Annotated in this window: 53 protein-coding genes and 1 rRNA gene (1 of these 54 running past the window's edge); 24 read left to right on the top strand and 30 right to left on the bottom strand. The window is 32.6% G+C overall.

The features are described 5' to 3' along the window. A protein-coding gene (locus DK508_RS01550) for an enoyl-ACP reductase (RefSeq protein ID WP_109298984.1) crosses the window boundary here: on the bottom strand, nucleotides 1–692 show its 5' portion. 127 nt of this gene lie to the left of the window's left edge; the window shows 692 of its 819 coding nt (coding positions 1–692); its start codon is at nucleotides 690–692; its stop codon lies off the left edge, out of view. Nucleotides 693–1,235: 543 nt separating this feature from the next. On the opposite strand from DK508_RS01550, the gene DK508_RS01545 reads away from it, so the two are divergent. The 3 genes from DK508_RS01545 to DK508_RS01535 are packed head-to-tail and all read left to right on the top strand — an operon-like array spanning nucleotide 1,236 to nucleotide 7,801. Further along, nucleotides 1,236–4,898: an Ig-like domain-containing protein gene (locus DK508_RS01545; protein WP_109298983.1), complete on the top strand. Its 3,663-nt coding sequence runs from the start codon at nucleotides 1,236–1,238 to the stop codon at nucleotides 4,896–4,898. Between the two features lie 9 nt (nucleotides 4,899–4,907). Beyond that, the gene (locus tag DK508_RS01540) at nucleotides 4,908–5,846 is read left to right on the top strand and encodes a type IX secretion system membrane protein PorP/SprF (protein ID WP_109298982.1); all 939 of its coding nucleotides are present in this window, start codon (nucleotides 4,908–4,910) and stop codon (nucleotides 5,844–5,846) included. A gap of 11 nt (nucleotides 5,847–5,857) precedes the next feature. Continuing rightward, entirely contained in the window at nucleotides 5,858–7,801 is a 1,944-nt protein-coding gene (locus DK508_RS01535; RefSeq protein WP_109298981.1) for an OmpA family protein, read from the top strand. 38 nt (nucleotides 7,802–7,839) lie between these two features. On the opposite strand, the gene DK508_RS01530 is transcribed toward DK508_RS01535, so the two are convergent. From DK508_RS01530 to DK508_RS01450, 17 genes are all read right to left on the bottom strand, one after another. Then, nucleotides 7,840–8,334 carry a CAP domain-containing protein gene (locus DK508_RS01530; protein ID WP_109298980.1) on the bottom strand — a complete coding sequence of 165 codons (495 nt, stop codon included), beginning with the start codon at nucleotides 8,332–8,334 and terminating at the stop codon, nucleotides 7,840–7,842. Between the two features lie 306 nt (nucleotides 8,335–8,640). Then, entirely contained in the window at nucleotides 8,641–10,293 is a 1,653-nt protein-coding gene (recN, locus tag DK508_RS01525; protein ID WP_109298979.1) for a DNA repair protein RecN, read from the bottom strand. 126 nt (nucleotides 10,294–10,419) lie between these two features. Continuing rightward, complete coding sequence (locus tag DK508_RS01520) at nucleotides 10,420–11,307, bottom strand: DUF4835 family protein (protein ID WP_109298978.1); 888 nt, start codon at nucleotides 11,305–11,307, stop codon at nucleotides 10,420–10,422. Next, nucleotides 11,304–12,512, bottom strand: a complete 1,209-nt coding sequence (coaBC, locus tag DK508_RS01515; protein ID WP_109298977.1) for a bifunctional phosphopantothenoylcysteine decarboxylase/phosphopantothenate--cysteine ligase CoaBC — start codon at nucleotides 12,510–12,512, stop codon at nucleotides 11,304–11,306. Before coaBC ends, DK508_RS01520 begins: the two co-directional genes overlap by 4 nt. 4 nt (nucleotides 12,513–12,516) lie before the next feature. Then, complete coding sequence (locus DK508_RS01510) at nucleotides 12,517–12,849, bottom strand: DNA-directed RNA polymerase subunit omega (RefSeq protein ID WP_109298976.1); 333 nt, start codon at nucleotides 12,847–12,849, stop codon at nucleotides 12,517–12,519. A gap of 14 nt (nucleotides 12,850–12,863) precedes the next feature. After that, nucleotides 12,864–13,655, bottom strand: coding sequence for an outer membrane protein assembly factor BamD (locus DK508_RS01505; protein WP_109299238.1), 792 nt, complete (start codon nucleotides 13,653–13,655; stop codon nucleotides 12,864–12,866). Between the two features lie 203 nt (nucleotides 13,656–13,858). Beyond that, nucleotides 13,859–14,779, bottom strand: coding sequence for an ion channel (locus DK508_RS01500; RefSeq protein WP_109298975.1), 921 nt, complete (start codon nucleotides 14,777–14,779; stop codon nucleotides 13,859–13,861). A gap of 11 nt (nucleotides 14,780–14,790) precedes the next feature. Continuing rightward, the gene (dapA, locus tag DK508_RS01495) at nucleotides 14,791–15,660 is read right to left on the bottom strand and encodes a 4-hydroxy-tetrahydrodipicolinate synthase (RefSeq protein WP_109298974.1); all 870 of its coding nucleotides are present in this window, start codon (nucleotides 15,658–15,660) and stop codon (nucleotides 14,791–14,793) included. Then, nucleotides 15,657–16,133, bottom strand: coding sequence for a hypothetical protein (locus tag DK508_RS01490; protein WP_235016241.1), 477 nt, complete (start codon nucleotides 16,131–16,133; stop codon nucleotides 15,657–15,659). Before DK508_RS01490 ends, dapA begins: the two co-directional genes overlap by 4 nt. Before the next feature lie 141 nt (nucleotides 16,134–16,274). Further along, nucleotides 16,275–16,811, bottom strand: coding sequence for a hypothetical protein (locus tag DK508_RS01485; RefSeq protein WP_160114517.1), 537 nt, complete (start codon nucleotides 16,809–16,811; stop codon nucleotides 16,275–16,277). Between the two features lie 230 nt (nucleotides 16,812–17,041). Next, entirely contained in the window at nucleotides 17,042–17,737 is a 696-nt protein-coding gene (locus DK508_RS01480) for a hypothetical protein (protein WP_160114516.1), read from the bottom strand. Between the two features lie 16 nt (nucleotides 17,738–17,753). Continuing rightward, a complete protein-coding gene (locus DK508_RS20995) occupies nucleotides 17,754–18,074 on the bottom strand; it encodes a hypothetical protein (protein ID WP_160114515.1) in 321 nt (106 codons plus the stop codon). Between the two features lie 500 nt (nucleotides 18,075–18,574). Continuing rightward, nucleotides 18,575–19,261 carry a lysoplasmalogenase family protein gene (locus DK508_RS01470; RefSeq protein WP_109298969.1) on the bottom strand — a complete coding sequence of 229 codons (687 nt, stop codon included), beginning with the start codon at nucleotides 19,259–19,261 and terminating at the stop codon, nucleotides 18,575–18,577. Next, a complete protein-coding gene (gene ligA / locus DK508_RS01465; protein ID WP_109298968.1) occupies nucleotides 19,258–21,252 on the bottom strand; it encodes an NAD-dependent DNA ligase LigA in 1,995 nt (664 codons plus the stop codon). The genes DK508_RS01470 and ligA overlap by 4 nt, the downstream gene beginning before the upstream one ends. A gap of 105 nt (nucleotides 21,253–21,357) precedes the next feature. Continuing rightward, nucleotides 21,358–21,948: a TIGR00730 family Rossman fold protein gene (locus tag DK508_RS01460; RefSeq protein WP_109298967.1), complete on the bottom strand. Its 591-nt coding sequence runs from the start codon at nucleotides 21,946–21,948 to the stop codon at nucleotides 21,358–21,360. 9 nt (nucleotides 21,949–21,957) lie between these two features. Continuing rightward, nucleotides 21,958–22,809, bottom strand: a complete 852-nt coding sequence (gene prmC / locus DK508_RS01455; RefSeq protein ID WP_109298966.1) for a peptide chain release factor N(5)-glutamine methyltransferase — start codon at nucleotides 22,807–22,809, stop codon at nucleotides 21,958–21,960. A 16-nt stretch (nucleotides 22,810–22,825) separates the two neighbouring features. After that, nucleotides 22,826–23,311, bottom strand: a complete 486-nt coding sequence (locus DK508_RS01450) for a GNAT family N-acetyltransferase (protein ID WP_109298965.1) — start codon at nucleotides 23,309–23,311, stop codon at nucleotides 22,826–22,828. A 129-nt stretch (nucleotides 23,312–23,440) separates the two neighbouring features. On the opposite strand from DK508_RS01450, the gene DK508_RS01445 reads away from it, so the two are divergent. Genes DK508_RS01445 through DK508_RS01425 form a run of 5 tightly spaced genes read left to right on the top strand, consistent with a single transcriptional unit; the run spans nucleotide 23,441 to nucleotide 27,042 of the window. Continuing rightward, entirely contained in the window at nucleotides 23,441–23,908 is a 468-nt protein-coding gene (locus tag DK508_RS01445; protein WP_109298964.1) for a hypothetical protein, read from the top strand. Beyond that, complete coding sequence (ribD, locus tag DK508_RS01440; RefSeq protein WP_109298963.1) at nucleotides 23,908–24,951, top strand: bifunctional diaminohydroxyphosphoribosylaminopyrimidine deaminase/5-amino-6-(5-phosphoribosylamino)uracil reductase RibD; 1,044 nt, start codon at nucleotides 23,908–23,910, stop codon at nucleotides 24,949–24,951. Before DK508_RS01445 ends, ribD begins: the two co-directional genes overlap by 1 nt. Continuing rightward, nucleotides 24,944–25,552, top strand: coding sequence for an HAD family phosphatase (locus DK508_RS01435; protein WP_109298962.1), 609 nt, complete (start codon nucleotides 24,944–24,946; stop codon nucleotides 25,550–25,552). The genes ribD and DK508_RS01435 overlap by 8 nt, the downstream gene beginning before the upstream one ends. Next, nucleotides 25,549–26,418: an EamA family transporter gene (locus DK508_RS01430; protein WP_109298961.1), complete on the top strand. Its 870-nt coding sequence runs from the start codon at nucleotides 25,549–25,551 to the stop codon at nucleotides 26,416–26,418. The genes DK508_RS01435 and DK508_RS01430 overlap by 4 nt, the downstream gene beginning before the upstream one ends. A gap of 9 nt (nucleotides 26,419–26,427) precedes the next feature. Continuing rightward, a complete protein-coding gene (locus tag DK508_RS01425) occupies nucleotides 26,428–27,042 on the top strand; it encodes a YigZ family protein (protein WP_109298960.1) in 615 nt (204 codons plus the stop codon). Here the strand turns inward: DK508_RS01425 and DK508_RS01420 are convergent. Beyond that, nucleotides 27,039–27,443, bottom strand: a complete 405-nt coding sequence (locus DK508_RS01420) for a thioesterase family protein (protein ID WP_109298959.1) — start codon at nucleotides 27,441–27,443, stop codon at nucleotides 27,039–27,041. The genes DK508_RS01425 and DK508_RS01420 overlap by 4 nt on opposite strands. 197 nt (nucleotides 27,444–27,640) lie before the next feature. On the opposite strand from DK508_RS01420, the gene dnaA reads away from it, so the two are divergent. The 3 genes from dnaA (at nucleotide 27,641) to DK508_RS01405 (ending at nucleotide 30,385) form a co-directional block, all read left to right on the top strand. Continuing rightward, on the top strand, nucleotides 27,641–29,068 hold the full coding sequence (gene dnaA, locus DK508_RS01415) for a chromosomal replication initiator protein DnaA (RefSeq protein WP_109299237.1): 1,428 nt from the start codon (nucleotides 27,641–27,643) through the stop codon (nucleotides 29,066–29,068). A gap of 13 nt (nucleotides 29,069–29,081) precedes the next feature. Then, entirely contained in the window at nucleotides 29,082–29,546 is a 465-nt protein-coding gene (locus DK508_RS01410) for a low molecular weight protein-tyrosine-phosphatase (protein ID WP_109298958.1), read from the top strand. Between the two features lie 107 nt (nucleotides 29,547–29,653). Then, nucleotides 29,654–30,385, top strand: coding sequence for an SAM-dependent methyltransferase (locus tag DK508_RS01405; RefSeq protein WP_109298957.1), 732 nt, complete (start codon nucleotides 29,654–29,656; stop codon nucleotides 30,383–30,385). Between the two features lie 6 nt (nucleotides 30,386–30,391). Here the strand turns inward: DK508_RS01405 and DK508_RS01400 are convergent, their stop codons facing one another. The 4 genes from DK508_RS01400 to dapF form a co-directional block, all read right to left on the bottom strand. Beyond that, nucleotides 30,392–31,033, bottom strand: coding sequence for a peptidoglycan-binding protein LysM (locus tag DK508_RS01400; protein ID WP_109298956.1), 642 nt, complete (start codon nucleotides 31,031–31,033; stop codon nucleotides 30,392–30,394). A 352-nt stretch (nucleotides 31,034–31,385) separates the two neighbouring features. Next, nucleotides 31,386–32,429, bottom strand: coding sequence for an endolytic transglycosylase MltG (gene mltG, locus DK508_RS01395; protein WP_109298955.1), 1,044 nt, complete (start codon nucleotides 32,427–32,429; stop codon nucleotides 31,386–31,388). After that, a complete protein-coding gene (locus DK508_RS01390) occupies nucleotides 32,419–32,946 on the bottom strand; it encodes a GNAT family N-acetyltransferase (protein WP_109298954.1) in 528 nt (175 codons plus the stop codon). The genes mltG and DK508_RS01390 overlap by 11 nt, the downstream gene beginning before the upstream one ends. Continuing rightward, on the bottom strand, nucleotides 32,940–33,725 hold the full coding sequence (gene dapF, locus DK508_RS01385) for a diaminopimelate epimerase (RefSeq protein ID WP_109298953.1): 786 nt from the start codon (nucleotides 33,723–33,725) through the stop codon (nucleotides 32,940–32,942). Before dapF ends, DK508_RS01390 begins: the two co-directional genes overlap by 7 nt. A 164-nt stretch (nucleotides 33,726–33,889) precedes the next feature. On the opposite strand from dapF, the gene DK508_RS01380 reads away from it, so the two are divergent. From DK508_RS01380 to DK508_RS01330, 12 genes are all read left to right on the top strand, one after another. Continuing rightward, entirely contained in the window at nucleotides 33,890–35,308 is a 1,419-nt protein-coding gene (locus tag DK508_RS01380) for a trypsin-like peptidase domain-containing protein (protein WP_109298952.1), read from the top strand. A gap of 145 nt (nucleotides 35,309–35,453) precedes the next feature. After that, the gene (locus tag DK508_RS01375) at nucleotides 35,454–36,902 is read left to right on the top strand and encodes a glyceraldehyde-3-phosphate dehydrogenase (protein ID WP_109298951.1); all 1,449 of its coding nucleotides are present in this window, start codon (nucleotides 35,454–35,456) and stop codon (nucleotides 36,900–36,902) included. A gap of 404 nt (nucleotides 36,903–37,306) precedes the next feature. Continuing rightward, a complete protein-coding gene (locus DK508_RS01370) occupies nucleotides 37,307–37,927 on the top strand; it encodes a tRNA (guanine-N1)-methyltransferase (protein WP_109298950.1) in 621 nt (206 codons plus the stop codon). A gap of 70 nt (nucleotides 37,928–37,997) precedes the next feature. Next, nucleotides 37,998–38,675: a tRNA (guanosine(37)-N1)-methyltransferase TrmD gene (trmD, locus tag DK508_RS01365; RefSeq protein WP_109298949.1), complete on the top strand. Its 678-nt coding sequence runs from the start codon at nucleotides 37,998–38,000 to the stop codon at nucleotides 38,673–38,675. Between the two features lie 130 nt (nucleotides 38,676–38,805). Next, nucleotides 38,806–39,156, top strand: a complete 351-nt coding sequence (rplS, locus tag DK508_RS01360; RefSeq protein WP_109298948.1) for a 50S ribosomal protein L19 — start codon at nucleotides 38,806–38,808, stop codon at nucleotides 39,154–39,156. Between the two features lie 973 nt (nucleotides 39,157–40,129). After that, the gene (locus DK508_RS01355; RefSeq protein ID WP_109298947.1) at nucleotides 40,130–42,355 is read left to right on the top strand and encodes an NADP-dependent isocitrate dehydrogenase; all 2,226 of its coding nucleotides are present in this window, start codon (nucleotides 40,130–40,132) and stop codon (nucleotides 42,353–42,355) included. 231 nt (nucleotides 42,356–42,586) lie between these two features. Beyond that, nucleotides 42,587–43,228: a hypothetical protein gene (locus DK508_RS01350; protein ID WP_109298946.1), complete on the top strand. Its 642-nt coding sequence runs from the start codon at nucleotides 42,587–42,589 to the stop codon at nucleotides 43,226–43,228. 301 nt (nucleotides 43,229–43,529) lie between these two features. After that, nucleotides 43,530–43,694, top strand: coding sequence for a hypothetical protein (locus DK508_RS20990; RefSeq protein WP_160114514.1), 165 nt, complete (start codon nucleotides 43,530–43,532; stop codon nucleotides 43,692–43,694). 295 nt (nucleotides 43,695–43,989) lie between these two features. Further along, nucleotides 43,990–46,428, top strand: coding sequence for a TonB-dependent receptor (locus tag DK508_RS01345; protein ID WP_109298945.1), 2,439 nt, complete (start codon nucleotides 43,990–43,992; stop codon nucleotides 46,426–46,428). A gap of 3 nt (nucleotides 46,429–46,431) precedes the next feature. After that, the gene (locus DK508_RS01340; RefSeq protein WP_109298944.1) at nucleotides 46,432–47,250 is read left to right on the top strand and encodes a DUF4249 family protein; all 819 of its coding nucleotides are present in this window, start codon (nucleotides 46,432–46,434) and stop codon (nucleotides 47,248–47,250) included. 63 nt (nucleotides 47,251–47,313) lie between these two features. Further along, nucleotides 47,314–48,132: an N-acetylmuramic acid 6-phosphate etherase gene (murQ, locus tag DK508_RS01335; protein WP_109298943.1), complete on the top strand. Its 819-nt coding sequence runs from the start codon at nucleotides 47,314–47,316 to the stop codon at nucleotides 48,130–48,132. Further along, nucleotides 48,116–48,355 carry a DUF6095 family protein gene (locus DK508_RS01330; RefSeq protein WP_109298942.1) on the top strand — a complete coding sequence of 80 codons (240 nt, stop codon included), beginning with the start codon at nucleotides 48,116–48,118 and terminating at the stop codon, nucleotides 48,353–48,355. The genes murQ and DK508_RS01330 overlap by 17 nt, the downstream gene beginning before the upstream one ends. 30 nt (nucleotides 48,356–48,385) lie before the next feature. Here DK508_RS01330 and DK508_RS01325 read toward each other — a convergent pair whose 3' ends face one another. Further along, nucleotides 48,386–48,895 (bottom strand): hypothetical protein, encoded by a 510-nt coding sequence (locus tag DK508_RS01325; RefSeq protein WP_109299236.1) that lies wholly within the window; start codon nucleotides 48,893–48,895, stop codon nucleotides 48,386–48,388. Nucleotides 48,896–49,186: 291 nt separating this feature from the next. Here DK508_RS01325 and DK508_RS01320 point away from each other — a divergent pair, with 291 nt between their 5' ends. Beyond that, complete coding sequence (locus DK508_RS01320; protein ID WP_160114513.1) at nucleotides 49,187–50,002, top strand: hypothetical protein; 816 nt, start codon at nucleotides 49,187–49,189, stop codon at nucleotides 50,000–50,002. Between the two features lie 109 nt (nucleotides 50,003–50,111). Here DK508_RS01320 and DK508_RS01315 read toward each other — a convergent pair whose 3' ends face one another. The 6 genes from DK508_RS01315 to rrf form a co-directional block, all read right to left on the bottom strand. Then, nucleotides 50,112–53,135: a DNA polymerase III subunit alpha gene (locus DK508_RS01315; protein ID WP_109298940.1), complete on the bottom strand. Its 3,024-nt coding sequence runs from the start codon at nucleotides 53,133–53,135 to the stop codon at nucleotides 50,112–50,114. An 11-nt stretch (nucleotides 53,136–53,146) separates the two neighbouring features. Further along, nucleotides 53,147–54,367 (bottom strand): DNA polymerase IV, encoded by a 1,221-nt coding sequence (gene dinB / locus DK508_RS01310; RefSeq protein WP_109298939.1) that lies wholly within the window; start codon nucleotides 54,365–54,367, stop codon nucleotides 53,147–53,149. A gap of 11 nt (nucleotides 54,368–54,378) precedes the next feature. Further along, on the bottom strand, nucleotides 54,379–55,758 hold the full coding sequence (locus DK508_RS01305; protein WP_109298938.1) for an exonuclease domain-containing protein: 1,380 nt from the start codon (nucleotides 55,756–55,758) through the stop codon (nucleotides 54,379–54,381). Nucleotides 55,759–55,871: 113 nt separating this feature from the next. After that, entirely contained in the window at nucleotides 55,872–56,462 is a 591-nt protein-coding gene (locus tag DK508_RS01300) for a hypothetical protein (RefSeq protein ID WP_160114512.1), read from the bottom strand. A 139-nt stretch (nucleotides 56,463–56,601) separates the two neighbouring features. Continuing rightward, a complete protein-coding gene (locus tag DK508_RS01295; protein WP_109298936.1) occupies nucleotides 56,602–57,456 on the bottom strand; it encodes a LytTR family DNA-binding domain-containing protein in 855 nt (284 codons plus the stop codon). A 130-nt stretch (nucleotides 57,457–57,586) separates the two neighbouring features. Next, nucleotides 57,587–57,671 (bottom strand): 5S ribosomal RNA (gene rrf / locus DK508_RS01290); the annotation flags it as partial.

The raw sequence follows: 57,671 nt of genomic DNA, 5'->3' as shown, positions 1-57,671 counted from the left end.
TCCGCACACTCACCTGCTGTTGCATTACCTAAAGGAGACATCTTATCGGCATATTCTATAAACCCATCAAATCCTTTAACTCCTTTTCCTGCTGTAGTAGGTGTAGGAGATTGCGAAATTGTATTTACTCTAACTTTTTTATCTCTACCAAAGAAATACCCGAAGCTACGCCCTATAGATTCTAAGTATGCCTTATTATCAGCCATATCATTATAATCGGGAAATACTCTTTGAGCAGCCATATACGTCAATGCAACGATACTCCCCCATTCGGTCATGGCGTCTTTTTTATATAATGTTTGCATTGTTTTATGAAAAGAAAGTGCAGAAACATCCCAACCCTTTTCACTAAAACTATAATTAAGATCAGTATAATGACGGCCTTTTCTAACATTTACTGACATACCTATAGAGTGTAAAACAAAATCTATTTTACCTCCTAAAATCTCCATAGATTTCTCTACAAGGTTTTCTAAGTCTTCTAATGACGTAGCATCTGCAGGTATAACCTGAGAATTAGTTTTCTCTGCAAGAGTATTAATAGCACCCATTCTCATGGCTACAGGAGCATTTGTAAGTACAAAGCTTCCGCCTTCTTCAAAGACACGTTCTGCAGTTTTCCAGGCGATTGAACTCTCATCAAGAGCTCCAAAAATAATCCCTCTTTTACCTTTTAATAAGTTGTGTGACATTTAGTATGTAAATTAAAGTATGTTTATACAGAGGGTAAAGATAACAAAACGACCAATATCACAACAAATGGAATCAGATTTTAGCAATGTTTTATGTACATCAAAAAAAACGACTAAAATTTAGCAACTTAAAACTATTAAAATGCTCCTATAAAATTAGTAAGTTAAGAGGTGATACAAATTCCATGAAAAAAATAATTAAACTTAAAAAGTGATTACTTTTTTTGAAAATTAATTCAATTTTATCCTTATATTTACATCATACTTATGGCGAGTATAATTTTTAATTATTCGTTTAAAAGTTTCTCTATATAAACTTCCCCAAAATATATAGTCCCCCCTATAGAAAGTATAATATATTACATTAAAGTAATGTATTGATTAAGTATGGAATTATTTTCTGTGCAATTAATTAAAAAAATGTTTCATGCAAAAAAGTGTGACTTAATTATATTTCTTGTGTCTAAAGAGTAGGATAACAAATCTTTAGATAATAAAAAATTTGGGGATTTTCTTTTAAGAAAATCAAAAAAACGGGGGCCTATGAAAATTATTACTTTACTCCTCTTTCGTAAGAGGGACATTTTGCTTATTTATATTTTTATATTATTTTCTTCTTCTTCATTTCTTTATGGAGATAGTATTTATAGACTAGAAAATACCTCATCGATTATTGGAAATACCACCAAGTTTGATGAACGTTCTAACTTTACAAATCCTTTAAGCCTTACTATAATCAAAGTACAGGATGCCACTACAACGGGAATATGTTGTGATGGTATTGCTGAAGCTGTTGCATCAGGAGGTGCTGGAGGATATACGTATCAATGGAGTGCATCTGCTCGAAATCAAACTACTATTACTGCTACTGGCCTTACAAGCGAAACCCATAGCGTAACAGTTACCGATGCCAATGGAGCTCAAATAACAAGAAGTGTTACTATTCAATGTCTTGCCAATTGTAATCTTAAAGCTAGTAATACGGCTACAAATATTTTATGTCATGGAGAGACTACAGGGGCTATAGATGTAACAGTAAGTGAAGGTACACCTCCATACACATTTGCATGGAGTAATGGCGCAACTTCTGAGGATATAAACAATCTAGCTGTCGGAACATATTCTGTAACCATTACCGATTCTAATAATTGCTCGATTCAACAATCAAATACAATCACTCAACCTACCAACAAGGTTTCTATAACAATATCCTCAAAAGACGATATTATATGTAATGATTTAGGTACAATAATAGTTAGCGGCACTGGTGGAACACCTCCTTATTCGTATTCTATTAATAATGGAGCTACATATCAAAACGATGATACCTTCACCAATCTTTCTCAAGGAGATCATACCGTAATTATACGTGATAAAAATAATTGTACTTCGACCGTAACTACTACAATTTTATCCAATTGCACAATGGCAGTTGATGATACGAATACTACTCTTATTGATACTCCTGTTTCTGGTAATGTATTAACCAATGATGAAGACCTTGAAGGCGATATACAAACGGTAACAACGACTAGTATTACAACCAATCAAGGGATTCTAGTTACTATTAACCCTAATACCGGCATATATACTTATACTCCACCAAGCGGATTTACAGGTATAGATACTTTTGAATATACTGTATGTGATAATGGTAACCCTATAGCATGTGATACTGCAATAGTCACTATTACAATTATAAATTGTGATCTCGATGCAGTTACTACTGTTACTAATGTATCCTGCAACGGAGAAGCAACTGGAGCTATCGATTTAACCGTAAGTAATGGAACACCCCCATACACATATACTTGGAGTAATGGAGCTTTATCTGAAGATCTAAATGATCTAATAGCGGGAACTTATTCTGTTACCATTACCGATTCTAACAACTGCTCGATTCAAAGATCAAATATAATTACACAACCCGATGATAAGGTTTCAGTAATAATTACCTCAACAACAGATATTATATGCGAAGGCACCGGAACTATAGCTGTTGCTGGTACCGGTGGCACTCCACCTTATTCGTACTCAATTGACAATGGAGTTACATATCAAAATAATGATATCTTTACCAACATTGCCTCTGGAGGTCATACCATAACCATACGTGATGCAAATAATTGTACTTCAACAATAACGACAGAGATTTTATCCAACTGTACTCTTGCTATAATTGATATCAATAATACTTTTATTGACACTCCTGTTTCTGGTAATGTATTAACGAACGATGAAGATCTTGAAGGAGATACGCAAACAGTAACTACTCTTACCGTAACAACAACTCAAGGAGTTCTCGTTACTATTGATCCCAATACTGGAGTATATACCTACACACCACCTAGCGGATTTGTCGGTGAGGATACTTTTGAATATACTATATGCGACAATGGTAATCCTGTTGCCTGTGACACTGCTACTGTATATATAGAAGTACTCCCTATTAGAAATCCTGAAAACAATCCACCTGTAGCGAATCCTGATACTGCTATTACAGAAATAGATACACCAGTAAATGGTAATGTTCTCATTAATGATTTTGATCCTGATGGAGATACAATTGTAGTCACCACAACTACTGTAACCACTATTGAAGGTGTTATCGTAAATATAGATCATATTACAGGATTATTTACCTACACCCCTCCTATCGGATTTACAGGAGAAGATTCTTTTGAGTATACTATATGTGATGATGGTAACCCTATATTATGCGACACTGCTATTGTAACTATTACGGTAATTAGCAATCAAGGCAACAACACCTTTGCCAATGATGATGCATATTTTATAGCCTGCGACAACATTACTGGCAATGTACTAGACAACGATTTTGATCCCGAAGGAGATATCCAAACTGTAGATACAACACCTACTGTAACTACTCAAAACGGAACGCTTTTGTTAAACACGAACGGTACATTTACATATACATCAAATCCAGGATTTATTGGTACAGATAGTTTTGTATATACCGTTTGTGACGATAACTCTCCCAGTGCATGTGATCAAGCAACTGTATACTTTACAATTTCAAATTTCACTCCTCCAGATCTTACAAATTGTAATGTAACAGATGAAACAATAGAATGTGATGGAGATAATAACGAAACGATAGCCGATATCTGGAATGCCGATAACATCTCTCAATTAGAATCTTGTGTAACCGATATTTGCGGTAACGATTACACTAGTCTAATAACATCTAATTACAATTTTGATAATTTAGTAAGCACCTGTGGAGAAAGCGGAAGCATCGAAGTGACATATACCATAACTAATGACAGTGCAACGACAACAGTAACCGTCACACTTACTTTAATAGACACTACTCCTCCTGACTTAACTAATTGTGAAATCGAAGATTTGACATTGACTTGCTCTGTTTCTAATTCTGAAGAAATCGCTGATCAATGGAATACTAATAATGTAATTGCTTTAGAGATATGTGCATCTGATAATTGTAATTCGAGTTCTTCGTCTACAGTTGATTCTGATTATGATTTTAATAATATTGTTGACGGAGCACTACTTGTAGAGTACACAATAACCGATGATTGTGGTAATGTATCAATACTAAATGCCAGAATAAATATTGAAAATAATTCGATAGCCACTAATGACACAAGCTTATGTGCCGTTGATGAAATAGAATCTCAAGTTTTTGACTTGTTTAATTTATTAGAAGGAGATTTTAATACTAATGGAATATGGGAAGTAGTATCTGGAAATGCTGTAGTTGTAGATAACAACTTCTTCGACCCGCTTTCGATAGAACTTATAAATGAAGATGATTCTGAAACAATCACTTTTAGCTACACCATTGATGATTTAGTCTGTCCCATTTATCTAGAAGCTTCAATTGAAGTTCATAACAGGTGTGCTGTATTTACTTGTGGCGGCGATGGTGATGTGAAAATCTCAAAAGTAATTACTCCAAATGGAGATTCCTTTAACGAATATTTTGTTGTTAATGGTGTAGAAGATTGCGGATATATTATTGATGTGAAAATTTTAAATCGTTGGGGAGCGATTATATATAAATCAAATGATTATCAAAATGATTGGAATGGTACAGCAAACCGATCATCATTGGGATCTGCGAATCAAATTCCTAGTGGTACATATTATGCCATTGTAACCCTAAATAATAGTGGGTTAGAGCCAATTAGTAGTGCTTTATATATAGGAACTAAATAAACAAAATTGATGGGGGCGAAAAATAAAATTACTCTGCTAATAATACTCTGTATATGTGCGATTGGATATACGCAGCAGCTACCACAGTTTACGCAGTATATGTTTAACACCATATCCATTAATCCTGCCTATGCTGGTAGTAGAGAAACGTTAAGTCTCGTTGGGTTACATAGAAATCAATGGACGGAGATACAAGGAGGGCCAGAAACTCAAACTTTGTCTATTCATTCTCCTTTACGCAATGAAAAAATAGGTCTGGGCTTATCAGTGATTCGTGATGCTCCAGGCTTCGAGAATTACGTATATGTTTATGGCGACTTTTCTTATTCGATTAAAGTTTCTGAAGACACAAAATTAGCTTTTGGATTTAAAGGAGGTTTTACACACTACAATCTTGATCAAGAATTATTGAATGATCCTGCTGTAACCGAAGATCCATTTTTTGGTAATTATGAAAACCGATTAAACCCAAATATTGGTGCTGGTTTATATTTAAATTCGAATAGATGGTATCTAGGACTATCGGCACCTAGAATACTCAATACAGATAATAATCGTACTTCAGAAACCTCCTCTGTTGAATATATCGCTCTAGAACGTGTGAGTTATTATTTTACAGGAGGATATGTTTTTGACCTTAGTACAAATATTAAACTTAAACCTTCTGCCTTATTTAAAGCAACTAATGGCGCACCTCTTTCTATGGATTTAAATGCTAATGTTCTTTTTTATGACAAGTTATGGCTTGGAGGCTCTTATAGATACAATAAAGATACTGCATCAATTGGAGCTTTGGCTGATTTTCAGGTAACAAAGCAATTTAGAGTAGGTTACGCCTATGAGCATTTTGTTTCAGATTTAAGACCCTTCGTAGGAGGCACTCACGAAATCTTACTAATGTTCGAATTGTTTAATGAACGACGAGTTAGATCCCCAAGGTACTTTTAATCTTTGTCCATATGAAAAACTACATACTTTTAATATTGATTTTATTGATTGGCACTTTTGGTTATTCTCAAAAATCAAAGGTAGCCGACAAATATTTCAAAGATTTTGCATACTTAAAAGCTCAAGAATTATATCAAGAAGCTCTAAAGAAAGAGGATAGTACCCTACATATTTTATCTAGAATCGGAGATTGTTATTATAACAATTCTAATTCTGAACAAGCCTATTTTTGGTACAAAAAAGCAGTAAACAGGTATAAAAATATTTCACCTGAGTATATATACAAATACATACAAACTTCTCGAAGTTTAGGGCATTATGATGAAGCAAACCAATGGCTCGAGGTACTTAAAAAGCATCAAAAAAACAATCGACGTTCTAAAATTTTTGAGAATGTAAGCTTAGCCAAGTTTCAAGAATTATCTACTCCGAAAGACATTCATGTTCGTGTAATAAATTTAAGTTCGAATAGTACGTATTCTGATTTTGGTGGATTTCAACGAAAAGAAAAATTATATTTTTCTTCGTCTAGATCAAATGATAGTATTTACAAGAAGCAAAAAATCTATAAATGGAACGGAGAACCTTATTTAAATATTTATCAAGCCAATATTGAAAGAATTGACTCTATAGTAGCCGTTAGCACAATTGCTCCTCTTTCTTCTGACATCATAAATTTAAAGAATGAGCACGAAGGGGCTTTAGTTCTTACCAATGATGGGAAGACATTATATTTCACTAGAAACAATACCAATAAGAGAAAGAGAACGTCTTATGACAAAGAAGGTAACTCTAATTTAAAATTGTATCGAGCACAATTTAAAAATTACCAATGGACAAACATTCAAGAATTACCCTTTAATGGTAAAACATTCTCTACCGGTCATCCTGCATTAAGTCCTGATGAAAAAACACTATATTTTGTATCAGATAGAGAGGGTGGTTATGGGCAATCAGATCTATATAAAGTAGCTATTCATGAGGATGGTTCTTTTGGCCCAGTAAAAAATCTAGGAGATAGAATCAATACAGTGGGTCGAGAAGTGTTTCCTTTTGTCGCCAAAGATTCTACATTGTACTTCTCTTCAGACAGTCATATCAACTTAGGATTACTAGATATTTATATGTCTGATATCCTAAAAAAAGAAGTAGATGAAGATATCGAAATTAAGAATATTGGAGCACCGTATAATAGTGGTTATGACGATTTTGCTTTTTTTTCTAACCCAATTGGTAATTCTGGATATTTTTCATCTAATAGGCCTGGGGGAAAAGGAAGTGATGACATTTATACTTTTGACAGCTACCAATGCAAACAAGTTTTAACTGGTGCAACCTATGATAAACAAACCTCGGAACCACTAGGTGATGTGACTGTGCAAATTATTGATCAAACGGGTAAAATTATTAATACCACGCAATCGAATAAAGAAGGGAACTATATTTTTGAAGATATCCCATGCGGAAAAACCTTTTCTATTCTTGGCACTAAAGTAAATTACAAACCCGACTCTAAAGAATTTACAACCACCACAATTAATAAAGAAGAAATCAAATTAGACCTGTTTTTAACACCTTTAATTATAGATAAAGAAATCGTTATCAATCCTATTTTCTTCGATTTTGATAAATCTGAAATACGTACAGATGCCGCATACGAATTAGAGAATATTGTAAATGTGATGAAAGATAATCCTAAGATGATTATAAAAATTGAATCTCATACTGATAGCCGTGGTAGTAATTCGTATAATCTAAAACTATCACAAAGAAGAGCAACATCTACCAGAAATTATATTTTGTCTCGAGGAATTAGTGAAGATCGAATTCCTAGCTATATTGGTTATGGCGAATCACAATTATTGAATAAATGCGGAAAAGGTTATTCAACACGTTGTACAGAAAAGGATCATGAAGAAAACAGAAGATCCGCTTTTTTGATACTTAATGATTAAACTAAGAATCTCTAAACTTAACAGTAAGAATACATAAATTATCTCTTGATAAAGATATTTGTGAAGTAGCGTACACCATCTTCATTTTGTTCTACAGAGATATCAAAATCAGTAAAATCACCTTCCATTGTTTCTCTATGGCCATCACTTTTTATCCAAGCATTCACAACAGATTTTGCAGAAGAATATCCATATCCTACATTTTCTGCAACCGAGTTCGCCCCAGCATTCGAAATAAGATATGATCTACGAGTATGAAAATAATCATGTGATATCTTATTATTTTTGATCATATAATCGGTATGACTATAAGCTTGTGATTTTACAATATCCAATGTATTTAAGGCATCCAAACCTTTAGATGCTCTATATACATTAATACGTTCTAAAATTTCAATTTCGATAGATTTTACATCAGGAACAACGAACTCGCTAGCAACAGGACTCAATTCATCTTCAACCGTATCTGTGGAGCAAGAAAACAATACCACTGCCATACAAGCAAAGTAGGTTACTTTAATAAGTGATTTCATAATTTGGGGGCGTAGACTTTGGGGGCTACTTGCGCAAACTACAAAATAAAAGTAAACAAAATATGACTCGGGTGTTAAAATCGATAAAAAACATGTTATTCATCGATTTATTATGTATATAATCGATTAAAATTACGGTTTACAAGTAAAAAAGCTTGTTCAGATTACATAGCATAGTACTCATATTTGGCTTAAAATAAGTATCTAGAATAAAAAAATGAGGTGATATAATACAAAAAGAAGAACATTATCGTTTTCAATAATTGAAGAGAAGGATGGTTTTCAAAAAAGTTGCAACCAAAAAAATTACTGAATCAATGCCTTAGCATGGGTGAGTGCCGAATCCGAAATATCTTTACCGCCGATCATTTCGGCTATTTCTTTTATTCGTTCTTCTTTATTTAATAATTTAAGCTGTGTTATTGTGGTGTTATTAAGATCTTCTTTATATACTTTATAATGACTTTGACCTTTGGCGGCAATCTGGGGTAGATGTGTAATACTAAAAACTTGTAAATTCTCACTCATACTAAACATTAAATCTGCCATTTTATGTGCTATTTCTCCAGACACACCAGTATCAATCTCATCAAAAATAATAGTAGGTAAATTAGCGTATCGAGAAAGAATAGTTTTTATAGCTAGCATAATTCTAGACAACTCTCCTCCCGAAGCTACTTTCTTTAACAACCCAAAGCTACCTCCTTTATTTGCTGAAAATAAAAACTCTAGTACCTCTTTACCATTAGAAAAATAACTTTCTTGTAATTCTAAAGACGCCTTAAAAGTAGCATTAGGCATACCAAGTCCCTTAAGAATACTCTCCAGCTCCTCTACCAATATCGGTAGCGCTTTATTTCTCTTTTCATGAATCGTCGAGGCTAGCTCATCTAATTGAACCTTAATAGTAGTAATTTCGTTTTGTAGTTTTTCTATATCCTCGGAAAGAGATTCTGTTTTAGAAACTTTTTCTTGAAGTTCTTCTTTTAGTACCATGAGCTCCTCAATACCAGATACATTATGCTTGACCTGAAGATGATGTAATAATTGCAGTCTTTGTCCTGTTTCTTCCAATTGTTGAGGATCGGCTTCTAATTTCTCTAACTCATTAACTAATGACAACTGTATATCATCTAATTCTATATAAAGGCTTTGAATTCTATCTGAAATCTCTTTTAATCCACCAGAATAAGAAGCTATTTTAGAAAGATTTCCTTTGATTGTATTAAGTTGATCAGATATTCCTACCTCTTCAGAAGAAACAATAGAAATTGAACTTGATAAACGCTCCTGAATTTCTTCTATATTATTAAGTCGTTCATAACGTTCTTCAATTTCTTCTAATTCTCCTGGTTTTAATTTGGCTTCTTCTAACTCATTAAACAGAAAAGAATTGTATTCGTATTCTTTTGTAAACGTTTCTTGATTTACTATAAGTAGATTTACTTCTTTTTCCTTTTCTTTTAATAACTGCAACCCTCTTTTATACGACTTTATTTCTCGATCTGCTCCTGCCAATGCATCCAGGACTTCAAATTGAAAATCGTTAGTAGTTACTTCTAAGGTTTGATGTTGGCTATGAATATCTATTAACTTTACACCAAGGGATGCAAGTGACTGCAATGTAACGGGTGTATCATTGATAAAAGCTCTAGATTTACCCGAGGGCAAAATTTCTCGTCTAATGATAGTCTCATCTTCATAATCAAGTTCTTCTTCTTCAAAAAATGAAATCAGATTGTATTTATCGATCCTAAAAACTCCTTCGATTATACATTTTTGAGAATTATCTTTAACGCTACTAAGATCTGCTCGTTTTCCGAGCAACAATCCAAGGGCACCTAACAGAAGTGATTTACCTGCTCCAGTTTCTCCGGTGATGGTAACTAAGCCAGCATCAAAAGAAACCTGTAATTGTTCTATTAAAGCGAAGTTTTTTATCGAAAGACCTCTAAGCAAGGGATAGAATAATTTTAAAGTTTTAAAAAAGTAAAGATACTAGTTTTAAAAAAGATTTTGCGTGTATTTATTTTTTTTAAGTTTTAGACAGTATAGTACGCCTATCTACTTTAGAATAAAACACTATTAGAACTTAATATCTTTCCAGTTTTCACCATACGTAGGTGCAATTTTATTAAGAACCTGGACAGTTTGGGCAATATTAACCGATGGTCCTCCAGAAAGAATACTAGAAATTTCATCCGCTTTGGCATCAAAAAAGACTCTCATAATATAAGAGTTAGGTCGCACACCATGAACTTCTTCAAGAGATTTCATTGATTTGGTAATCGTCTCTTTACCTTTTTTAACATTATTATACATTACATCTAACCCCTCTCTATGATACATATACATAGCAGATCTATACCCATCATAAGTTCCTGATAATAAATCATCATTTAACCTAAATCTGGATTGAGTTCCATCTTGAGCATTCCAACCAAGGGTATTGCTACTTTGTGCGTTTCCTACAATGTTCTTAGCCTCTTCAAAATAATTTGTTCCACTATTTAATTCAAAAGTATCAGCATCCACACCAAGAATGGTGTATAAATAATACGCCACTACAGAAATAAGGTTTGACTCAAAATTGTTGGGGTTATAGTTTAGCGGTTGAAATTCGAGATAATCAAAGTTAAACTGCTTATCATTTACATTAAAAATAGTAGTTGCGTAATTTGAGCCATAAACTGGTCTCGAAGCTTGCACCTGTAAAGTAGCTGCAAAAACATCATTATCATAACTTACTATAGTAATAAAAAAACTACAATCAATACGTTCTTCTGTACGATAATCTTTGGATGTCCAAGTAGTATTATTAATAAACTCAGCTAATGAACGCTCTAACGTTTTAAACACCTGAAGATTGGGATTACCTGTTTGCTCTGCATTGACCGCTACCCTAGCGTTAAACTCCTGAGCATATACATTGGTCCCAAATACAAGTATTATAAAAAGAAAGAATCTATTCATTTTTTAAGTTGATTAATTTCGTTGAATACATCTTTAGCAACTTCTGTCTTCGTTTTTAATTCAAACGCTTTTATTTCTAATTTATGATTGATCAAAGTTACTTTATTTGTAGCACCTTTAAAACCTGCTCCTTTATCGTTGAGCGAATTAAGAACAATCAAATCTAAGTTTTTCTTTTTTAATTTACCCTTAGCATTTTCTTCTTCATTTTCTGTCTCTAAAGCAAAACCAACCAAAAATTGATTTTTCTTTTCTGTACCCATCCATTTAAGGATATCTCGTGTTCTTTCTAATTGAATAGAAAACTCACTATCTGCTTTCTTTATTTTTTGGCTAGATACTTGTTTTGGCCTATAATCTGCCACGGCAGCAGAAGCGATGGCTATATCGACATCATGATATATAGAAACCACGGCGTTAAACATATCTTCTGCACTAATTACATGAATCACATTTATTAAACCATGATCCACACGAAGAGATGAAGGGCCAAGTATTAAATCTACGTTAGCTCCTAAATTTGCAGCAGCCAATGCTAATTCAATACCCATCTTACCACTAGAGTGATTTCCTATAAATCTAACTGGGTCAATTGCCTCATAAGTTGGCCCTGCAGTAATCAATACTTTTTGTCCCTTTAAAGGAAGTTTATCTAAAATATCGTTTTTTATAAAACTAATAATATTGGAAGGTTCTGCCATTCTACCTTGCCCAACTAAACCGCTAGCCAATTCTCCAGATTCGGCCGGAATCATAATATTCCCAAAATCCTTTAATTTCTCAAAAGTTTTGTGAGTTGATGGGTGGTTGTACATATCCAAATCCATTGCTGGAGCAAAATACACTGGACATTTGGCAGATAAATATGTAGCTAATAATAAATTGTCACTGCTACCACTAGACATTTTGGACAATGTATTTGCTGTAGCAGGTGCCACAACCATAATATCTGCCCATAACCCTAGCTCAACATGATTATTCCATACAGCATCTTCATCTTCTTCATTAAAGAAAGAAGAGTGTACTGGATTTTTAGATAAAGTTGATAATGTAAGTGGAGTAACAAAGTCTTTGGCTGCCGGAGTCATCACCACTTTTACTTCTGCTCCAGACTTGATAAATAAACGCACCAGAGCAGCTGTTTTATATGCAGCAATACCAGCGGTGACACCCAATAAAATCTTTTTACCGCTTAAAATCGACATAGACTTATAAAGATTCTGAGTCTATCTTTGTATTTCTGTGGTAGATTTTATCTTCTAACCATTCTTGTACAGCTAAAGCATGTGGTTTCGGTAATCTCTCATAAAACTTAGAAACCTCAATCTGCTCTTTATTCTCAAAAATCTCTTCTAAGCTATCATTATAAGTAGCGAATTCATCTAATTTTTCTAGAAGCTCTTTTTTGATATCAGTATTGATCTGAGTTGCTCTCTTTGAAATTATAGAAATAGCCTCATAAATATTATCTGTGGGTTGATCAATACGGTTCTTATCAATAGTAGTTGTGTTTACCGGCGCATTACTTTTTTTCAAATCCATCTTCTACTTGTTTTCTATTTATATTGTTCTAATCTTAATTTAATATCTTCAGCTATTTCATTAGCTTTCTCAGTATACTCACCTTCTTTATAATACTTTTTATAGGTCTTATAATAACCTTGAGCAGTTTCTAAACGTTCTTTTACCAAGCTTTCATAACTCCCTACAGCTAATAAATACTCTGATTCTAATTTATAGTATAATACCCTTTCTCTAAAAATAGATCCAGGATAATCTATTAAGTAATTATCAAAAGCCGAAATTGCAACCTTGTAATTTCGTCTATGATGATATTGCTTAGCTATTTCGTAAGCTTTCTTTTCTTTTTTCTCACGTAATTCGGTTACAAGAGTATTAGCTTCTTTTAAATTCTCACTCTCTGGATAAGCATTAATATATGCCTGAAGCTTTTCTATAGCATCAGTTGTTTCGGTCTGATCTAGGCTATACCTTGGAGATAAGTAATAATAACTTTTGGCTCCTTTGTAAGCAGCTTCTTTTCTCTTATCGCTATTTGGGAACGATTTTGTAAATCTCTCAAACTGATATCCTGCCAAATAATAATCTTCTAACTGAAAATAAGTGTCAGCATAATAATACATTATTCTTTCTGCCTGGGGCTTACCTCTATACTTGGGAACCACTTGTTCAAAAAGCTTTAATCCTTTTTTGTACTTTTCTTCTTTATATAAATTCTCGGCCATCTTATACTTTTCCGCAGCATCTTCTCCTCGCAGTACCTTTTGGTACTCGCTACACGATCCTAAGAATAACACAAAAACAAGTAAATACAATAATCTTCTCATAGGTAAAAAAACATCTGGCAAAAATATATATTTCTGCTGTATTACAAAAACTTTAGTCTATCTATTAATTTAATCGGTTTTTCTATTTGTATATCAACAAAACAGAATTCATCAATTAATCTATATTTACTTCAATAACTATATAATTGATGGGTTGTTGCAGAAATAGCGGATATAACACCAAAACATCCTTTACACATTAATCATGATGTAGTTTTAGTTTCATCAAGTTTATCATGATCCAAGATCGTATAACCTTCTTTATCATAATAAAATGCAGGAATAAAACTCTCATCAATTTTTATTTTTTTCAGCACATAAGAATGTACTTGATGCACCTCTTGAGAGAACGATTCATCATAATAACTTACTAGTATTAAAATTTCACCATTTAATGCATTTAATTGACCTCTATCAAACTCATACAATGGACTAGCTTCTACTATAGGGTGCACTACAGTCCAAGTGGTGGGTAGGTAGGTGATAGAATTTCGTTCTAATTTAAGGTTATAAAAATTATTATTATATTTTCCGTTCTCATCTTCTAGAGACAATGATAAAGTAGCTTCTATACGTGGTCGTATCATTACGTTTGCACTACTACTCATCAATCGAAACATAACACAATCAACTCCTTTATGTTCTTTTAAAACTATACTATCACTGAATTGAATATTAGCTCTTGGTTTTGAAAACCTACCGTATAATAATCCTGTGATAAATGAAAAACTCAATAATCCAATCAGGGCTTCAAAAGAAGAAATAACACCAAACAACAATCCTTTAGGTGCCATAGCGCCATAACCAACAGTGGTTATGGTTTGAGCAGAAAAGAAAAATGCATTTAAAAAATCTCTAAATACACTTCCTGACGGTTCTACAATACTCGATATCCCTAAAAAAGTATATATGATAGCGAACAGAGTATTGATTAGTATATACCCAAATAACACCCATAAAAAAAACTTAACCCAACTAATACTAATTAAATAATCATAACTCCCGGATAAGGATGTTGATCTATTGATGTGTTTTATATTAAAAGATCCATCAGAGTTTATAAAACGTCTGGCGTATTGATTCGAAGATCTTCCGATTCCTGGATCTTTTATTTTTTTTGCCATCAATAAAGTATTTACTCGATAAAGGTTTTTATTTTTTTTGCAAGATCAGAAGAAACAGATACCAAAGGTAAACGAACATAGTCCTCACAAATGCTTTTTACTTTTAGAATATTTTTTATTCCTGCAGGATTCCCTTCTTCAAAAGCATAATCTAATACCGGTAATAGGGTATATAGTATTTTAAATGCTTTTTCTGTTTCTCCAGATAATCCAAATCGTATCATTTCAGAGAATTCTTCAGGAAACCCCTGCCCAACAACACTTATTACACCATCACCTCCCGCTGCTACCGCCGGTAAAGCCAAAGCATCGTCCCCCGAAATCACAAGAAAATCATCAGGCTTATCTTTAATAATCTTAAGTACTTGTGTAAAATCACCCACTGCTTCTTTAACTCCAACAATTTTATCTAATTGCGCCAAACGCAATGTAGTTTCAGCGGTCATATTTGTTCCCGTACGAGAAGGAACATTATATAGTAATACAGGAATTGGAGAAGCATCATTTACAGCTTTATAGTGCTGATAAATACCTTCTTGATTTGGTCTATTATACATAGGAACAACAGAAAGTATTGCTGTAAAATCTGATAAATCAGTTTCTTTTATTTCGGCAAGAACGGCCGCAGTATTATTACCTCCAATCCCAAGTACAACAGGAAGTCTTTTATCATTTACTTTTAAAATATGATCTACTAATTTTTTCTTTTCATCCTTAGACAATGTTACTGATTCTGCTGTAGTACCTAAGACTACCAAATATTCGATATTACCATCAATGCAAAAATTAACTAATGATGTAACCCCGTTATAATCAATAGATCCATCTTCATTAAATGGTGTAGCTAGCGCTACTCCAGTTCCTCTGAGAAAACCACTCATATTATTTGTAAAATTTTTAAATACTTTTTAAGTTCAATTATAAAAAGGTTGGTATTATTCATTGTTGCTCCAATAATTAAATCATTAATCCTATGATCAATTTCGGCAAAACCCACCTTCAATTTTGCTCTGGATGCTGCTGCAACATAATTTAATTCTATTTTATCATCGGTATAAAAACTAATCAATACATCATAATCTTTATTGATAAATCCCTGCAGTGCATTGTTTTTTATTGATCCATTTACAGCAAAACTCTTCTCATTATAATAAGCTGCATCTCTATCATCAATAATTTCTTTATCTTCTTTATACCCTACAACCGTTAAGTTTTCTGAGGTCACTCCTAACTCATTAGCCAATTTAACCAAAGCCAATATATTAACTGGCAAAGAAGCGTCGATAAGAATTGCTAATGTTTTAAGACTTGCAATGCCATTAGAAGAATTTCTTTTCTCCAAATGAGATTCCATATTTTTCTTTATGGCATTTCTTTTTAGACCCTTTAAAATCATTTATAAAAAAGATTAAGAAGCCACAAATGTAGCTATTTTACATTTTAAAATCACCCCGCATCCTCCAAGAAAAAGGAAACCCCTGAAAACCAACACTTCTCAAAAGTATTCTTTTTCTGTAGACCTGTTCGTTATTTCTTTTGTCTCAATAAAAAAGCTAGTAAAAAAATAAACTCCAGCTATTTCTGCTATATTAATTAGTGTTGTAAAAACTCGATTATAATAATACAATTCATTTATAGCCAAAAGCGCATCTACGAATAAAGTGCAACAAGCTGCCACAAACAAATAAATCGATTTCTCATACCTATCTGCAACATATATAAAAAAACTTACCCCCGAAAAACCAACCAGACTTATTACTATCATAACTATAGCTCCAACAGAATCTCTAATTTTTGGCAAAACGAGTTCTGTAATCGAAAAAATCAAGTACCCTATCAATATCACACTAATTATAACAGGAGGAGAAGCAAGCTTACTCAACACAATATCGGCTCTTATTATGTATTTTTTAAGAGACAAAATACAGAAGAAATAAAACAAGGTGATAAGCACTGCAATGATATCATAGTATTTTAAAAAATCTATGTAAATAAATATATCTGTAGTAAGAATTAAGAATATACTGATCACAAAAAATAGATCAATTTTCTCTACATGTTTTACATACAATATCAGCAAGGAGATTGATACTAAAGGTTTGGTATATATCAAAAGTTTCTTTTCAAAAAAAACAGAAATTATAACAACCAATAAGAACAAAACATAAAACAACCAATATGTGAACTTACTATCTCTCAAAAGTTTCTGGAAAAAATTATTTCATATAAAGAACAACATTAAATATCAACTTATCATTTTTTTTAAAAATAATCTTTTCGATTCGGAACCAATTTATGTTGTTCTATAAAGAATTTAATCAGAAAAAATTGCCCAAATACCTGTAAAAGGTTTGCAATAACCACAAACACTTCCAAAAAAACATATAATTTATATAAAGCTGTAAGAATATTTACAATCAAAAAACAAGAAGCGGCTACCATAAGCGAAGAACTAACTACTGTTTTACTATTGAGATAAATGTAATAACAGGAGCATACAAACAAAGTGAAAAACAAAATAAGTATTACCAAAAACACTTTATCTTCTATAACACTTGGTAAAATAAGCCGAGCTACAGAAATCAACACGTAGACAATTAACCCCATAGCAATTAACAATTGAATCGTAAACACCTTGTTAAATTGTATTTTTATCTTTTTTAAGCTTTTCCAAAGTAAAACTATATTCAAAAAATAATACAATGAAAGTAAAATATTAACTACTCTAAAATACCCAACAAAATCCTTCATCGAAAGCACTTCTGAAACTAATATCAATAGCATTGTAAATAACACCAAAGCACTTCTATTTTCTACTTTTACCAAATAAATTAGGCACAATGCCAAAATTACCGGTGGTTTAAAAAAAATAGTGAGATTTTGTGCAAAAATGGATATCAGGATAAAAAATAAACCAGTAACATAAAACAATTGATATACGTACTTTTCTGTTCTCAAATTATTGTTTATTTTATTAAAACCCTTCAAACTCTTCTGTTTTAAGCTTTAACGATCTTGTTATCATATAATTCACTAAAAACATCAATGCCAATGGTTTGCAAATCAATACCAAAACTTTTAACTCGTATGATTCTACATAGAATTCTTCTATTAGAATCATAAAATCGCTAAACGAAAAATTAAGTATTGATAAAAAAAACCATAATGATTTTTCTGATCTAATATTAATATAATGCATTGCTCCTACTATCAATAAAACATATAACAATAGTAAATTCACAAACCCCAGTAAGTTATTATCTTGCATTGGTTCTCGTAAAATAACATACGTCATTAAAAAAATAACTGTATAAAGCGAGCTACCTAAAACCAAAGTAAAAACATCTCTACTATTGTACTGGAATGACTTATGATTATAATACAGAAAATAAAAAAGCATAATGTACCCTATAATCCGTATTACTATCTGGTCTATTATAATGTTATCAATAAACCAAAAAATAAATAACCCTTCTAAACAAAATATCAATAGAACCGCTACGTGATATATTCTAATTTTTTTAGTGCTAACAAAATAAAGCACAATTATCGATATCAGAAGAATTAGTTGAGAATATGTATTTAAGAAATCGTTTTTAAATACAAAACCCAACACTTGTGCTATTACTAAAAAAGAAATTAAAAGCCTAAGTAGTTTCTCTTCATTCATTTAATTTTTATTTGCACCCAAAGTTTACACTTTTTGTTATGAGTACAGCCCGGTTAATCGTGTGATTTTCTTTGATACAATATAGGAAATTTTAACAAAACACATGATTCTCAGAAAATTACCTTCTAAAGTTCTCTTAGCTTTAAAGGCACTGGGCTAGATATTTTAAATTGAACAAGAAAGAAAACAGCCAGTAATTGATATATCGAGTTTATAATTTCAAACTCTAGGGAAGCGATATAGAACTTATTAAGCGCAAAACAAGAATCGCTTATCACAAAATTGAGTATCGCAATTAGGAACCATAACGATTTTGAAGATCTAACGTTTACGTAGTGAAAAACAGCTCCAATTAGAAGGAGGTATAATATTATAATATACCCCATACCAAAGGGTTTGATATCTCCCATTGCTTCTTCGGTAACATCATAAATCTCATACACGATAAAGGTCCACGCTACAAAAAACACCACCAAATACCCTATATCAGTGTTATTATAGTCAATTGGCTTATAATTTTTGCACAAGTAATAGAATAGAATTAAATAACATATGGTATAACTCAAAAGCACATAAATAAAGCTATTTTGTACTTCGGTTAACAAAAAAATATCTCCTAGAAAACAAAGCAAGAGTATGACCAAAAAAAGCCCATCTATTTTTTTTACATTAAACCAATACAACATAAAGAATAGAGGTACGGTAGCCGGTTTAGTATACAATTCTAATTCTGGCCACTGCATAGCAGTACTTAGTACGCAAAGTGCTCCAGCAATTACTAATAGTATTTTTATAACCGTTCTTATTTTCATACAATTTTGGTGAGAAATTCATCTTCACTTATAATTGACACTCCTAACTTATTTGCTTTTTCTAGTTTACTTGGCCCCATTTTATCCCCTGCTACAACATACGATGTTTTAGAAGAAATAGAACTAGAAACCTTTCCTCCATTATCTTCTATTAGCTTCTTAAGCTCAGTCCTTGATACTTTTTCAAAAACACCAGATACCACAAAAGTTTGCCCTTGCAATGTATCAGTTTGATTTGCTAATTTTTCTGCAGAAATCTCTAACTGCACTCCGTACTCTTTTAATCTATTTACTAGAGCTTTATTTTCTTCCGAAGTAAAAAACTCTTGTACACTCTGTGCAATTTTAATCCCGATTTCATCTACATTGACCAATTCTTCTTCTGTAGCTTCTACTATGGCATCGATAGTTTTATAGTGTTTGGCAAGCTTCTTGGCAACTGTCTCTCCAACATAACGTATTCCTAAAGCAAATAAAACACGCTCAAAAGGAATTTCTTTGGATTTTTCTATTCCTAAAACCAAATTTTCTGCACTTTTTTCAGCCATTCTCTCCAAAGGAACCACTTGCTCCTTTTTCAATTCATATAAATCTGCATAATTAGCAATCAAACCTTCATTAACCAGCAAAGCCACCGTTTCACCACCTAATCCTTCAATATCCATAGCTTTACGCGAAATGTAATGTTGAATACGCCCAATAATTTGTGGAGGACACCCTTTATAATTAGGACAATAATGCTGTGCTTCTCCTTCTTTTCGGATTAACGAAGTATGACACTCAGGACACTCACTGATATAATCGGTAGGTGTAGATTCTTGATTTCTATTCTGAAAATCTACCCCAACTATTTTTGGAATTATCTCCCCTCCTTTTTCTACATAAACAGTATCTCCTTCTCTTATATCTAATTTTTCAATTTGATCTGCATTATGCAACGACGCTCTTTTTACCGTAGTACCTGCAAGGGATACCGGCTGCAAATTAGCAACAGGAGTAATTGCTCCTGTTCTACCAACTTGATATGTAATCTCCTCAAGAACGGTAGAAGCCTGCTCTGCTTTAAATTTGTATGCCATTGCCCATCTCGGCGCTTTTGCCGTAAAACCTAACTCCTCTTGCTGCTGAAGATCATTGACTTTAATCACAATACCATCAGTTTCATAAGGGAGGTTATGGCGATGTTCATCCCAATATGCAACATATTGCAAAACATCATCTATGGTATTTACTAACTTAGATTCTGAAGGCACCTTAAAACCCCATGCTCGAGCTTTTTCTAAATTCTCATACTGCGTTTGAATTCCTAATCGATCTCCTTGAATACTATACAATAAGCAATCTAATGGGCGTTTTGCAGTCTCACTACTATCCTGAAGTTTAAGACTTCCTGAAGCCGTATTACGTGGGTTAGCATAAGGCTCTTCTCCTGCAAGAATTCTTTCTTGATTCATTTTAGCAAAACCTTCATATGGCAATACTATTTCTCCTCGAATATCAAACTTTTGAGGAAAATCTCCTTTTAGTTTTAAAGGAACTGATTTAATAGTCTTCACATTTGTGGTAACATTATCTCCTTGAATACCATCTCCTCTCGTCACAGCTCTTGCCAACTCGCCATCTACATAGGTTAAACTAATAGAAGCTCCATCATATTTTAACTCACATGTATAATTAACCTCACCATCAACCAATTTTTTAATACGTTTTTCCCAATCTTCTAAGTCTTCTTTTGAATATGAATTGTCTAAAGAATACATACGATGCTCATGAACTACTGTTTCAAAATTCTTAGTAATTTGACCACCTACTCTAAGCGTAGGAGAATTAGCATCATAAAACTCTGGATATTCTTCTTCCAATTTCTGCAAATCCTTGAGTCTCATATCGAACTCATAATCACTTATAACAGGTGCATCGAGTGTATAATAATTATAGTTATGCTCTCTTAACTCCTGTCGTAATTGCTTGATCTTTTCTTCTACTTTCATTTGTTTTTTACACACTATTTTTTAATTACCGATGATATCGATCATTAATACAATACCCCCACGTATTATTATCTTAAATCGGCTACCATAGAGCCATATTTTATGTTATGTTCTATCCGGTTTTAACCATTTTGGCACTTGGACCGGTTTAAATGCTCTCATTTTTTCTAATAGCTTATCCATATCCTTATCTACCAATAATAACTCGTAATTCTCCATTTTCAAAAACCCTCTACGAACCATATTTTCTAGCAACCCTAACAAATCATCATAAAAACCGCCAATGTTTAGTAATCCAATGGGTTTTTGATGCAAACCTAATTGCGACCAAGTGATTATTTCAAAAAGCTCTTCTAAAGTCCCAAAACCTCCTGGAAGCGTTATAAAACCATCACTAAGCTGATGCATTTTCATCTTACGCTCATGCATATTATGGGTAGTTATTAACTCACTCAAACCTTGATGAATTACCTCCTTTAATTTAAGAAATTCTGGAATAACACCAATTACTTTCCCTTTATGCTCCAAAACACCCTTAGCTACTTGCCCCATAATACCAATTTTTGCAGCTCCATACACTAAGGTTATTTCTTGTTGAGCTAGCTTTTCTCCAAGTAAAAATGCTTGAGAAATTATATGGGTATCGTTACCCTCGCTGCTTCCACAAAATACACAAATTGAATTCAAATTATTCATACCTAATACTTAGTTTAAACGAGCACGTATCATACGATCGTTGTGATACATATCTTTTTTTAATATTACCGATTCGAAATGTGATGCCTCTATCATTTTTTTAGTTTCTCTACTTAAGTACTGATTTATCTCAAAGTATAATGAGCCATCTGGTTTTAATTTATGTAAAGCTATTGTAGTAATTTTGGTGTAAAAAAGTAAAGGATCGTTATTTGTAACAAAAAGCGCCAAAGAAGGCTCATTTTCCAGGACATTAGATTTCATTTCTTTCTTTTCTAATTCCCTAACATAGGGCGGGTTAGACACTATAACATCAAAATCTTCATGAAAAATCTCTTCATTTAAAACATCAGTTGTAATATAAGTAACCTTAACTTGATTTATTCGCGCATTCTCTTTTGCTACTTCAATCGCCTTATCTGAAATATCAATTGCATACACCTTGGCATTAGGTAAGTTTTTGGCCAAAGAAACAGCAATACAACCACTGCCCGTTCCTATATCAAGAATTTTTAAAGGTTGTTTTTGGTTCTTTACGTCTTTTAGTATCCAGTCTACCAGTTCCTCGGTCTCAGGTCTTGGTATAAGTACATGCGGATTTACAAAAAAAAGTAATCCATAAAAATTAGTTTCCCCAACAATATATTGTATCGGTTCTTGAGATTTTAAACGTTTTTCTGCTTCTGTAAAAAACATCACCTCTTCGGGATTAAGTTTCTTATCTAATTGCATAGCAACATCCACTCTTCTCAAATCTAATTTTTTTTCAGAAAGAATATAAAAAAAAGATAATACCTCTTCGGTATCATATATTTTGGATAAAGACTCTAAAAAACTCTTCCTTAAATCGCTTATTTTCAATTTAACAATAATTAAATTACAAATCTTTTATCATCCAAGCCTGACAACTATAATGCCCTGTATCACCAATAGGTTTATCCAAAGATATAAAACCTACTTTATGATATAATTTCCTTGCGGCTTTCATATAAGGCATTGTTTCTAAATAACATTTTGCATAGCCCTCTTTTTTTGCAAAATCAAGACAAGTATGAATCATTTTATAACCAATCCCTTTACCTCGAGCTTTTGATAAAAAGTACATTTTTTGAAGTTCGCATGTTTCTGGCGTTCCATTTGTAAGAGGAGCGATACCTGCTCCGCCTATAACCTCGCCTTTTTCTTCGACAACAAAATAAGAAGAACCAGCCCCTTCGTATGTTTCACACATCATATCCAAAGAGATATCTTCATAAGCAGTACCAACTTTTGGCACACCCATTTCAGTTAAAACATCTCTAATAAGTCGAGCTATTGTTTCGTTATCTTTGTATTCTATCTTGCGTATTTTTATAATACTCATTGTATTTTTAGTATTACTTTTGTGTTGTTCTAAAAAGCATATTATGAATATTTTTTCCTTTGGCGTTTACACACAAACAAAACACCAGTTAAGGATATTGAAATATACGTTAAATCTAAGCAGGAATCAATGAAGAAATTTCTATTATTATCAACAATATTTACTCTAATTATAGGGTGTTCATTTTCTGAAAAACCAAAATTTAAACATATTGATAATCTTTTGGTTAAAAAAGTCGGCTTGCGGGATATAACACTTAAAGCCGATGCCGTTTTTAACAACCCTAACCGTCTAAGTGGAACGTTATCTATAGAAGATATTCATGTTTTTGTTGATAACATCGATATTGGCACTATCTCATCTCAAGAATTTAATGTTCCTGCAAAGGATGAATTTTCCATTCCGCTAGAAGGTACTTTCTCTCTATCCAAAATCTATGAGGAGAACAAAAACAATCTTCTCGGAAGTGTTCTTAAAGTTATCCAAACAGATTCTTTAAATGTTCAATACAAAGGAGCTATTAGATATCACTTAGGAAATTTTTCTTATCCATACACCATTAACAAAGAACAAAAGATATCTATAAAACAACGCTAATAACTATGCACGAAAAATACATACAAAGATGTATTCAACTTGCCAAAAACGGATTAGGAACCACGTACCCAAATCCTCTAGTAGGCAGCGTGATTGTACATAACAATAAAGTTATAGGAGAGGGATGGCATTATCAATCCGGGCAACCTCATGCCGAGGTAAATGCTATAAGTGCCGTTAAAGATACTACTCTCCTTAAACACGCTACTATATATGTAAGCCTAGAGCCATGTAGCCATTATGGCAAAACACCTCCTTGTAGCGATCTTATTATAGCAAAAGGAATTAAAAAAGTAGTAATTGGCACTATCGACCCTTTTGCCAAGGTGTCTGGAGCAGGAATACAAAAATTAATAAATTCTGGTTGCGATGTAGTTGTAGGTGTTTTAGAAAAAGAATGTCAAGAACTTAACAAAAGGTTTTTGACTTTTCATAATAATAAAAGGCCCTATATTATTTTAAAATGGGCAGAAACTACGAATGGATTTATCGCTCCAGGCATAAAAGACAAAAGAGAACCCGTTTGGATTACAAATGAGCAATCCAGACAGCTTGTGCACAAATGGCGGGCAGAAGAGCAGGCCATCTTAGTAGGTCGCACTACAGTCATTAAAGACAATCCTAGTTTAACCACTAGAGATTGGCCTGGTCAACATCCTATTAGAATTGTTATTGACCGATCTGGTCAAGTTCCCGAAAACTCTACAGTTCTTAACAACAAAACTCCCACTATTATTATTACTTCTGAAGAAAATAAGAATAACAACACGGATTTAACCACCTATGAAACCGTGCACACAAAAAACAACACTGTAGAAGAAATTTGTTCGATTCTTCATCAACATAACATCCAATCTGTTATTATCGAAGGTGGCCAGCATACTATTAATTCATTTATTAGTAAAAACCTTTGGGATGAAGCTAGGATTTTTATGGGAAATATTACATTTGATGCCGGAATAAAAGCTCCAACAATTCAAGCTAAATTAATAGCCGAAAAACAGATAATGAATGACACTCTAAAAATATATCGAAATGATTAAAACTATAATTTTTGATTTTGGAGATGTTTTCATAAACCTAGACAAAGCAGCAACCATAAGAGAGTTTTCAAAATTAGGAACTTTTGAAATGACTCTTGAGCTATTAAAAATTAATAATCAATATGAAGTAGGGCAAATCTCTACTCAAGAATTTATCCAAACGTACAAAAACATATTTCCAAAAGCATCAAAAAATGAACTCATTGACGCTTGGAATGCTATTTTGCTTGACTTCCCGAGGCATCGATTTGATTTTATTAAGAACTTGGCTTCCCAGCAAAAATATAATCTAATATTACTGAGTAATACAAATGACCTCCATATCAAATGGATTAAGGAAAATGTACCATTTTACGAAGAATTTAAATCATCATTTGACACTTTTTACTTATCTCATGAAATTAAACTAAGAAAGCCTAATATCGATATTTTTGAATTTGTTTTGAATCAACATCAGATTAAACCCTCTGAAACCATTTTCATAGACGATACCAAAGAAAATACAGATTCGGCAAAGAGAATAGGAATTCATACCTGGAACAACAATCCAAAAACCGAAGACATCACAAATCTATTTACTATAAAATCCAATTTATTTTGATCTATTTAATCCTTAGCATCCTGGCATCAAGTTTAATTTTTGTCATTTTTAAACTTTTTGTTAAATACAATGTCGATACGCTACAAGCTATTATCATAAACTACGTTGTTGCATGTATATCAGGGGTAATAGCATATTCTGAACCCATAGATCTAAAAAACATATCCAATGAAGGATGGTTTTATGGCGCTATGATTTTAGGTGTGATATTTATATCCGTTTTTAATCTAATGGCTATTACCACTCAAAAAAATGGATTATCTGTAGCCGCTGTAGCTACTAAAATGAGTTTGGCCATCCCAATTATATTTGGAATCATTGTATACCATGAAAGCACTGGTGTATTAAAAATCATAGGGATTATTATTGCTCTTATTGCTGTTTATCTTACCTCTATGAAAAGCGCCGAAGGAATATCCATAAACAAAGAAAATTTAATTTTTCCTTTATTAGTTTTTATAGGTAGCGGAATCATTGATACTAGTCTTAAATATTTTGAAACAAATCATGTAGCACAAAATGATGTTCCTATTTTCTCAGCGACCATTTTTGGATTTGCAGCAATTATTGGAATAGTAACCCTACTATACAAATCCATTACAGGGTCTTTGAAACTATCGGTTAAGAACGTTATTGCCGGAATTGGATTAGGAGTCCCAAACTATTTCTCTATTTTTTTCCTCATAAAAGCTTTACGCTATGAAAATATGGATAGCTCTACCGTATTTACGATAAACAATGTAGCTGTACTCCTAGTTTCTACGATTGCAGGAATTGTATTTTTTAGAGAAAAATTAATTCTAAAAAACTGGATAGGTATAGCTCTAGCCATTCTTAGTATTATTTTGGTTACATTTTCGATTTAAATTAATTATTTGGAACATAAAGACACATACAAAACGATTAATATAGCTAGCGAAGAAACTCTTTTTAAGGATCGTAACAGCAAATTTTTCGGGTATGCTTTTCCAACAACTTCAGAAGAAGAAGTAAAATCGCTTATCGATAACTTAAAAAAACAACATCATTCTGCAAGACATTGGTGTTATGCATGGCAAATAGGTACAGAAAATCTAAAGTACAGAACAAATGATGATGGAGAACCTTCTAATTCTGCTGGTCAACCTATATATGGGCAAATTCAATCCTATGACGTTACCAACATACTAATTGTAGTGGTCAGGTACTTTGGAGGTACCAAGTTAGGAGTTGGAGGTTTAATAAATGCGTACAGAACATCAGCACAACTTGCTCTCGAAAATTCTGACATTATCGAAAAGACAATTGACAAAAATTTTGTTATAATTTTCGAATACAAAGACATGAACAAAGTGATGCGCATCATAAAAGAACACAAACTTAACATCACTAAACAAGAACTTCAATTAAACTGCAAAATTTACATTTCGGTTAGAAAAAACATCGCCGATAAAATAAAAGATGTTTTTTCCCCGTTGTACGAGGTAGAAATTAAACAATTAAAGGATTAATAATTGTTTATTTTATCAATTAAGTAAGGAGGACATGGAATAGGTTTTCTGGTTTTACTATCAACAAAGACTAAAATCGTAGATGCTGTTGTAATTAATTCTTGATAACCATTAAAAATTTCATAATCAAAGATTATTTTAACCGTAGGAATTTTCCTCAACGAAGTTTTAACAGTCAATTCATCGTCGAAGAAGGCAGATTTCTTAAATTTAAAGTCTAAAGTAAACACAGGAAGCATAATACCATTTTCTTCCATTGATTTATAAGAAACCCCTAACCGGGATAACCAGTCAATTCTAGCTAGTTCTAAGTACTGAGCATAGTTACCGTGATGTACCACCCCCATCTGATCGGTTTCGGAATAACGTACTTTTAATTTGGTTTTTGAAGTGATAAACATATATTTTTTATAATAAATTTTAACATTATTAAAAGTAACACTATCAAATTATGCAAAAAAAATAATTAAAATTCAACCCCTAAATCGTTTTTTTTTTACATTTTTTGTTCACATATTTGTCATGCGAAAACAGTAAGGAGTTTTTTTCAGCATTTTCTTTTAATAACCTAATAAAAATAGTTAATCTAACCACTCGAATGAATGTAACTGCGCAATCAGTTTGGGATAACTGCTTATCTTTTATAGAAGATAACATTACACCCCAAGCTTTTAAAACTTGGTTTGAACCAATTAAAGCTGTAAAACTTACAGATGGCGCTCTAAGTATTCAGGTACCCAGTAAATTTTTTTATGAGTGGCTAGAAGAGCATTATGTAAACCTACTCAAGGTTTCTCTTACTCGTGAATTGGGAGAAACCGCCAAATTGGTATACGTTATTAAAATGGAAAACACTTATGGTAATAAAAAACCATTTACTGAAAAAATCCCTAGTGCAAATCGTACAGCTGTTAACTCTCAAGAAGTTGATGTACCTATAAAAAGCAAGAATCCAGAGTTAAAAAATCCATTTGTAATTCCTGGGATACGAAATGTAAAAATAGAATCTCAACTAAATCCAAGTTATAATTTTGAAAACTTTCTAGAAGGCGACTCTAATAGACTTGCACGTTCTGCTGGGATGGCTGTAGCCAACAAACCAGGAGGAACTTCTTTTAATCCTCTATTAATTTTTGGAGGAGTAGGACTTGGAAAAACACACTTAGCTCATGCTATTGGTGTAAACATAAAAGATAACTACCCCGAGAAAACTGTACTTTATATTTCTGCTGAAAAGTTTACACAGCAATATATCGAATCTGTAAAAAAGAATAATAGGAATGATTTTATCCATTTCTACCAAATTATAGATGTTCTTATTGTTGACGACATACAATTACTATCAGGTAAAGCAGGAACTCAAGATGTTTTCTTTCATATATTTAACCATTTACACCAAAATGGAAAGCAGGTTATCCTAACTAGTGATAAGGCACCTGTAGATATGCAAGATATCGAACAAAGGCTTCTTTCTCGTTTTAAATGGGGATTATCAGCTGAATTACATCAACCAGATTTTGAAACCAGAGTTTCTATAATCAAAAACAAACTATATCGCGACGGTGTTGAAATGCCTGAGGAGATTGTAGAATTTTTAGCTAATAACATTAAAACTAATATCCGAGAACTCGAAGGTGCTATCATTTCTTTAATAGCACACTCTTCTTTCAACAAAAAGGATATCACCATAGATCTCGCAAAAGCCATTGTTGACAACTATGTCAAGAACACTAAACGTGAGGTTTCGATTGACTACATTCAAAAAGTAGTAAGTGACTATTTCCAGATGGATGTAGAAACACTTCAATCAAAAACACGTAAACGCCACATTGTACAAGCAAGACAATTAGCTATGTTTTTTGCCAAAAAACTTACTAAGGCCTCATTAGCAAGTATAGGAACCCAAATAGGAAAGAGAGATCATGCTACCGTGTTACACGCTTGCAAAACTGTAGACAACCTTTCTTCTACAGATAAACAATTTAGAAAATACGTAGAAGACCTAGGTAAGAAACTTACTCTGTAAATCTTTTGTCAGAATGAAAATCAAAATTCTAATGGTATGCTTAGGCAATATCTGCAGATCCCCATTAGCAGAAGGTATCCTAAAATCCAAACTAGACCCAAGCAAATATATTGCTGCTTCATCTGGCACTAGTAGTTATCACATTGGAAACCTCCCCGACCCAAGATCCATACAAATTGCAAAAAAATACGGTATCGACATTACAAATCAAAGAGCAGCGCAATTTACAATCAGTGATTTTAACACTTATGATCTGATTTACGCCATGGATAATTCTAATCATGACAACATTTTAAAACTCACAAAAGACAATCACAACAAGAACAAAGTCAAACTTATCCTTAATGAACTTTATCCTAATGATAATTTGGATGTTCCTGATCCATACTATGGTGGAGAACAAGGCTTTGAAGATGTATATCAAATGCTAGATAAAGCTTGCGATATTATTGTAACCAAACTCGAAAAAGAGCATTAACATTTTTGGACATAAAGTTTTTGTATATTTAGAATTGAATATGTGTATTCATAGTACACAATAACATAAATCAAATCCACCTAAACAACTAAGTTATCTTAAAACCTATGGAGCTTAAACCCCTAGATCCCAAAGGAAAATTATATCTTATTCCCACTCGACTGGGAGACGATGTTCCTTTAGAAGTATTACCTATATCCATCAAAAAAGTACTCGAACAAGTAAATCATTATATCGTAGAGAACGAAAAACCTGCAAGAAGATTTATTAAAAAAGTGAGTCCGAGCAAATCTCAACGCTCAATAGTTATCCAAACTGTCAACAAATACACGGACACCTCTGAAATACCAGCCTACCTAACACCTTGTTTGAATGGCGAATCGATCGGATTGATGTCAGATGCTGGCTGCCCAGGAATTGCAGATCCCGGAGCAGAGGTAATCAAAATCGCACACGAGAAAAACATAAAGGTTATCCCTCTAGTAGGACCTTCTTCTATATTATTAGCCATGATGAGTAGTGGTATGAACGGCCAAAGTTTTACCTTTAACGGATACCTTCCTATTGATAAAGCAGATAGAAAATCAACAATAAAACAATTAGAAAAGATTTCTTTAGAAAAAAATCAAGCACAAATTTTTATTGAAACCCCTTATAGAAATGACAAGATGTTCGCTGATCTTAAAGCGATACTTCATCCAAACACACATTTATGTATTGCTAGTGATATTACACTTACCACAGAGTTTATTTCTACAAAAACGATGAGCGAATGGCAGCATGAAGAAATAGACCTTCACAAAAAACCTACTATATATATTATTCAAAGAGATTATTAAGTTACTTTAGATAGCTTTTGCTCTTCTATCCGCAAGTACAAAAGAAGTATCATATCCGCCAAAACGTTTCATATAATAACGAATCGTGGTACCAAATGCATCAGCAAACCCATCTACACCACCACTACGTAGATATCTTTTAACGGCGTTTGGTCCAGCCAAATGTGCTGCTGCCAGAATTCCTGATTCAGTAATCTCTATACCATTCATTCTTTTACCTACGAACCATTTAATATCTCTACGCAAAACCCATTTATTTCTAGAAACGTATGCATGAAATGCTTTTTCCTGAAGTGCAGGATTAGCTAGAAAATCATTCCTATTTACATTTTTAATACCAATAAGAGCCAAAGTACCTTTGCCAAATTGATATTTCCCCATATATCCAAATTGATTTACAACTCCATAATCTCCTCGAGATTCTTTAAAAGCAAGTGCTTCTTTAAAGCCAATGTAAGATTTCCCAAGCTCTGGAGATATCAAAACCTCCTCATCCTCTATCTCATTAAAATTAGGTGCTATATAATACAGATCTAAACCTGCAGTATTATAAGAAGAAAGATCCAAGCTTTCTTTTGTTGTAAAACTTAACAAAAGTATCCCCCCAATTGTAAGTAATATAGATAATCCTATTATCCTCTTTATCATATAAAAAATTTCTAAGTAGACATCCCAAAAGATGTTCCCCACTACTTAAATTTTTGCCGTGCAAAGATATGATATTTTTTCAAATATTCACTCAGTAATTGTTAAAATAATTATAATGCTGAAAAACAGGTATTTACCCCTATAAAAATCAAAAAAAAAGGTTAAAAAACATTAAAAAACAAAGAAACTAAACACTTAAACGTCAATTACAGCGTTTTAGTCGAGTAGAAATAAACAGTAAACTCTTTTAGTAATTCACAAAAAACACATGTTTTTGTTAATAAGTCATTCGATTTTTTTTGTTAAAACAAAAAAAACTAAGATTTTTTCTTACAAAAACACAACTTGAATTTTACCGTTTTATACCCTGTTTATTTATCCAGCTTATATACTGTTTTTTATTGCGATTATGCTGCGCTATTGTTTTTGCAAACTTATGATATCCCATATTCTCAATATTAGCTACAAAAAAATAATAATCATGTTTTTCATAGTTAAGTACTGCATTTATTGAAGAAATATCAGGCATTGTTATTGGCCCCGGTGGTAATGTTGCGTACTTATATGTATTATACGGACTATCTAATTCTAAATCCTTGTACAAAACACGTTTAATAACCGTATCCCAATCATCTCTATGTTTTTTGATAGCATAAATTACTGTAGGATCAGCATCCAACTTCCAACCATTAGTATACCTATTCATATAGACACCAGCAACTCTTGGTCGTTCATCAACCTTAGCTGTCTCTTTTTGAACTATAGAAGCAATGGTGATCACCTCAACAGGAGTCAACCCTATTTCTTTTGCCTTTTTTACTCTTTTTTCATTCCAAAACCGCTTATACTCTTTCAGCATTCTTTCCCTGAATTGCTCTGCTGATGTATTCCAAAAAAATTCATATTTATTAGGTATATACATAGACAAGGCCGACTCGATAGAAAAACCATTAGCTTTCGTAAATGACTCGTCTTTAAAAACACGCACCAAAGACACACTATCTGTTTCTATCTGTTTTGCAATACGTCCGGCTAGATTTTCAAGCCTTTCTTGATTATTAAAACTCACATGAATAGGTGCATTTTTACTACGTAAAATATTAATAATTTCATTATTATTCGACCCTTTTGATATAATAAATCGCCCAGCTTTAATATGATTAACATACCCCTTTCTTCGAGCAATTCGATCAAAACTATAAATATCTTTAACCACAGGGGTAATCACCTCTATAAGCTCTGTATACGTACCGCCAGTAGGGATATACACATTAGTAGTCTCTGATTCAAAATTAGTATTGGGAGAAAAAACCGCTTGGTATACATAATAAGCAAAAATCCCTCCAGCCAACAAGCCGATCAATACAATAGCTAATAGTATTTTTTTAATGTACATATATTAATTGATATAAAAATTCATCTGTATAGGAACCATTTATCAAATTCCACTCTTTCTTTACCCCTATTTTATTAAACCCTTGATTTTCAAAAAGCTTAATGCTCGCCGTATTATGTTCAGAAATATTTGCATATAATTGATGAAGTCGAAGGTGAGTTTTACCGTATTTGATAATAAGCTCAAGGGCTTCAGCTCCATACCCTTTTCCTCTATTTTCATCTTCTGCAATAATAACACCTACCCCTGCTCTATTATGAGTGGGATTAAAGTCAAATAAATCAATAAGTCCTAATAACGCATCATCCTTAGCGCAAATTACCAACCTTAATTGTTTTATTTCATAAATATCCTGATGTGCATTTTCTAGATACTGCATGATCAAAAAACGAGAATACGGTGTTTGCGTAGAACTCATTTCCCAGATCCGTTCATCATTCTCGATAGTATAGATAAAATCAATATCTTCGGGCTCAAGAGCTCGTAAGTATATATTTTTGCCTTTTAAAGTTAACATGTAATTTCACCTTTAAAAACCTGCTCTGCAGGGCCAATTAAAAATATATCTCTATACCCACTAGGAGTGCTCTTAAAAGTAACCTTTAACTCCCCACCTGGTGTTTGTATACTAACATTTTCTTCTTTTGTTTGATTTGTTGCATGCATAGAAAGGGCAACCGCAGTAACACCTGTTCCGCAAGATAGAGTTTCATCTTCTACTCCCCTTTCATATGTTCTCACAGCAAAAACACTTCCGTTTTTCTTTTCTACAAAATTCACATTGCTCCCTGTTTCATAATAAGGAGCTCCATTTCTAATTTTTCGACCTACATTTTCGACATCAAAATCCGACAAAGCGTCTACCAAAGTTACATGATGCGGAGAACCCGTATCTAAAAATAAATGGGACTCGTACGTTTCAATATCAGAAACATCTTGCATTTGCAAATGCACCAATCCATCCTTTATTTCAGCCTTATGTTTTCCATCGATAGCAGTAAATGTAGCGGTATCTACGATAATCCTTAAAAAAGCAGCAAAAGCAACAAGACATCTCCCACCATTACCACACATTGAGCTTTCATTTCCATCCGCGTTAAAATAGACCATCTTAAAATCATCTTCCTCATTATCAGGAAGTTCCAATAACATTAAACCATCTGCACCTATGCCGAATTTTCGATCGCATAATCTTGCAAATAATTTGGTACTATTTTTGGAGATTAATGATTCACGATTATCAATGATTACAAAATCATTTCCTGTACCCTGGTATTTATAAAATGTAAAGGTCATTAGTATTCAATTATGAAGACAAAGGTACAAAGAATGTTCACATAATGCTGTTGTTAATTGTGAGTTAAAAATCACAAAAAAAGTATACTATAATTGTAATTTTAGTAGTTATTGATAGTCTATCTATATAGTAATAGTTAAACAGAATAAAAAAAAATAAGGAGATGAAAAGATATTTGAGTTTATTAATTGTAGCCATCCTGGCAGGAGCACTTACCTTAAGTGCCTATAAAATGTTTTTAGAACCAGAACCAACTGTAGTTACTCAAAGCGAGGTTCAACCAAACATAATACCAACAACGTATACTGTTGCAAACACCAACACCACTCCTTTGGAAGTAGGAGCAGACTTTACCATTGCAGCAGAAAAAACTGTTAATGCAGTAGTACACGTTAAACAATATGGAGTCTCTAAGACCCCAAGAAATCTAATGGAGTTTTTAAGAAATGGAGCTCCTGAGAAAAGAAGAATTCAGGGAGCAGGTTCAGGTGTAATTATTACCGAAGATGGTTATATTGTTACTAACAACCATGTAATTGATGGTGCTACAGACCTAGAAGTTACTCTAAACAACAATAAATCATATAAAGCGACGGTTATAGGAACCTCTCCTCAAAATGATATCGCATTAATTAAAATAGACACAGAAGAGAAATTATCATATATTCCATTTGGAGATTCAAATACCGCAAAAATCGGTGAATGGGTTCTTGCTGTTGGTAATCCATTTAATCTTACCTCTACCGTAACTGCCGGAATCATAAGTGCAAAATCTAGGGATCTTAATGAAGCAGATAGTAAATACCAATCTTTTATACAAACAGATGCAGCGATAAACCCAGGAAATAGTGGGGGAGCCTTAGTAAATGTAAGAGGTGAACTTATTGGTATTAATACAGCCATAACATCTCAAACCGGAAGTTATGTGGGTTATGCTTTTGCAGTACCTTCAAATAATGCAAGAAAAATTGTGGAGGACATCTTAGAGTTTGGAGATGTACAACGTGGTATTTTAGGTATCACAGGAGGAACCATAAATCCCGAAGTCACAAAAGAATATAACATCTCTGTTTCTCAAGGAGTCTTCGTAACATCGGTCACAGAGAATAGCGGAGCTGAAAAAGCAGGATTAAAAGAAGGTGACGTAATAAGAGAAATTGACGGACAACAAATACGAAAGTTCTCTGATCTAACGGGTTATGTAAATAGTAAAAGCCCTAATGACATTATTAATGTTAAAATAGTTCGACAAACAAAAGAATTAGTGTTACCAGTTAAACTTAGCAAATATGTAATTCAAAGATATGTAATTAAGGATGTTGGTATCGAGGTAGCCAATCCAAAACAAGATTATTTAAAAAAGTTTAATCTTAACCATGGAGTTGTAATCAGCAAAGCTTTAAGCACTCGCATGCAACAAAGATATAATCTCGAAGGACTTATCATTAGCGAGATAGATGGTAAGAAAATAAAGAATGTACTTGAAGTAAAAGATATTATTGAGAGCAAGTATCAAGATGAAGATATAACCATTAGTCTAATTGATCGAAGTGGTGAAAAAAGGGAGTTTGTATTTCAGTAAAGCCTTTTAAAAAAACCAGATATACAATGGAAAATCTCATTACCATAAAAAGTAATGAGATTTTTTATGAAAAAAGGTTTCACGAAAACGATTGAAATATATACTTTTGCACGAAATTTCAAGACTGTAAAAACACAACAACATTATGAGCTCTAACGAAGTTTATGAAAAAGAACTAGCCTTTCAAGCAGATAGGCGTCGCGCAACAGTAGCATTTATCAAAACGGTAAGTGATCTATGGTATGACAACTCTATTGAGTTAGTACTTTTTAGAAATCAATTAATTGATAAAAACGTAAGTGAGATTATTAATTTGCATGAATATGCAGGAGAGTTTGTACAAAAACCCATCTCTATCTTCGATTCGGTAGAAATTGCACAAGCGATTAAATTAATGGATTTACCTCCATCAAAATTGGATATAGGTAAATTAACTTACGAATATCACTTAGCAAGCGAAGAGTTTGGCTCTATAAATCGTTTTGTACAGGATAAATTAAAAGATGCTAAACAATTTAAACCAATTTCTCCTAAGGATGTAGTTTTGTACGGATTCGGTAGAATAGGACGATTAGTAGCAAGAGAATTAATGACTATTACTGGCAAAGGAAGCCAGCTTAGACTAAGAGCAATTGTTACAAGAGGAACGATTACCGAGGATGTTTTAGAAAAAAGAGCTTCTTTGTTAAGAAATGATTCTGTACATGGTGATTTTGCTGGTACTGTGGAAACAGATATCGCTAATAGCTCTCTTATCATAAATGGGACTACGGTGCACATTATAAGTGCCAATAATCCTGAAGACATAGATTATACAACATACGGAATCAATGACGCACTTGTTATTGACAACACTGGAGCCTTTAGAGACAATGAAGCTTTAAGCAGACATTTAACTGCAAAAGGCATTGACAAAGTATTACTTACTGCTCCAGGAAAAGGTATTCCTAATATTGTACATGGAGTAAATCATAAAGAACATGATCCTGACAAAGTGAATATATTTTCTGCAGCTTCTTGTACAACCAATGCAATTACACCTATCCTACAGGCAGTAGATGAAAGTTTTGGAGTGATCGATGGTCATTTAGAAACTATTCATGCATATACTAATGATCAAAACTTAGTAGATAATATGCATAAAAAATACAGAAGAGGCCGTGCTGCTGCTTTAAATATGGTTATCACTGAAACTGGTGCTGGAAAAGCTGTTTCTAAGGCATTACCAAGTTTTGAAGGCAAACTAACATCAAACGCTATACGTGTTCCTGTTCCTAATGGATCTTTAGCCATTCTTAACCTTAACTTAGAAAAGAAAACTTCTAAAGAAAGTATGAATGCGGTAATTAAAAAATATGCATTAGAAGGTAATTTGGTTGAGCAAATTAAATACTCTTTGGACAACGAATTAGTATCTTCAGATATAGTTGGCTCTTCTGCACCATCTATTTACGATAGTAATGCAACTATAGTAGACGCAAAAGGACAAAACACTGTTTTATACGTGTGGTATGATAATGAGTATGGATATAGTCACCAGGTGATCCGATTATCAAAATATATTGCCAAAGTAAGACGTTTTACGTATTACTAATATAAAGCGCAAACAACAAAAAAGGCTGTTACTTGATAACGGCCTTTTTTTGTTTACAAACGCTACAAACACAATACCTATTCCTAATTACGGTATTTAATGCATTTTAAAAAATCTCATAAATTTTAGATCGATTTAGAAGGTTTTTTCAACAAAAACATAACACCTTAATTACCAGAAACATAACTATTTATTGTGCATGTTGTAAATTCTTACAGAAAAAACTTTGTTATTACCTACAATATCGTACATTTATTACCGTTACAGAAGCAATTAACCATAGACAAAAAGCCATAACTATTTAAGAAAGACAACGAATCAAAAGTTATATCTTCGTTTTAATTTTTTAATCATCATAATAGTATTGACTTTTGACGTAATTACCAAAAAATAAGATTATTCACATGAAATTACCACAGTACCTATTAGCTTTTACTATATTATTATTTTCATTTTCCACTGGAGCATATGCACAAGAAGAAGAACTTACTGCCGAACAAGCTCTACGACAAGAAAGTATTAAAGGGCAATTCGATGTGGTCATAAAAAAATCTGGAAGATATCAAGAATACAAAGTGGTAAAACAAGTATGGCTAAACAAATTAAAAGCAAATACTATTGATTCTATTAAAACTTTAGAATCTAAATTAAACACCTCTAACTTACAAATATCAGAGCAAAAATCAACCATTGCTGGTCTTAATGAATCTCTAGCCAAAACTAATGAGAATCTTACTTCTGTCACAGGAGAAAAAGACAGTATGAACTTTATGGGAGCTTCGGTTACCAAATCAAGTTACAAAACTGTAATGTGGCTTATCGTTGGTGGATTACTATTATTTCTTGGTTTCTTTATCTATAAGTTTAGAAATAGTAATGCGATCACGGTACAAGCCAGAAAAGCATTAGCCGAAACTGAGGCTGAGTTTGAAGAGCATAGACGTAGAGCATTAGAACGAGAGCAAAAAGTAATGCGTAAACTTCAAGATGAAATCAACAAACAGCGTAAAGCAGGTGCTAAGTAATACATATTTCTAGATTTTTATTATATTCTTTTGCATCTTTGCACCCTTAGATTAGAGAAATTGAAGAAAGATGCGCATAGATATTATTACCGTTGTACCAGATATATTAAAAAGTCCGTTTGAAGCTTCTATAATGAAACGCTCAATAGAAAAAGGATTGGTCGAAGTACATTTACACAATTTAAGAGATTACACTACCAACAACTACAAACAAGTTGATGACTACCAATTTGGAGGAGGCGCAGGCATGGTAATGATGATAGAGCCAATCGATAAGTGTATTTCTAAACTAAAATCTGAACGAGACTACGACGAAGTTATTTATATGACTCCTGACGGAGATACCTTAAACCAAGGTATTGCAAATCAATTATCCCTCAAAGGTAACATCATCATTCTTTGTGGACATTATAAAGGGGTGGATCAACGTGTTAGAGATCATTTTGTAACCAAAGAAATATCTGTAGGAGATTATGTGCTTTCTGGAGGTGAGCTAGGAGCATTAATTCTTTGCGATGCAATCATAAGACTTATCCCTGGAGTGTTGGGCAATGAGACCTCTGCATTAACAGATTCGTTTCAGGATAATTTACTAGCTCCTCCTATATACACTAGACCAGCAGCATACAAAGGATGGACAGTTCCAGAAGTGCTTACTTCAGGTAATTTCCCTAAAATTGAAGAATGGCGAGAGGATCAAGCCCTACAAAGAACCAAAGATCGGCGCCCTGATTTATTAAAGGACTAATTCCTTATAATAAAATAGTCAAAAATGTTGCAGATATTCAAATAATACTTATTTTTGCACCCTGATTAGACTAACCTCTGGCGAAAATCGTGGATGTTGCTTTAATAAAACTATAGAAACTATATCAAAAATGGAAGATTTAGTAAAATTCGTTCAAGACGAGTTTGTAACAAAGAAAGAATTTCCTGAATTCTCAGCAGGTGACACAATCACTGTTTATTATGAAATTAAGGAAGGAAATAAAACACGTACTCAGTTTTTTAGAGGAGTAGTAATTCAAAGAAGAGGTTCTGGAAGCACAGAAACGTTTACTATTAGAAAAATGTCTGGTACAGTAGGTGTTGAGCGTATTTTCCCGGTTAACTTACCTGCATTTCAAAAAATCGAAGTTAACAAAAAAGGTAAAGTTCGTAGAGCTCGTATCTTCTACTTTAGAGGTCTTACTGGTAAGAAAGCTCGTATCAAAGAGAAAAGGAATTAATACATACTTTTTATATAAAGAAAAGGTTGCCAAATGGCAGCCTTTTTTTATGAACAAAAGTTAACAACTACAGTTCATAAACGGTTGATAACTAATAAAATAAGAAGTATTGACCATCTAATCAATTTTCCGTATTTTTATAATAAGAATTACATGTATTTAGAGATGACACAAGGATTCCTAGTTATGTAATTTACACAATACGTTCTTTGAACATCTTAAGACCAATTTGAAATTAAAATAAATATAAGACGAAAGTTATTTTTTTGAGTACATCCTTGAAATAACTTTAAAGGGTTTACTTTAAAATCATTTCAAAATGAAATTCAAAGGAAAAAATTAAGTTTTGACACCTTTTTAATTTTAGATGGCATTAGACTATTCGAGTGATGGACTGAAAATTACAATCGTAATAGACAAAATCAGACATTCGTATTAGTCGTAGGAGTAGCATTTAAATTATATCGAATCATAATTTGACAAATTTAAATCTACTCAAACTGGAAATAAGCTTGTGGTATACTTAACGAAAGTTATTATTTCATTGCGGGTAAAACAGCTTACATAAGATCATTATTTCCAATAAAGCCATATCAAAATATTCGTATTCTTGATATGGCTTTTTAATTTTTGACCAAAATCACAAAAGAACTACACTATTTTTTATCACCCCGTAGAATATCTCTCTATTTTTTGTAAAACCACAATTCAAATCCTTTAACGCAAAACTAACACCTAGTAGGTTGCATTTACCTTACTAGATTTGTATCTTCGCGCTCGGAAATTCTATGACCAATACTATTGCAAAACAGATCGTTTGTATTAATATCAAAATGTATTATCAATATTGTTTGTCTTAGAAAAGTAAATCGACTAACTATTCTTCAAGGTAATAGTTCAGCAATAAATGAAGGGAGATCAGAAATCATTAGATTTTGACTGAAATAAAGTACCCTTAATAAAAAACTAAAATATGGGAGTTAATACCTCAAAAATTGTTTACACCAGAACTGATGAAGCACCTGCTTTAGCTACGTACTCTTTTCTACCTATCGTTAGAAAATTCACCAAATCTGCAGATATCACTATAGAGACAAAAGATATTTCTCTTGCAGCTAGAATCCTTTCTAATTTTCCTGAAAAACTTTCAGATAAACAAAAACAAAGTGATGCTTTAGCAGAGTTAGGTGAACTTGCACAAAAGCAAGAAGCAAATATTATTAAACTACCAAATATCAGTGCTTCTGTTCCGCAATTAAAAGCTGCTATTGCTGAATTACAACTTCAAGGCTTTGATTTGCCAAATTACCCTGAAGAACCTGAAAACGATACAGAAAAAGATATCAAATCTAGATATGACAAAATAAAAGGTAGTGCAGTAAACCCTGTATTAAGAGAAGGAAACTCTGACCGTAGAGCTCCTAAACCTGTAAAACAATATGCACGAAAAAACCCTCATTCTATGGGAGCTTGGAGTGCTGATTCTAAAACTCATGTTGCAACAATGTCTAGTGGTGATTTTAGATCTAATGAAAAGTCCGTAACCGTTTCGGAAGGTGGAGATGTAAAAATTGAATTTATAGATCATGACGGAAATACTACTGTTTTAAAAGAAAAAACAACACTTCTTAAAGGAGAAGTAATTGATGCTACAGTGATGAGTAAGAAAGCCCTTATCACTTTTCTTGAAGAACAAGTTGCAGATGCCAAAGAAAAAAACGTTTTGTTTTCATTACATATGAAAGCAACGATGATGAAGGTTTCTGATCCTATTATTTTTGGACATGCAGTAGAGGTGTTCTTTAAGGATGTTTTTGAAAAACATGCCGCGACACTTGAAGAAATAGGTGTAGAAGTAAACAATGGTTTTGGTGACCTTATCAATAAGCTTAAGAGAGTTCCTGATGCTAAAAGAACTGAAATACAAGCCGACATACAAGCTTGTTATCAAAAAGGACCAAAACTAGCTATGGTAAACTCGGATCAAGGAATTACTAATCTACATGTGCCTAGTGATGTTATTATAGATGCCTCTATGCCAGCTATGATACGTACTTCTGGTCAAATGTGGGATGCAGATGGAAAAACTCAAGATACCAAAGCAGTAATCCCTGATAGTAGCTATGCGGGGATTTATCAAGAAACTATTGATTTCTGTAAAAAGAATGGTGCTTTTGACCCTGTTACAATGGGTACAGTCCCTAATGTTGGTTTAATGGCTAAAAAAGCTGAAGAATATGGATCTCATGACAAGACTTTTGAAATCCAAGGAAATGGCCTTGTACGAGTTACTGACACTTCCGGAAATGTATTAACAGAGCACAATGTTGAGCAAGGAGATATTTGGCGTATGTGTCAAACCAAAGATGCTCCTGTTAAGGATTGGGTAAAATTAGCTGTAAACAGAGCCAAAGCGACTAATACTCCGGCGATATTCTGGTTAGACAAAAACAGAGCTCACGATGCTGAATTGATTAAAAAAGTAAATACATATTTACCAGAGCACGATACTACAGGTTTAGATATAAGAATTATGTCTCCGGTAGAAGCTACACGTTTTTCATTAGAAAGAATTAAAGATGGAAAAGATACTATTTCTGTTACCGGAAATGTATTACGAGATTATAACACAGATCTTTTCCCTATCCTAGAATTAGGAACAAGTGCCAAAATGTTATCTATTGTACCGCTTATGAATGGTGGTGGTCTTTTTGAAACCGGTGCCGGTGGTTCTGCCCCTAAACACGTGCAACAATTTAATAAAGAAGGGCACTTGAGATGGGACTCTTTAGGAGAATTTTTAGCCCTAGCTGTTTCATTAGAGCACCTAGGAGAAACAAACAACAATACTAAAGCTCTTATTATTGCCGAAGCATTAGATCAGGCAACCATTAAGTTTTTAGACCAGAAAAAGTCTCCATCTAGAAAAGTTAATGAACTCGACAATAGAGGTAGTCATTTTTATTTGGCGCTATATTGGGCTCAAGAGCTTGCAGAACAAACTCAGGATACGGAATTACAAAAAGAGTTTACTGCTCTTGCAAAAGAATTGGCAGATAATGAGAAAAAAATTACTCAAGAACTTATTGATGCTCAAGGTAATACTGTAGACATGGGTGGTTATTATTGGCCAGATATGAATAAAATATCTAATGCAATGCGTCCTAGTGAAACTTTAAACACTATTATAAACGCGTAAATAAAACACGAGATAAATAAAGAGTAAAACCTGTAGATCTTCTATCTACAGGTTTTTTTTATTTCGATTAATTAAATTATCTATTAGATGCAACCTTTCATTTTTTCTATTGTCAATAACAATAGGAAAGTTAACCTCCAAGAATTATTAATTGAAAACAAATAGCCTATACACTAAAAAATCTTGTAGAAAATATCTTGTCAATCATACTTATTTAGAAACTCTACTCACATGAAAAAACTAACCTTATCCATACTCACAACAATACTATTAACAAGTCAAGCTAACATAGCTCAACAAACTGACGACAAAGACTACATCGAATTTAATGACAGAAAAAACATTTTACATGGTGTATACCTTGGTCTTGATATAGGTTATGGTCAAATTGATGATGGAAATAACATCGTTACTGTTGGCAGCAAGTTAGCCTATGTCGCGAATAGACGAATGGAACTAGGAGTAGCGATAAAAGCTTTTTATTCTCCTTTAAAAGAAACTGATCGAGACCTAAATCAGGATTTCGAAATATTTGGGTTTTATGGAGGGTTACATGTAGAGAATGTACTTTTCAACGATAAAAAGATAAAACTATCTATCCCGTTATTAATGGGATTAGGTTATATAGAAGGTTCTGGAGATGTAACTAAAGGTAGTGATATGATGTTGGTATTTGAACCGGGAGTCAATGCTCTTTTAAATTTAAATAAATTCGTTCAATTAGAAGGCGGTATAAAGTACCGATATTCTACTGCTATTGATTCGGTTCCATCTGACATTGCTAATATTAATGGTTTTTCTATTGGTCTAGGGGCAAAATTAGGAGTATTCAATTTAGGAAAAAATCGATATAAGAAAGAATTAAAAAATTAATCATCGATACATCTGAGTATTACAGTACAGGAAATTGATTCCCATTTATGATACAATCTATTTTCTAATACAAACAACATCAATCTAAAGTACTCCATTAAAGATTCACTATACAACAAGAAAGTATTAAAAAAATTTACAAAAAATTCAACACACAATCAACACCCATAAATTACTACCTATCAACACTTTAAATTTAGAACATACAAAACAATATTTCCTTTTATAAAAAAACGTCATCCACATATCCGTTTTAGGCACAAAAATTGATATTTATTTATCTAAATAAATAAAACCCCAAATGAAAAACAAAAGCACAGTACTAACCAAAAAAATAAATTCTGCCTATGTATTTTCAGAAAACGACCAAGTATATATTAAATACGATACCAGTAGTCAATCCAGAAGTAATGATATTTTACACTCCGCAAAATGGGTGCCTGTTAGCTTTTACTGGAAACCTTAATTGAAAAAGGTTACTGTAATATGCCAGAAGAAAAATATCACTATAATCTGCTCATACTTTTAAAATAGTTAGCCCTATACGAATATATTTCTGTGTAAAAAATCCTCTTTCAAAACCTTATGAGCAACACTTTTTATGTAATAAAACCTGTTAATTCATTTAAATTGTTTTATGTCAAAGATGGTTTTCATAGCACTTTATTTTGTAGGTATTAATTACGATAAGAACCATAATAAATAACATATATTTAAGGTAAACATATTATAGTTTAAAATGATTATTTAGTACTTTTGGAATGTTACATTCCCTTAAAACTTTCCTAACCGTACAAATTTTAAAAATATTGCTTTTGAAAAAGAACATTTTATTTAGTCTTCTGACTATTTGTACCCTACAATTTTCAATATATGGTCAAGAAAAATTCACAATTAGTGGAACGATCTCCGAAAAATCAAGTAACGAAACTCTTATTGGTGTAAATGTTATTTTTCCAGAAATGGGAAAAGGAGTTGTGACTAATGAGTACGGCTTTTATTCAATAACACTACCACAAGGCAACTACAAACTACAAGTTAGTTATATAGGGTTTCAAGATATCGTTCAAGAAGTTAATCTAAATGAAGATAAAAAATTTAATTTTCAGCTTAGCGAAGCATCAGAAACACTCGAAGAGGTAATCATTACAGAAAAAGCAGAAAAACTAAACATCAAGACTCCACAAATGAGTCTTAATAAGCTTACAGCCGGAACCATTAAACAAATTCCTGTCGTTCTTGGCGAAGCCGATGTTATTAAATCTATTATCCTGCTTCCTGGAGTAACTAGTGGTGGTGAAGGAGCTTCTGGTTTTAATGTTCGAGGTGGAGCAGCAGATCAAAACCTAATCTTACTCGATGAAGCTACCATTTTTAATTCATCTCATCTTTTTGGTTTTTTTTCAGTATTTAATCCAGATGCAATTAAAGATATCAAACTTTATAAAGGAGGTATACCTGCCAAATACGGGGGGCGAGTATCATCGGTATTAGATATTTATCAAAAAGAAGGGAATAGTAAAAAATTTAGAACAAGCGGTGGTATTGGTGCAGTTGCCAGCAGGTTATTATTAGAAGGGCCAATCGTTAAAGATAAAGGAGCTTTTTTAGTTGGTGGTAGAGCATCATATGCACACCTTTTCTTACCTATTGTCGACGATGGGAATAATAATGTAGCTTACTTTTATGATCTTAACACCAAACTTAATTACAAGTTAAATGATAATAACAGCTTATATTTATCTGGGTACTTTGGAAGAGATGTATTTGCTATAAGTGAAAGTTTTGAGAATACATATGGTAATACTGTGCTTAATTTAAGATGGAATCATTTATTTTCAGACAAGTTGTTTTCTAATCTTTCGGTTATTTATTCGGATTATTTTTATGGCCTCGAACTTGATTTTGTAGGTTTTGAATGGGATTCGGGAATAAGAAACTTTAACATCAAATACGATCTTAATCACTATATCAGTGATAATTTTAAACTTAATTACGGGATCAATAATATTTATTTCAGATTTAATCCTGGTGAAATAAAACCCAATAGTGAGGATTCGGGGATTATTAGAGAAAAACTAATTGATAAATATGCCAATGAATTTGGAGCTTATATCGATGCCGAACATAAGGTTTCTAACAATTTAACCTTACAATATGGAGTGCGTTTAAGTAATTTTATACGATTAGGGCAAGATGAATTAAACATATACCAAAATGATAATCCATTATTGTTTAACGAAGAACTTCAAATTTATGAAGGAGCGGATCCCATAAGTACCGAAAGCTTTAGTCGAAGCGATCAAATCGAAACCTTCACTAATATAGAGCCGAGAATAGCGCTAGCATACGCATTTAATGACAATACTTCAATTAAAGCAAGTTACAACCGAATGGCTCAATATTTACACCTTTTATCAAACACAAGCTCCCCTACTCCTTTGGATGTATGGACGCCCAGCGGGAAATATATAAAACCGCAATTACTTAATCAATATGCTATTGGTTATTTTAAAAGTATACGAGATAATGAATATTCTCTTGAAATTGAAGCTTTTTACAAAGACATTAAAAATCGTATCGATTATATAGATGGTGCAGAACTTATCGCTAATAATGCTATAGAACAAGATATTCTTAATGGTAAAGCTAGAGCATATGGACTAGAATTATTGCTAAGAAAGAATGAAGGGAAATTTAAAGGATGGTTAGCGTATACTTTGTCAAAATCTGAACAAAAAACGCCAGGGAGAACACTTCAAGAACCAGGGATTAATAATAATGAATGGTACAATACACCTTATGACAAGACCCACGATATTTCCTTTAACGGAAGTTATGAATTAAATGAGAAATGGAAATTTGGAACCAATTTTGTATTCCAAACGGGACAACCTACAAATTATCCTACAGGTCAATTTGAATTTCAAGGACTTGTGGTTCCTGTCTTTGATTCGCCTAGAAATAGTGAACGATTACCATCATATCACAGAATAGACATTTCGGCCACATTAACTCCAAGAAAAAACAAAAATAGAAAATGGAAAGGAGAATGGGTTTTTAGCATTTACAATCTGTATAACCGTAGAAATGCAGCATCAATAAGTTTTACAAGGAACACCGATACTTTTGTAAATGAAGCTACAAGAACTTCAATTTTTGGTATCATACCTGCTGTTACTTATAATTTTAAATTCTAGAAAATGAAGAAATTACTATATATATTAGTTTTAACATTGATCGTTACAAGTTGTGAAGATGTAATAGATGTTGACCTTCCTAATGGTGCACCCAGATTGGTCATAGATGCCTCTTTTGAAACCTATCTAAATGAAACTCCAGTTGACATAGAAGGTGGCGTGCGTTTAACATTATCCGCCCCATTCTTTGATGATGAAGTTCCCACGGTTAGTAATGCAACAGTTTTTATAACTAACCAAAGTAATAATACCATAATTAATTTTGCAGAGTCTATTGAACCAGGATTTTACACACCAGAAATAGTCGAATTTATTCCCGAATTCAATACATCATATACCCTTACTGTTATCTACGATAACGAAACATATACGGCTACAACAGAACTTGTACCTACAGTTCCTATTGATAATATTGTGCAAGGAGATGCAACTCTTTTTGATGGAGATGAAACTGAGGTTATTATATTTTTTACAGATGATGGAGCCCGAGATGATTATTATCTCTTTGATTTTGATTTCAGTTTATTTCTAGCTAGCGAGGATCGTTTTTACCAAGGAGAATCTTTTAATTTTTCTTACTTCTACGAAGATATGATTGCTGGACAAAATCTTACTATTAAAATATTAGGTATCGATGAACGCTATTTTAACTATGCTAATCTATTGATAGAACAAAGCGAACAAGAAGGGGGCAATCCTTTTTTAACACCTCCGGTAGTATTAAGAGGAAACATCATAAATACCACAAATCCTGATAATTATCCATTAGGTTATTTCAACCTTTCTGAGGCTAGCAGATTAGGTTTCACTGTAGAGGAGTAGTATTTATTGCAATAAAATAAAGCAACCATTTTTCTTGACATCAAAAATCAGTATTTTTGACGCATGTCATTTATAAGAACTACCGAACAATCCTCTCATTATGATCATTTAGAAAAAATGAGTATCAATGAGCTACTTACAAACATTAATACCGAAGATAATTCGGTACCTATAGCTGTAAAAAAATCAATACCTCAAATTGAGATCTTAGTCACTCAAATTGTCGATAAACTCAAAAACGGTGGTCGACTCTTTTATATGGGTGCAGGAACTAGTGGCCGATTAGGAATAGTTGATGCCAGTGAATGCCCACCTACTTTTGGAGTTTCGCATGATTTGGTTATTGGTTTAATAGCTGGTGGAGATACTGCTATTCGTAGCGCAGTTGAGTTTGCCGAAGACGATACAAATCAGGGATGGAAAGATCTTGAAGCATATCATATTTCTGAAAATGACGTAGTAATTGGTATAGCCGCTTCTGGCACTACCCCTTATGTTATCGGAGCATTACAACAATGCAACCAGCATAACATTATTACCGGTTGCATAACATGTAATCAAGGAAGTCCTTTGGCCACTACGGCAAGGTTTCCCATTGTAGTTACTGTTGGTCCCGAATTTGTAACAGGAAGCTCGCGTATGAAAGCTGGTACTGCTCAAAAATTAGTGCTAAACATGATTTCTACCAGTACGATGATACAATTAGGTCGTGTAAAAGGTAATAAAATGGTAGATATGCAACTAAGCAATAATAAATTGGTAGATCGAGGGACACGTATGATTATGGAAGAGCTGGATATTAATAGAGAAAAAGCCGCCTATTTATTAAAAAATCACGGAAGTGTGCGTAATGCAATAGATAATTATGAAAGAACCAAATAGAACTAATAAAGATTTGCTAGGTAAAGGGGTACAACGTATGGCGATTGCTCTAATTTTTATGTTTATTAGCCCAGCTATCATTCACTCTGCTTTCAAAAATCAAGATCACCCATTATATATCCCTATATTGATATTAGGTCTAATTGGTGCTGTATTTGCTATATTCATGGCTTTTAGAGGGCTAAGAACTATTATGGAATCTATGTTCGGTAAGAAGAAGTAATTAAAAAATTAAACACATTACCCTTTACAATCAAATACCTTCTCTTTTATTAACAGGTGTAGTAGGGTTATAGCCAAATCCCGGAATTTTGATTTCAATATTTAATCGATCTAATATGTACCCTATAGTTGCATAATGATGAACCGCGTGACTATTAGCATGAGATAAAATGCTTTCTAACGTATAATTTACAGTTACCTTACCTTGCCCCATATTATCAGTAACATGAATTAAGTAGTCCGTATTTACATCTACATAAGAAACTAATGTTTCCTGTAAATTATAAATATGAAGTTTTGCAGCTTCTTTATCTGTAGATATAATTTCATCTCGTTTACGAGCCGTTAAATCAATATCATTGGTGTCCAAACCGTTAATAATACAATCAAAAAAATCCAAAGTATGCCTTACATGAGACCCTATACTAGAGTAATAAGGGCCAATAGAAGTATCTTGATAGGTTTTTAAATCTATAGCGTCTAATAAAGCGATCGCATTATTAAGATTATGATTAATTGCGGATATAATATGTTGTTTCATAAAAAATATAGACGTAATATACATAATTAACTTACAACAAAAATCTATCTAAGTGTAATTTTTATTTTTTTGCCATTACTTTAAAATATTAAAGGAAGATTACCGTTTTGGATGATATACACAGACCATAATAAAGCTCATTCTTACAAGGCAGTAGGATATGTATCACCAAAACTAAGGTTTACCCGTAAAAATTAAGATAAAATACGTATTTTATCGATTAATGACGTTTTTTTTTGGACGTTACATAAAAAATATTGTATTATTGCTTAGTGATTCAAAAGCCCCCATATGATGAAGAAAATCTCACTTATTTTATTCTTATCTTGTTTTGTCCTCCAAATTAATGCCCAGGATTTGTATGAAGATGCCCTAACTGCAGCTAGTTATGCATATTCTCATAGTAAGAAAGCGCATGGAGCAAATAACGTTTATCATACACAAGAATATGCTGATAAAGCTATAGAAGCTTTTGAACAAGTTGAAGATTTAGCTGATCAATGTGGTTGTGAAAAGGCCAATGAAACGGCATATGCAGCAAAAGAAGACATGGTAAGCTCGTTGCAACAAGATACATATGAGCGTAGTAGATTCTTTGCTAAACGCGCTAAAGATTTAGGATCCAAATTACTAGAAGAATTAACGTTTTGTCAAGCTAATGCTGATACGGATGTATATGCAGATCAAGCTTCTATAGAAGAAAATGAAATCGCTGAAGTAGCTGAAGAAGTTTCTATGAAACAACAAGAATTAGAAGCAAAACGCCATCAATTAGAAATAGAGCAACAAAAATTAGAACAGCAAATTGCCGAACAGAATAGAAAAAAAGCAGAATTTGAAGCAAGACGCGCTGCCGAATTTAAGGAACAATCATTAATAAAATCTAAAGCTGAGCTTGCATTAAAGAAACTTGAGAGTGCTTTACAAGAATTAAGTGTTGTATTAAATGACGAATCAAGATTCGAAGCTCAAGCAGATTATTTACGAAGTGAAAATGAGTTGAAAAACGAATCTTTAGATGATACAAAAAGTTTTTATGTGAATAGAGCAAAAGAACTTACTCAAACAGCTATGCAACAGTTTGCCAGTTATAATATGGAAAACTAGTTCATTAAAATACCGAATTTTATTTTGTAGCCCCAAAATAAAATTTTTTTAAACGACACCCCTATAGGTGTCGTTTTTTATTTACCTATATCCAATAATTTCAATTATATTACCTTAATACCCCAAAAGGTTTCCCGTGCTCCTTTGGTAACTCTTTGCGGTTATAAGTAGTATCAAATCTCGGGTCTGACACATATGACATTCGTTTGTGCTTAATCACTTCAATACTTAAAAAGCCAAACTCTGAAACCACTTTCCCGGTAATTTGATAAACACCTTTGCCCCTAAAAGGATACTTTTTTGCTACCGGAGGAAAATGTACCGTATCTATCCATTCTCCTTTCTGGTCCAAAAAAGTTCCAAAATACATTCGATCTCCTTTAGAAGTACTTGTGTTTTTAACTGTAATTAAGTAGCCATAGATCACAATAATTTTATTTAAATACTGAGTTAAATCAGTATTTAACAAACTACTACTCGGAGATGTTTCTAACAAAATAAAAGGATCGTAGAGAGTAAAATTCAATAATTCTAATTGATCAAAAGCACTCTCCAAATCTGTAATTGTAAATTTTGGTAATGTAAAATCTTTAACATTTATCTTAAAAAGCTGTTTCTGTAATTCATTAATACTAATATGATTACATTTATAATGAGCTTCCCATAATAAACTTCGTTTATCCTTACCTAAAGATCTAAATGCATTAATTCTAATCAGAATATCCAATTGTTCAATAGAAAGCGGCACGCGTTCCATAAAATTATCTAAAGAGGTAAATACTCCATCTACTTTGGCATCTATTATTTTTAACATTATACGTTTTTCAAGTCCTTGTAAATGCTGAAAACCTAAATAAATTTCTTTTTTATGAATTGTAGTTTCTATTGAGCTAAGATTAATACAAGGCGCATAGATAGTAGCACCATTCATTCTCGCTTCATGCAAATACGTCTCTACACGATAAAACCCTCCGCCATTATTAATTGTTGCCACCATATACTCCAAAGGATAGTAACATTTCAAAAACAGACTCTGATAAGATTCTACAGCATATGAAGCCGAATGTCCTTTTGCAAAAGCATAACCCGCAAAACTTTCTATCTGCCGCCATACTTCAAAAATTACATCATCGGTTTCTCCTCGTTCGCGACAATTAGAAATAAACTTATCTTTTACTGTCTGAAATTCTTCTCGTGATCTATATTTACCACTCATTCCTCTTCTCAACACATCAGCTTCGCCCAAATCCAGTCCTGCATAGTGGTGAGCTACTTTAATTACATCCTCTTGATATACCATCACCCCATAGGTGTCAGGCATAATATCCCATAACACGGGATGCGCTTGTTTTCGTCGTTCAGGATTTTTATGACGTAAGATATATTCTCTCATCATTCCGCTTTTGGCTACTCCTGGACGTATAATAGAGCTTGCTGCTACTAGTGTTAAATAATCACGTACGCCTAGTTTTTTTAATAGCATCCTCATTGCAGGGGATTCTACATAAAAACACCCTATACATTCTGCTCTTTCGATCATTGCATTAATATTAGGATCTTCAAAAAAAGGTTTGGCATTATGAATGTTGGGTAAAGTAACATCCGGATAATTTTCTTTAATGATAACAATAGCATCCTTTATTTTTCCTAATCCTCGCTGTCCTAAAATATCAAACTTATATAATCCCACATCTTCTGCTATATGCATATCAAACTGAACTGTAGGAAACCCTTTAGGTGGTAAGTGGGTGGCAGAAAAATAATGAATAGGTTTCTCTGAAATAATAATTCCAGCTGCATGGATGCTTATATAATTTGGTCGTCCGTGTAGAATTTTTGCATACTTAAGTACCAGTTTAGAGAGTTCATCTAATTTTTGATAATCATATTTACCATCACTTAACTTGTCTATTTCATGTTTAGGAAGTCCAAACACTTTTCCTAATTCTCGTACTGCTCCACTATGCTTAAAAGATACATAAGCTCCCAATAGAGCAACTTGATCATTACTCCCAAAAGCTTCAAAAATAAAGCGAGTAACATCCTCTCTATCCCAACTAGAAAAATCAATATCAAAATCAGGAGGACTAGCACGATATAAATTCATAAAACGCTCAAAATACAAATCCAACTCTATTGGATCCACATCGGTAATCTCTAATAAATATGCTACGATACTATTTGCTCCACTTCCGCGACCAACATGATAATAATCTTTGGATTTTGCATACTGAATGATTTTCCAATTAATCAGAAAAAAACTTACAAAATTTTGTTGCTTGATTAAAGAAAGTTCTTTCTCTAAGCGTTCACGTATAGAATTTGTTACTACTTCATAGCGTTCTGGTAATCCTAATTCGCAAAGGCTTACAAGTTTTTTATAATCTGTATCAATACTATCGAAAACAGTTCTTAAGTTTTGATTTTTTCTGTTTTTTGAAAAGTTAAACTCTATACTACACTGAGTAAGCAGATGTGTTGTATTTTTAATAATATGTGGATAATTTTCAAAAGCCTCTTTAAAAACTCTTGAAGAGCGCATTGTATGTTCAGGCTTACCTTGCTGTATTATAGATAATTTACTTAGTAAGATATTTGTATCGATAGCCCGTAATAATCGATGTGTATTAAAATCACGTTTATTGCGAAAAGTAACAGTATGTAATATTACTAATTTATCAGTAAACTCACTCAATTTTGAAAATCGCAATTTATTAATATCAGTAAGCTCTACACCAATAAATTCATTCGCCAAAAAATTAGTTTTACCTATAGTTAATAATCTCTCAAATGGATAAATAACTACACTATCATTAAAAGATGGTGCCTCATCTGGAAAAACCTTTTTTTCATGCAAATGCTTAGAAAGAAAATGATTTAGTTCTAAAAAACCTTGATTATTCTTTGCAAGGCAAACATAACATTGTTGAGCATCATTACGAAAATCAATTCCTACAATAGGAATGATATTATAAGAAGGCGCTTTCCTTATAAAATTTAAGCAAGCCGAAGTATTATTAATATCGGTCAAAGGAAAATAGGTGCACCCTTGCTGCTGTGCCATTTCCAAAAGTTCAATTTCGGAAATAGTACCATATCGCAAACTATAATATGAATGATTATTTAAATACATTTAATTTCAAATTATTGTGTCCTATGAGCCAATACAATAGGTGGTTCTCCATTAAATGGATTTATATAATTCCCGATAGTTCGAGCCCCTTCTCCCATTGTGGCAGCACGCATGATACTTCGGTCTCCATAGCGAATTCGTATACTATCCATAGCCTTATACAGGTTTACTGTTTTCTTTTCGTTATCAAATAGGTTAATTTGGTACGTTCCTGCTGTTAAACTGCTATACCGAACACCTACAAGACGTATCAACAATCTTCGAGTAAATAACTTATCAAAAAGCTCCATTACGATGGGTATCAAATGATGATCTGCCGATGTGTACGGTATTTTAAGTTGTTTTGAATATGTTTGAAAATCTGAATAACGAATCTTAATAGTTACACAAGAAGTAAGCTTGCCACCTCTACGTAATTGAAAAGCTAAATTCTCTGCCATTGCAGTAATTGTAGTTTTAAGAGTAGTAATATCAATTGTATCTTGGCCATATGTGCGCTCACTTGATATAGATTTTCGCTCATGATATTCTACCAAAGGTGTATGATCAATACCGTTGGCACGTTGCCATATAAGCCGACCGTTTTTTCCAAAAACAGAGGTCATCATCTCAACAGGCATTTGCTGTACTGTATGCACATTTTTGATTCCCATATTACAAAAAGTACGATAGGTTTTCTCTCCTACCATTGGGATTTTTTTGATCGATAATGGGGCTAAAAATGTTTTTTCGTAACCCGTATCAATTTTTAATTGATTATTTGGTTTAGCCTCATTAGTAGCAACCTTAGAAACTGTTTTATTTACTGAAAGTCCAAATGATATTGGCAATCCTGCTTCGTTAATAATTTTATTTCGTAATTCTGAAGCAAACTTATAACAGCCAAAAAAACGGTCCATACCTGTAAGGTCTACGTAAAATTCATCTACACTAGCTTTTTCTAAGACTGGTACTTCACTTTGTAAAATCTCAGTTACTTGTTTTGAAAACTTAGTATATGTGCCTGCATTACCACGTATATAAATTGCATTAGGACATAATTGTCTAGCCATCTTCATAGGCATTCCTGAGTGAACACCATATGCTCTGGTTTCATAACTCGCTGCACTAACTACTCCGCGATCTCCCGTACCTCCCACAATTACAGGCTTATTGTTTAATCTGCTATCCAAAAGACGTTCGCAGGACACAAAAAAAGTATCCAAATCGAAATGTACAATTGTAGTATTCATAATTATTCCTTTTACATATATAAAACATTGTTTTCCCCATGTTTTCGTAAATAACTCTTGATGATTTGCGTTGTATGATATGTATGTTTTTGTAATATCAAAAAGGTTTCAAAATCATCCAAATGTGATACTTGTTCTGATTGATGTATAAAACCAAACCCTTTATAAATCCCCTTTTTTATCATAACAAAACTATGCTCATCTATAGTCCTACCTTTTTCTTTTATTAGGTAAGTCTCTTTTTGTTTCATTAAAGATGATAATGCTTGCTGTACTCTTATATTATATAATGCCACTGATTCTTTACCATGACATATTCCTTTACAATTCTTAATACGATAATGTGAACATCGAGTTGAAGTATTTTGAAGACTACAATACCGCGGACACAATTGGTAATCAAAACATAATCGCTCTAATTGTTCTATAGCATCAGATTGTTTATAAAACACTTCTAATGAATGATCTGTTCCTTTTGATCTATCTATAGCAAGTTGTATAACACCTCTTCTATTTATATACTGTATGATCCGATATGGAGCTATTGCCTTTTTTTGAGCACGATTAAATTTTGGATAGTGTTTTTGAATTTTATCTGCTTCTAGTAACAATGCAATCAATTCATTACCTGTGACCTCATAGTCAATAGTATATGTATTTTGTCCAAGAGCATATTCTTTATTCTTTTTATCATAAAAATGACTAATCACTCGTTGCTTAATATTCTTTGCCTTACCTGCGTAGATAACCTTTCCTTTTTGATCTTTAAATAGATAAATGCCTGTTTCTATAGGTAATGTATTAATTGTATTTGCATCTAGGTGTGGAGGAAGTGTAGCTTCTTTAGAACGTGCATTTAAAAAAGAATTTATCATTATAAATTCAGAATCAAGTTCTAATATTCGTTGAAATAAAATTACAGTAGCATCAGTATCTCCTTGAGCACGATGTCGATCTACTAATGGTATTGAAAGTGATGCGCAAAGTTTACCCAAACTATACGAGAATAATCCAGGGATTAACTTTCTAGATAAACGTACCGTACATAGTTTTTTCCTAGTAAAAGTATACCCGCTATTTTTAAACTCATCTCTAATTACATTATAATCAAAATTAACGTTATGGGCTACAAAAATGGCTCCTGTAGTTATTTCAATAATACGTTCTGCTATTTCATAAAACTTAGGAGCATCTCTAACCATATTATCATCAATACCTGTAAGCCCTGTAATAAATGGTGGTATATTTTGTTCTGGATTAACCAGAGACGTAAACTTATCAATGATTTTGTCTCCTTGTAATAACACAACACAAATCTCTGTGATACGGTTACCCAAAATACCTTTTCCGGTAGTTTCTACATCAATAACTGAATATAACTGGTCGTGCATTATACTTTTTTTAAGAAGTACAAAAATAGTACAAAAAAATCAATTATTGGAATATTTCCTATAATTAGGAATTATTCCTAATTACTGTGTGCCTAAAAACTATTAAAAGGATACTAAGGTGTTATATCACAATCAAATTTCACTTTTACTTTATGTAATTCATCCCAGATCGGATCTTGAAATTTTTTAGGAGATAATCTGAAATAAACAAAATGTTTTCCCTGTTTGTTACAATAAGATATTGATATTTTAGTATTCAAAATTATCATTTCTTTCTTAAAGAAAGCCTCATATACTTCAATGATACCTTCAAAAGATTTGTCTTCTTCTTTAAAAGAAGCAACAGTCTTAGGTAGTTTTTTAAAAAATCGAAACTTTGTTATCAACCCCATTTTCATTAAACCAGTAAAATAAATATTCATATCCGATTCAATTTTTGTAATGGTCAAATCAGGATTTTCGTCTAAGCTCCATAAAAAAACATAACTAAAATATGACTCACTATTAATATCTCCCCAACCTTCAGCAAAACGTATATGTTCTTCTCCTTTATAAGGTAATGATCGCGCAAATAATAATGGAAATTCTAACACCTCTTGTCTCCAAGAATCAGGAGCTTCTAGTAAATTATCGGTTTTTACAGTTTTACAATTTACAACACATATACATACTCCTATGATTGTTATGATTTGTGAAATTTTCATAAATACATTGTTTATAGATAAGATCACTACAAATAAAAACACAATATTTACGCTGTTTTCATAAATGGGACGAATGGGAAGTTTTTGTGCCAAGATGGAAAAATCCAACACCAATTATAGCAAAATAACAAGTCTATTATTATCTATATAATGAATCAAATAATGAAATCCTTGATCTAGAAACCGGAATTATAGTCGACATACCTTCAATTGTAAGTTGATATCCTCTAGCATTACCTTTTATTACTAAAACCCTATTAATGTTAATCACATAAGAACGATGACACTGAAACAAAAAAGGATGTTCTTTTATAGAGTTATTAATATTAGTAAGTGTATTTCTTAATAAAGAAAAAACAACTTCATGATCTTTCATATAAAACACTTCTATATAATTACCCCAGCTTTTAATCATAATAAGATCTTGAGGAAATATCTCAATATGTTCTTGTTCAGTTTTAGAAGTAAAACGTATTTTTATTGCAGTAGGTTTTAAAGAAACTTCCAAATTTTGCTTAGAGAAAAAAGAATCTTCTCTATCATTTATAGGTTTATCTAAAAAATAATATTGAACAAATAATGATAATGGGATAAATAACACTTCAAAAATCAAAACATATTTTAATGATAATCCTAACCACGTTATATAGTTTTGATTTATAAAACCTCCGTTACTTAAGTTTATGAAAAAAGAAAATACAAGAAATAGTATCACATCAAAAAGAACTTCGATACTATTATTTATAAACTTTCTATTCTCTTTTCTCCATTGTTCATAAAAGAAATAAGGAACTACAACTCTTGTAAATAATGTTGCTAACAACACTAAAAATGCAGAAAGGAATGAATCTCCAAGAGTTTTAAAAAACGTATAGGATCTATACTCAAATGGTTGAAATAAAACAAGAAGTAAAAAGGCTAAACTACTAAATAGAATAGGGATTATTAATTTATCTTTTGAAGATAACACACTATTTATAATTCTATTATACATGCCATACTCTATTTTATATCAAATAATTAGATATGATAAAGTTAGTAGGTAAAAGATTAGTATACAAATTAGTTTCTTAGGCTTTTGAGCATAAAAAAAACCCTTCATTATAGTAATGAAGGGTTTTCAAAGAAGGCGGCGACCTACTCTCCCACGATTGTAGTACCATTGGCGCTAACGGGCTTAACTACTCTGTTCGGAATGGTAAGAGGTGA

Origin of the sequence: Aquimarina sp. AU474 (genome assembly GCF_900312815.1) — a bacterium.
Classification (GTDB): Bacteria; Bacteroidota; Bacteroidia; order Flavobacteriales; family Flavobacteriaceae; genus Aquimarina.
Note: the sequence above shows the minus strand (reverse complement) of the source record. Positions and strands in the feature narration are given on the sequence as shown.

What these genes read in the sequence shown, in the direction of transcription:
- DK508_RS01545 (WP_109298983.1), top strand. Translation starts at nt 1,236, where the DNA reads ATGAAAATTATTACTTTACTCCTCTTTCGTAAGAGGGACATTTTGCTT.
- DK508_RS01540 (WP_109298982.1), top strand. Translation starts at nt 4,908, where the DNA reads ATGGGGGCGAAAAATAAAATTACTCTGCTAATAATACTCTGTATATGT.
- DK508_RS01535 (WP_109298981.1), top strand. Translation starts at nt 5,858, where the DNA reads ATGAAAAACTACATACTTTTAATATTGATTTTATTGATTGGCACTTTT.
- DK508_RS01530 (WP_109298980.1), bottom strand. Translation starts at nt 8,334, where the DNA reads ATGAAATCACTTATTAAAGTAACCTACTTTGCTTGTATGGCAGTGGTA.
- DK508_RS01520 (WP_109298978.1), bottom strand. Translation starts at nt 11,307, where the DNA reads ATGAATAGATTCTTTCTTTTTATAATACTTGTATTTGGGACCAATGTA.
- coaBC (WP_109298977.1), bottom strand. Translation starts at nt 12,512, where the DNA reads ATGTCGATTTTAAGCGGTAAAAAGATTTTATTGGGTGTCACCGCTGGT.
- DK508_RS01510 (WP_109298976.1), bottom strand. Translation starts at nt 12,849, where the DNA reads ATGGATTTGAAAAAAAGTAATGCGCCGGTAAACACAACTACTATTGAT.
- DK508_RS01505 (WP_109299238.1), bottom strand. Translation starts at nt 13,655, where the DNA reads ATGAGAAGATTATTGTATTTACTTGTTTTTGTGTTATTCTTAGGATCG.
- DK508_RS01500 (WP_109298975.1), bottom strand. Translation starts at nt 14,779, where the DNA reads ATGGCAAAAAAAATAAAAGATCCAGGAATCGGAAGATCTTCGAATCAA.
- dapA (WP_109298974.1), bottom strand. Translation starts at nt 15,660, where the DNA reads ATGAGTGGTTTTCTCAGAGGAACTGGAGTAGCGCTAGCTACACCATTT.
- DK508_RS01490 (WP_235016241.1), bottom strand. Translation starts at nt 16,133, where the DNA reads ATGGAATCTCATTTGGAGAAAAGAAATTCTTCTAATGGCATTGCAAGT.
- DK508_RS20995 (WP_160114515.1), bottom strand. Translation starts at nt 18,074, where the DNA reads ATGACGTATGTTATTTTACGAGAACCAATGCAAGATAATAACTTACTG.
- DK508_RS01470 (WP_109298969.1), bottom strand. Translation starts at nt 19,261, where the DNA reads ATGAAAATAAGAACGGTTATAAAAATACTATTAGTAATTGCTGGAGCA.
- ligA (WP_109298968.1), bottom strand. Translation starts at nt 21,252, where the DNA reads ATGAAAGTAGAAGAAAAGATCAAGCAATTACGACAGGAGTTAAGAGAG.
- DK508_RS01460 (WP_109298967.1), bottom strand. Translation starts at nt 21,948, where the DNA reads ATGAATAATTTGAATTCAATTTGTGTATTTTGTGGAAGCAGCGAGGGT.
- DK508_RS01450 (WP_109298965.1), bottom strand. Translation starts at nt 23,311, where the DNA reads ATGAGTATTATAAAAATACGCAAGATAGAATACAAAGATAACGAAACA.
- DK508_RS01445 (WP_109298964.1), top strand. Translation starts at nt 23,441, where the DNA reads ATGAAGAAATTTCTATTATTATCAACAATATTTACTCTAATTATAGGG.
- DK508_RS01435 (WP_109298962.1), top strand. Translation starts at nt 24,944, where the DNA reads ATGATTAAAACTATAATTTTTGATTTTGGAGATGTTTTCATAAACCTA.
- DK508_RS01420 (WP_109298959.1), bottom strand. Translation starts at nt 27,443, where the DNA reads ATGTTTATCACTTCAAAAACCAAATTAAAAGTACGTTATTCCGAAACC.
- dnaA (WP_109299237.1), top strand. Translation starts at nt 27,641, where the DNA reads ATGAATGTAACTGCGCAATCAGTTTGGGATAACTGCTTATCTTTTATA.
- DK508_RS01410 (WP_109298958.1), top strand. Translation starts at nt 29,082, where the DNA reads ATGAAAATCAAAATTCTAATGGTATGCTTAGGCAATATCTGCAGATCC.
- DK508_RS01405 (WP_109298957.1), top strand. Translation starts at nt 29,654, where the DNA reads ATGGAGCTTAAACCCCTAGATCCCAAAGGAAAATTATATCTTATTCCC.
- DK508_RS01400 (WP_109298956.1), bottom strand. Translation starts at nt 31,033, where the DNA reads ATGATAAAGAGGATAATAGGATTATCTATATTACTTACAATTGGGGGG.
- mltG (WP_109298955.1), bottom strand. Translation starts at nt 32,429, where the DNA reads ATGTACATTAAAAAAATACTATTAGCTATTGTATTGATCGGCTTGTTG.
- DK508_RS01390 (WP_109298954.1), bottom strand. Translation starts at nt 32,946, where the DNA reads ATGTTAACTTTAAAAGGCAAAAATATATACTTACGAGCTCTTGAGCCC.
- dapF (WP_109298953.1), bottom strand. Translation starts at nt 33,725, where the DNA reads ATGACCTTTACATTTTATAAATACCAGGGTACAGGAAATGATTTTGTA.
- DK508_RS01380 (WP_109298952.1), top strand. Translation starts at nt 33,890, where the DNA reads ATGAAAAGATATTTGAGTTTATTAATTGTAGCCATCCTGGCAGGAGCA.
- DK508_RS01375 (WP_109298951.1), top strand. Translation starts at nt 35,454, where the DNA reads ATGAGCTCTAACGAAGTTTATGAAAAAGAACTAGCCTTTCAAGCAGAT.
- DK508_RS01370 (WP_109298950.1), top strand. Translation starts at nt 37,307, where the DNA reads ATGAAATTACCACAGTACCTATTAGCTTTTACTATATTATTATTTTCA.
- trmD (WP_109298949.1), top strand. Translation starts at nt 37,998, where the DNA reads ATGCGCATAGATATTATTACCGTTGTACCAGATATATTAAAAAGTCCG.
- rplS (WP_109298948.1), top strand. Translation starts at nt 38,806, where the DNA reads ATGGAAGATTTAGTAAAATTCGTTCAAGACGAGTTTGTAACAAAGAAA.
- DK508_RS01355 (WP_109298947.1), top strand. Translation starts at nt 40,130, where the DNA reads ATGGGAGTTAATACCTCAAAAATTGTTTACACCAGAACTGATGAAGCA.
- DK508_RS01350 (WP_109298946.1), top strand. Translation starts at nt 42,587, where the DNA reads ATGAAAAAACTAACCTTATCCATACTCACAACAATACTATTAACAAGT.
- DK508_RS20990 (WP_160114514.1), top strand. Translation starts at nt 43,530, where the DNA reads ATGAAAAACAAAAGCACAGTACTAACCAAAAAAATAAATTCTGCCTAT.
- DK508_RS01345 (WP_109298945.1), top strand. Translation starts at nt 43,990, where the DNA reads ATGTTACATTCCCTTAAAACTTTCCTAACCGTACAAATTTTAAAAATA.
- DK508_RS01340 (WP_109298944.1), top strand. Translation starts at nt 46,432, where the DNA reads ATGAAGAAATTACTATATATATTAGTTTTAACATTGATCGTTACAAGT.
- murQ (WP_109298943.1), top strand. Translation starts at nt 47,314, where the DNA reads ATGTCATTTATAAGAACTACCGAACAATCCTCTCATTATGATCATTTA.
- DK508_RS01330 (WP_109298942.1), top strand. Translation starts at nt 48,116, where the DNA reads ATGAAAGAACCAAATAGAACTAATAAAGATTTGCTAGGTAAAGGGGTA.
- DK508_RS01325 (WP_109299236.1), bottom strand. Translation starts at nt 48,895, where the DNA reads ATGAAACAACATATTATATCCGCAATTAATCATAATCTTAATAATGCG.
- DK508_RS01320 (WP_160114513.1), top strand. Translation starts at nt 49,187, where the DNA reads ATGATGAAGAAAATCTCACTTATTTTATTCTTATCTTGTTTTGTCCTC.
- DK508_RS01315 (WP_109298940.1), bottom strand. Translation starts at nt 53,135, where the DNA reads ATGTATTTAAATAATCATTCATATTATAGTTTGCGATATGGTACTATT.
- dinB (WP_109298939.1), bottom strand. Translation starts at nt 54,367, where the DNA reads ATGAATACTACAATTGTACATTTCGATTTGGATACTTTTTTTGTGTCC.
- DK508_RS01305 (WP_109298938.1), bottom strand. Translation starts at nt 55,758, where the DNA reads ATGCACGACCAGTTATATTCAGTTATTGATGTAGAAACTACCGGAAAA.
- DK508_RS01300 (WP_160114512.1), bottom strand. Translation starts at nt 56,462, where the DNA reads ATGAAAATTTCACAAATCATAACAATCATAGGAGTATGTATATGTGTT.
- DK508_RS01295 (WP_109298936.1), bottom strand. Translation starts at nt 57,456, where the DNA reads ATGTATAATAGAATTATAAATAGTGTGTTATCTTCAAAAGATAAATTA.